The following is a 56670-nucleotide window of genomic DNA, read 5'->3' as shown; positions in this document are numbered from 1 at the left end:
GGCGCGGCGGTCAGCGTGGGCAGCTCCCCGTCGAAGTCGACCGGCACCGGGCGCGGCAGCAGCCCGCCGTCGCTGCCGATCTGGTGCACGACACCCGGCACCGGATTGCCGTCCTCGTCGATCAGCACGAGCTGGAAGATGCGCGCGTTCGAGGCGTTGACCAGGCGGAAGCGGTACCAGGCGGCGTCCACCTCGGCGTACGGCCAGATGCGGCCGTTGACCGTGGTGTACGGGCCGGTGAAGGGGATGGAGACCGGCTTTCCGGTCTCCGGGTTGCTCTGCTGGACGATCACCGTCTTGTGCAGCAGCCGGCCGTTGAGACGGCCGTCCTCGTCGGTGTCGAGGTTGCGGTCGGCGAGCAGCAGCGGTATCTCCCGCTCCCCGGACGGCAGATGAAGGGCGTCCTCCTCGTCGTCACGCAGGAGGTAGGTGCCGTACAGGCCCGTCATCACGTTCCACCGCGTGATGTTCATGGCGTGGTCGTGATACCACCACTGCACCGCCTGGTGGTCGTTCGGATACTCCGACAGCTGGGCGTCGCCGTGGCCGACCGCGTTGTCCGCCCAGCCGTCGTTGCCACCGCCGGTCTGGGCGCCGTGCAGATGGGTCACCGTCCAGGCGGGCAGGGCGGCAACGTCCTTGTCGGGCTCGACGCCCTCGCGGCCCGGCTCGGTCGAGGCGGGCGGGGTGCCGGGTGTGCGGACGGGCACCTCGACGGAGGTGACCGGGTACTCGGCGTCCTTCGGTATGCGGTTGGTCCAGGCGATGCGGACGCGCTGTCCGCGCCGTACCTCGATGGTCGGGCCCGGCACCTGGCCGTCGTACCCCCACATCAGGGTCGGTGGCAGCTGCGGGTGGAGACGCACCCAGGTCGGGCGCACGGCGATCTCGGTCTCGCGCAGGACGTCGTCCGCGGCGGGACTCAGGACGGGCGGGACGGTCAACGGCGCCGCATAGGGTGCCAGTTCGTCCACCGCCTCCCCCTGCTGCCCCGCCTGCGTGGTCTCTTCGGTCAGCCTGCCGATGGTCTCGGTCAAGGTCGAACACCCCCGTGTTCGCGGTCTGTCGTTCCCCTTACTCCACAAGACTCCCGAGGGCTCACCGAAGTTCCCAGAATGCCCGGTTCCGTACGCGAAGATTCCGCGAGCCTCAGCCGAGCGACAGGGCCGGCACGGCGGGTGCCCGGTCGGGCACGAAGCCGTGCGAGCGGCGGCCGAGCCACTCGGCCCTGTAACGGTCGGTCTCGCGGTGCCAGTTCAGGATCCCGGCGAGCCAGTTCTGCAGGTCGAGGACATAGCCGTCCATGGCCGCGCGCCCCTGGTCCGACAGCCCGAAGTCGTCGTACAGCACGGGAAGTTCGTGCGCGATGACGTGCTCGAACTGCTGCATCCGCTGGGTCATCAGATCGTGTACGACGCCGAGCGCGGCCGGGTAGTCCACGCCGAAGAAGTTCTGCACGACGAGGATGGCGTTGTGGATCTCGCCCTCGTACTCGATCTCCTTCTGGTACGAGAAGACGTCGTTGATGAGGCAGCCGTAGTCGATCGCGGCGTTCTCCAGGGCCCTGACCGGGCCGCTGCGGTACACCTCCGGTGGGATCGCGGGGCCGTGGCCCAGCCGGCACAGGCTCAGGGTGAGGTCGGAGCCGAAGGTGGCGCGCCGCATCTCCAGGTAGTCGACCGGGTCGGGGATTCGGTTCTGCAGCTGGTTGGACAGCTCCCACACCCAGCTCTCGGTCATCACGTCCACGGTGTCCTTGAGGGTCTGCCGCTGCCCGGCGGTCATCCCGCCGGTCGTGCGCGCCCACAGATCGACGAGCCCGCGTTCCATCGCGTCGGCGGGGACGAGGGCCGGCTCGCCCTCGACGGGCATGCACGCCGACAGCCGGGCCGTGCTCAGCCGGGCGCCGGCCAGGTCCCGGCGCCTGCCGTAGACGAGCGGGTAGTAGTCGTCGGCGTACGTCCCCCAGGCGAGCCACTGGGCACTGAGGTCGAGGGCCTCGGGAGTGGCGTCGGGGTCGAGTCCGGCGGAGCACAGCGCGAGGTCGTGGGCGGCGAGCTTGTCCTCGTCCCAGACGCCCTCGTCGAGGATGCCCATGCGATGCGACCAGGCGAGGAGATGGCGCCGGGCGCCGTCCAGATGGGGACTCAGGCCCAGTTCGTACGGCATGTGGAACTCGGGCAGGATCGAGGGGCCGACCTTCTGGTGGGGCACGTGGCTGTAGGCGCGCAGGCGCTCCTGGGCGGCGGTGGCGAGCAGCGCGCCGACGTCGGCGGCCGAGGTGCCGGGGCCGGTCAGGAGCTGCCAGGGCGCGTCGGGGCGTACGCCCTTGTTCATGTAGCGGCTGGAGCGCATGTGCCATTCGTGGCCGCCGGACTGCCAGTCCTGCAGTCCCTTGGTGTAGGCGGCGATCGCGGCGGTCTGCTCCGGGGTGAGACCTTTCTCCAGGGCCACGGCGGGGACTTCGGTGAGCGCGGTGTGCTCGAACTGGTGCAGGCGTGAGGTGAGGATGTCGTTGACGGTCTCGGCGGCCTCCTGGGTCGTGCAGCCGAAGAACGTCTCCAGGACGAGCACGCCGTTGCTGTTCTCCCCCTCGTCCTCGACCTCGCGCTGGTACGAGAACAGGTCGTTGCGCAGGTGGACGGCGTCGGAGAAGGTCTCCATGAGGACCCGCAGCGGCCGGGTGCCGGCGACGGCGGCGGGCACCTCGGCGGTCGCGTACTCCACGAGTCCGGCCGACCAGGGCGCGCCGCCCACCTTCCGGCGCATCTCGATGTACTCGACGGGGTTGGCGATCCGCCCCTCGTTCATGTTCGACAGTTCCCACATCGACTCGTTGAGCAGATGCTCGGTGGCCACGGAGAAGCGGCGGCGCCAGTCCACGGACATCGACGGGACCGTACGCGCCCACAGGTCCTTCAGGCCCGCCTCGACGGGGTTCTCCGGCTCGGGCACGGGGGTGGCCGGGTCGAGCGGCATGAACAGCGGCAGGCGGTCCAGGTGGGCCTTTCCGGCGGCGCGGTCCTGGGTGCGCTTGAACATGTCGAGGAAGTGGTCGTCGAAGAAGAACACCCACACGTACCAGTCGGTGATCAGCGAGAGTGCGGTTCCGTCGCAGTCGGGGTGGGTGTAGGAGCACAGGAGCCCGTAGTCGTGCGCCTCCAGGTCGGCCTGCTCCCAGATCCCGGAGCCTTCCAGCATGCCCATCTCGCGCGCCCACTCGGTGGAGTGGGCGCGGGCCTCGTCGAGGTGCGGGTTGAGCCGCGCGGGATACGGCATGTAGAAGTGCGGGAGTTCGAACGGCTGCGTCATGGCCGGGGCCCTACCCGCGCCCCCGGACGGCCATCCGCCGCGCGACACATGATCACACCATCGCGTGAACCGCCCCCGAAGCAGGGAACTTGCGCGTCGCTCATGGGTGTTCACAGCCCCGCGCGCGCCCTTGCCGTGTCCTCGCGCGCGGGCCACGGTAGGCGCATGACCTCCTTTGTGCTGCCCCATGAGGTGCACGGCGACGGCGCCCACAAGGTGTTCGCCGTGCACGGCTGGTTCGCCGACCGGTCCGCGTACGCCGCCGTCCTGCCGGACCTCGACCGCACCGCCCTCACCTACGCCCTGGTCGATCTGCGCGGCTACGGCGAAGCCCAGCACGCGGTGGGCCCGTATACGACGGCCGAGGCGGCCGCGGACCTGGTGGAGCTGGCCGACCGGCTGGGCTGGGAGCGGTTCTCGGTGATCGGGCACTCCATGGGCGGCGCGGTGGCACAGCGACTGGCGGCCGCCGTCCCGCACCGGCTGCGCCGGATCGTCGGCGTCTCCCCGGTGCCCGCCTCCGGCGTCCCGCTGGCCGGCGAGCAGGCCGCGCTGTTCTCCGACGCCGCGCACAAGCCGGAGAACCGGCGCGCGATCCTCGATGTCACCACCGGGGGCCGGCGTCCCGCCGCCTGGCTGGACCGGATGGTCGCCCGCTCGCTGGAGCGCAGCGACGCGAAGGCGTTCCGCGCCTGGCTGGACTCATGGGCGGGCGACGACTTCCACACCGACGTCGAGGGCAGCGAGGTGCCCGCCCTGGCCGTGGCAGGGGGACTCGACCCGGCACTGTCGCCGGAGGTCATGCGGCAGACCTGGCTGTCCTGGTATCGGCGGGCGGAACTCGTGACTCTGCCGTTCGCCGGGCACTACGCCATGGACGAGTGCCCACTGGAACTGATCCGCGTGGTCGAGGACTTCCTGCGAGCCGACACCGACACCGACACCGACACCGACACCGGGCATACGACGGACACGACGACCGCCGCGGGCCCCTTGGCCGAGGCCGGCGAGAGCGAGCCGGCGTGAGGGTGCGTGAGGCCCCGCCCGTGCCCGACGTCTTCGACCCGCGCCGGTACGCCGCCGGTGTGCCCCACGACGACTACCGCGTGCTGCGCGACCACCATCCGGTCGCCTGGCAGGAGGAGCCGGAGGTGCTGGGCTGGCCGGCCGGGCCGGGGTTCTGGGCGGTGACCCGGCACGCGGACGTCGTGCGGGTGCTGAAGGACGCGACGACGTACTCCTCCCACCTCGGCGCGACCCAGATCCGCGACCCGGACCCGGCGGATCTGCCGTTCATCCGGAGCATGATGCTCAATCAGGATCCGCCACAGCACGGACGGTTGCGACGGCTGGTGAGCCGGGCGTTCACCCCGGGCCGGGTCGACCGGTTCGCGGCGCTCGCCCGGGAGCGTGCGGGCACCCTGCTCGCCGGGGCGCTCCAGCGGGCGCGGGCGGGGGACGGCACGGTCGATCTGGTGGACCGCGTCACCGACGAGTACGCGCTGCTCAACCTGGCTGACCTGCTGGGCGTCCCGGAGAGCGACCGGCGGCTGCTGCTGCGCTGGACGCAGCGGGTCATCGGCTACCAGGACCCGGACGAGGCCGGCACCCCGGTGCTGGACGGCACGGGCAAGCCGGTCGATCCGCGCTCCCCGGCGATGCTCAAGGACATGTTCGACTACGCACGCCGGCTGGCCGCGTACAAACGGCGCCACCCGGCCGACGACGTCATGACGACCCTCGCCGACGATGCCGAACTCACCGACGCCGAGCTGGGGATGTTCTTCTTCCTGCTCACCGTCGCGGGCAACGACACCGTGCGCGGCGCGGCCCCCGGCGGACTGCTGGCACTGGCAGAGCACCCGGGTTCGTACGCGTCGTTGCGCGCCGGGAAAGTCGAACTTCCCTCAGCCGTAGAGGAGTTGTTGCGCTGGCATCCGCCCGTGCTGACCTTCCGCAGGACCGCAGCGCGGGACACCGAGCTGGCGGGGCAGCGGATCCGTGGCGGTGACAAGGTCGTGGTCTTCCACGCCTCGGCCAACCGGGACGAGCGGGTCTTCGCCGATCCCACCCGGCTCGACCTGGCCCGCTCCCCCAACCCGCACGTGTCCTTCGGCGACGGCCCGCACGTATGCCTGGGCGCCCACTTCGCCCGGCTTCAACTGCGGCTGCTCTACGAGGAGGTGCTGCGCGTGCTCCCCGAGCCGCGGCTCGCTGCACCGCCGGAGCGGCTGGTGTCGAACTTCATCAACGGCATCAAGTCACTGCGTTTCGAGGTCACTTGAGGTCGACCTGGATCAGCGCATGCGTGCCACTGGTGCGCCAGCGCCGGTCCTCGGCCGTCACCAGGGCGGACACGGTCGCCGCCGACAGGCCGGTGATCACGTCCGACTTCAGGGTACGCAGCGTGGCGACCGGGCCGGGGAAGCAGGCGGTCGTCTCCTGGAAGGGCGTGGTCGGCGGCCACAGCCGGTCGCCCACCAGGCGCCGGTAGTTGAGGTCCCCCTTGAGGACGGTCAGCGTGGCCGCGGCGAACTCGGCACGCAGGTCGTCCGGCATCCGTTCGTAGGGCAGCGGAGCGCAGGAGAAGGCGTGGGCGCGCACGGCGAGGCGGCCGTCCGCCATGGCCGACCAGAGCACGCGCGCGTACTCGCCGGCCGTGCCCGGCGCCGTACGGAGCCGGTGCAGCGCGTCGACGACGTCGGCGGTCGTGGCGTCGGAGACGTAGTACGGGTACGGCTTGACGTGCAGCACCGCACGCGCGGCCCGGCCCTCGGCGAGGAGGTGGGCGATCAGCAGCAGATCCGGGACGAGTTCGCGGCCCGCGTTGTCCGCGACCAGGACGAGCGTGGCCGAGCCATCGGGCGGCAGCAGCGACCACAGGGCCGCGCTGTCGTCGGCGACCAGTGCGGGGGCCGCCTCCCGGGCCTCGGCGCCCTCGGCGGAGAGCCGGAAGCCGAGATCGGCGCGGTTGCCCCACAGCGAGCCGTGCAGCAGGGCGCGCGCCCGCTCCTCCTCCGGGAGGCCGGGCAGGGCGTCCAGTGCGGCCAGTTCCGCGTCGGTCTCCGGTGCGTCCAGCTCGGCGCGCTTGAACGGGCGAAAGGGGTCGATGCCCCGCCAGGCGCCGGGGCCGAACCAGCCGACCGCGTCGAGCAGCCGGCGGTAGAAGTAGCTCTCGGACCACAGCCATGGGACGTCGTACCAGGAGCGCCCGGCCCAGTCGGCCAGCCCCCACTCCTGCCAGCTGTCCCCGTCCGGAGCATCGGCGGGCAGCGGCCCGACCGTCCCTTCGGTGCAGCTCCTCAACAGCTCGTCCAGCGCCCGGTGCTGCCTGGGGCCGAACGGGAAGGCGTCCCGCACCTGCCGGATGATCGCGGGGTGCCGCTCGGCGAGCACGCTGTGCGGGAACGAGCCGGGTTCGTTGCCGAAAATCACGGGTGCGAACGAGGTCTGGGGCATGTCCGTCACCGTATCGCGCGCCTCAGGCGGTTCTGGTCTCCCGCTCCAGCTGCGTGGCGAGCGTGACGTAGCGGGGCCGGCGGTGGACCGGGACCAGGCCCCGGATCAGCAGGTGCCACATCTCGGCGACCCGGCGTGGCAGCCGCCCGACCGGTTCGAGCGAACGGCCGGCGACACGGGTGCCGACGAAGAAGGAGACGAGGGAGTGCGCGACGACGCCGACATCGAGATCGCTGTGCACATCGGACTCCCTGACGGCCGCGGTGAACTTGCGCGTTGCGAACTCCAGCCATTCCGTGAACGGGTGCCTGAGTGGCGGCCGTACGGCGATGTCGGCGGTGGCGAGACGGAGCGCGGCGCGGGGCACCGGGTCCTCCACGGCGAGCCGGGCGACCCCGAACGTGGTGCGCATCAAGGCCTCCAGCGAGGAGTAGCCGCGGCCCTCGACCTCGGCGACGAGCTGCTTCCCGGCCCTGGCGTTGAGTTCGAGGATGGCCTGGGCGAGATCCTCCTTGGCGGCGAAGTGGAAATACAGCGCGCCCTTGGTGACCTTCGCGTGTGCGACGATGTCGCTCAGGCTGGTGGACTCGTAGCCATGCCGGTCGAACAGATCGGCGGCGGCCGTGATGATCGTTGCCCGGGTCTGCTCGGCGCGTAACTGCCTCGCCATCCTTGGGACCCCTCCTCGCAGCTGGAACGAACGGGACATGCGGTTTGTTTTAACCCCTTGCACACGATAACTCACCGAGCGGCAGCGGGAGTCCGGGGCGCGGGCCGGTGATACGACACGTGCCACCTGCGGATCCGGCAGCGACCGGCCTCTTCGGCGGACCGTGAACGGACCAGACCAGAACGGTTGCCCCCTTCGTTGCACGACTGTTGCCCGGCTGTTCTCGGCAGGCGCGAGGCGGTGGGTGCCGAATCCATGATCGCCACCCTACGAGGCCGACCGCCGGCTCCTCAACGGGGCCTCGAAGCAGGCGTCAAACATCCCAACCGGTCGGTGCTTTCGCGCCCCTGGACCGGCGATGCGCCGGTCTGACGGCTCAGCGCTGCGGTGGTCCGGCTGAACACACCCCTCGCCTCCGTCGTACTGGACGCCGCAGACCCCGTTCCCGCGCCCACCGAGGAGCTGCCCCGATGATTCGGACGACTCGGACGACCTGGATGACTCGGAAGACCCGGACGACCGCCCGTGTGAGCGTCCCGGTGGCCGTCGCGGCGGCCCCGCTCCTGCTCCTGTCGTGGGCGGCGGGGTCCGCCCAGGCACATGGAGCCCCCACGGCCCCGGTCAGCCGGGTCTACGCCTGCTCCCCCGAGGGCGGCGAGACGGCTCACTCTGCGGCCTGCCGGGCGGCGGTCGCGGCGAACGGCGCTCCGTTCACGGCGTGGGACAACCTGCGCGTGGCGGGGGTGAACGGCCGCGACCGGCAGGTGATTCCGGACGGCCGGCTGTGCAGCGGCAATCTGCCGGCGTACCGGGGACTGGACCTGGCGCGGCGGGACTGGCCGGCGACGCGGCTCACGCCCGGCGGCAGGCTGACGATGACCTACGCCTCGACGATCGCACACTCGGGCACGTTCCGGCTGTATCTGACCAAGCCCGGTTACGACCCGGCGAAACCGCTCACGTGGTCCGATCTGCCGGCGCGGCCCTTCGCCCAGGCCACCGATCCGCCGCTGCGGAACGGGGCGTACCACATCGGCGCGCAACTGCCGGCCGACCGGACGGGTCGTCAGATCCTCTACACCGTCTGGCAGAACAGCAGCACGCCGGACACCTACTACTCGTGCTCCGACGTGGCCTTTCCGGAGAAGGGAGGGAAGGAGACAGGGAGTGGGAGTGGGAGTGGGACAGCGGCGGAGACGGGGGCAGGGGCGGCGAAAGCCGCCCAGGGGGCCGCGGGAGGTCCGACTCCCGCCGCGCATGGGCCTGTTGCGGGCCCGGAAGGCTCCAGGCACATGCTGGCGGGCGGCGCCGCCGCGGTGCTGGTGTGCACCGGGGGCGCCGCCCTCGCCGTACGGCTACGACGGCGTTGAACTCGCTGTGAATGAGCCTCAGTTGACGTAGACCGGGGCGCCGCCGTCCGTCACGGGCGCGTACTTGGCGGTGAAGTAGCCGTTGGCGAAGCACAGCGACGAACCGGAGGACTTGGTGAACTGCTGGTTGGTGAAGCTGATGCTGCTGTCGGTGTTGTCGGCCTTCCCGGTGAGGGACGGCGCCTGGTAGACGCAGGTGATGGTGCCCAGCAGGGTCTTCAGCTTGACCGTGGTCTGGATGGTCGAGCCGCTGGCCGGGGAGACGGTGAGGGTGCCGTCGGAGGCGACCGTCGCCGTGTAGGGCAGGTTGTCGACGGTGATGCTGCTGACGCCGGTGACACCGATGACGTTGCTGGTGCAGGAGCTGGCGTCGAAGGTGTGCCCGGTGACGGACTCGGTGGCCGTGCCGGGGGCGGTCGGGTTGCCGGTGACCTTGGCGGTGAACTGGGAGGACGTGCACGTGACACCGCTGGTGCCGGTCGCGCTGGAGTACAGCGTCGCGGATGTGCCGGACGCCAGGGGCGCGGTGAGGGTGTCGCCGGTCGCCGCGGCGGTGCCGCCCGCGCTGCCGGTGGTGAGGACGGCGCCGCCGCCGGCGGAGGCGGGGGCGGCCATCGCGAGGGCGAGCGCGGTGGCGGTGCCGGCGAGGGCGAGGAGGGATCGCGTACGCATGCGGGTGCCTCTTTCCTGGGTGGGGTCCGGATGAGGTGGGGTGGGGGGTGGACAGGGACTGGGGGGTGGACGATGCCGTGCGGCATCACGTGGTGACGCGTGACGGCACGCGGTGATACGTGGTGGTGTCGCGGTGCCGCCGACGCAGGGCCGTGGCGCCTTCTCCGTACGCGACGGACCGGCGCCGGCGGCGATCCGGGCACCGGCCGAAGGCCTCGGGGGAAGGTCTTCGGCCGGGCCGGCGGGCGGTCGGGCACGGCCAGGGGGACGGGGCCATGCGCAGCCGCGGTGAGGGGAACGCTTTCCGTGAACCATGATGAGCGGCCGGCGTGACAGGGCCGGGAAACGCGGCCGGTGCCGCTCGGCGGATCCGGCGCCACGGATCCGTGAAGCAGGGCAAGTTGTAGACCTGATCAACCATCAACGTCAAGGCGTGACAAGGGAGTTGGCGCGTCTCGGTCGCACCCCGCGCACATCCGACACCCTTTTTTCACATCTCCCTTGACCCTCCGAAGTAACCGGCGGTAACTTCCTCGGAAGGCTACTGCCGCGTAACGAGAAAGCCCTTGCTCCGCCGGGGTGCGAGGAGGCGTACGCGACAGCCGCTGTCCGCGCCAGGACAACGTTGCCGCTGAAGCCCAACCCGCATTGATCCATGCACATGGGAGCAGACATGGCCTCGTCCCCGGACGTCCCGTCCGCCGGAAACACCCCCGAGAACCCGGGAAGCGGTTCACCGTCCGAAGCGACGCAGACCGCCGGGACCTCCGCGGCACCGGAGACCTCCGCGGCGGCGCAGACCTCAGGGACCGCCGCCGTCGGTGAAAGGCGGGGCCGGGTCCGGGCGCGCCGGGCCGCGGTGATGGCGGTGCCCGCCACCCTCGTCGTCGCCGGGCTCGCGGTCCTCACCGCGCAGGGGGCGCTGGGTGTGCAGTTCGCGATCTCCGGCATGCCGTTCACGGTCACCGCGACGGAACTGAACGGAACCGGATTCGAGCAGTTCGGCGGACTCGACAACATGGCGAACGGCAGCCCGAACGCCGGGGACAGCGGCGGGCAGGTGCTCGTCGTCACCTCCGCGATCAAGAACGCCACGCTCACCAAGCTGTGCCAGAGCGTCGACCTCGGCGGTACCAACCTGCTGATCACCGCGGGCAGCGGTGCCGACAAGGTGATCGCGAGCGATCTGACGACCGACTCCACGCAGTTGTCCGGCGACGCGGCGTTCAACAACATCGAGATCGGCAACGACGCCAGCACCCTGACCAAGGCGGGCGTGAAGGGCCCGATCGGGGTCTTCAGCCAGCAGGCCGACACCGTGCGCATCGCCAATCTGCGGCAGACCAACTACGCGACGACAGCAGGGGTGTTCAAGCTTCCCGGTCTCAAGCTCCGGTTCAGCGACTCGGGTTGCTGAGACCGGTGTCCGACCGTCCACGTCAGGGAGCGCGGGCCGCGTTCCGTAGGTGGCGGGCCCGCCGGCCGTTCTGGGGCGGGCTGCTGCTCGCCCTGGCCGGCGGCGAGATCCTGCTGACCGAGAAGGCCTCGCTGAAGGTCGTGATGCACATCGGCATGCAGGGGCTGGCCGGATACCTGCTGCCGACGCTGATGGCGCTGCTGGGTCTGCTGATCCTCTTCAACCCCGCGCAGCGGCTCTTCTACTCCATCACCGGCGTCCTGGTCTGTCTGGGCACCTGGATGACCTCCAACCTGGGCGGCTTCTTCATCGGCCTCCTGCTCGGCATCACCGGCAGCTGCCTCACCTTCGGCTGGCTCCCCGACCAGGAGCCGCGCATCAGCCGCCGCAAGCGCCGCAAGCAGGCGAGGGCGATGGCGGGCACGCCGGCGGAGGGGGCGGAGAGTACGGCCGTCTGACGGGGAGGACAGCCGCGGGGAATCAGTCCCGGTCTGCAGGAACTTCCTGGGCGTCTCGTTAGTTTCTACGGTGTTGTAGAAGTTGCCGCCGGCACGTGGAGGAAGCCGCCGGCCGTTGACATGAGGAGCGCCCATGGCCCTGTGGGACCGCGTCAAGGAGTCGGCGTCGCAGATGCAGACCCAGTTGACGGCGAAGAAGAACGACCTGAAGAGCGGTGCGTTCCGCGACGCGAGCATGGCGATGTGTGCGCTCGTGGCCGCCGCGGACGGGACCGTCGATCCGTCGGAGCGGCAGCGGGTGGCCCAGCTCATCGCGACGAACGAGGTGCTGCAGAACTTCCCGGCGGACGACCTGCGGCGCCGCTTCGAGGAGAATCTGAACAAGCTGACGACTGACTTCGCCTTCGGCAAGGTGAGCGTGCTGCAGGAGATCGCCAAGGCGAAGAAGAAGCCCGCCGAGGCACGGGCCGTGGTCCAGATCGGCATCGTGATCGGCGGCGCGGACGGCGACTTCGACAAGACGGAGCAGGCCGTGGTGCGCGAGGCGTGCTACACGCTGGACCTGCCGCCGCACGAGTTCGACCTCTGAGGCCTGTCGCACCGCGCGAGGATGGGGGCATGCTCGACGCTCTCGACCGTGCCCTCATCCACGCACTGCACCTGGACGGCCGGGCGCCGTTCAGCCGGATCGCCGAGGTGCTCGGCGTCTCGGCGCAGACCGTGGCCCGCCGCTACCGCCGGCTGCGCGCGGAGGCCGGGCTGCGTGTGGTGGGTCTCGCCGACCCGGACCGGGCGAGCCGCGCACAGTGGCTGATCCGGCTGACGGCCACGGCGCGCTCGGCGCAGGACATCGCCGGAGCGCTGGTACGGCGGCCGGACACGTCCTGGGTGAAGCTGACTTCGGGCGGCACGGAGATCACGGCCGTGATCCACGCCACGACCGAGGACGCCTCCCCCGGCTCCCTCCTGCTGCACGACGTCCCGCGCACGGGCGGCATCACCGCCGTCTCCGCGCACCTTCTCCTCCACACCTATCTGGGCGGACCCGCCAACTGGCGACGCAGGGCCCAGGCTCTCGACGAGGAGCAGCAGCGGGCGTTGGCGTACCGGGGCGACGCCGTGGCCGCGGAGGGCTGTCGGGAACCAGGTGACGGCGTACGCCAGCCGGGCCCGGGGGACGCCGAGTTGTTCGCCGCGCTGGAGCGGGACGGGCGGGCCGGGCAGGGGGAGTTGGCCCGCGCAACCGGCTGGTCGCCCACGACCGTGACCCGGCGACTGGCCGAACTCCGCGCGACGGGTGCGCTGTTCTTCGACCTGGAAGTGGACGCGGGGCTCTTCGGCATCCGTACCCGGGCCATGTTGTGGCTGTCGGTGCGTCCGGCGGACCTGGAACAGGTCGCGCTGGCCCTGGCGGGTCATGACGAGCTGGCCTTCGTGGCCGCGACCACCGGGCGCACCAACCTGGTCGCCCAGGCCTTGTGCCGCGACCCTGACGACCTGCACCGCTACCTCACGCGGCGGCTCGGCTCGCTGCGGGAGATCGACGCGCTGGAAACCAGCCCGGTGCTGCGCACGCTCAAGGCGGCGAGTCCCGTGCTGACGGATCTGACGCGAGTCCGGGGTGCCCGGGTGCCCACCCATCGGGGCGGTTGAGACCGTACGCGGGTGCGGGTGCGAGGGGGCTGGTCGCGCAGTTCCCCGCGCCCCTCAGGGAAGTGAAGGCGCCGCACGCCCAAGACGCGCCTATCATCCTGCCTCCCCCGTCCCGACCCGGCTGCTGGCCGCCCAGGCCACGGCGAGCAGTGCCGCCGCCACCCAGCAGGCGGTCCGGGGTGCGTGCGCCCCCGGCCCGGACAGGTACACGCTGCCGAGCACCGCCACCCCCAGGGTGGCCCCCAGTTGCTGTACCGCGTTGAGGAGGCCCGCCGCGGAGCCGACCTCGTGCGGGCGCAGGGGTCGCAGGGCGAGGGTGAAGAAGGCGGGGGTGAACAGGCCGGTGCCGAGGCCGACGAGGGCGAGGGCGGGCAGCAGCGCGACCGGGAAGTGGCCCGGCCCGGTCGTCGTACGGTAGGCGGCCACGGCCGCGAGCAGCCCGGCCAGCAGCACCCCGAGCCCGTACGGCATCAACCGGCGCCCGTACCTCCGTACCAGCCGTGACCCCGCCCACCAGGACGCGAGGGCGAGCCCGGCGGACCACGGCAGCAGGCTGAGCCCGGACGCCAGCACTCCTGCCTTCGCGTCGAGTTGGAGCTGAAGGACGACTACGACGGTCAGCCCGTTGGTCACCGCGAAGAAGGCTGTGGAGGTCACGAGCGCGGCCGGGAATCCGCGATGCGTGAACAGGCTCGGCTCCAGCAGGGGGCGGGGTGTGCGGTTCTGCTGCCGGGCGAAGACGGCGAGCACGAGCAGTCCTGCGGTCAGCAACAGCCAGTCGTGCAGGGTGAGTTCGCGGAGGTCGCCGCCGATCAGCGGGTACACCAGCAGCCCGGCGCCCAGCGCCGCCAGGATCGTGCCGGGCCAGTCGAGCGGCGGGCGGTGCGGGGCGCGGTTCTCCGGCAGGTTCCGGGCGAGGGCCAGCACCGCCGCGGCCACCGGCACGTTCACCAGGAACGCGGACCGCCACGACGAGCCGAACAGGTCCGCGTGGGTCAGCACACCGCCGACGACGGGTCCGCACACGGCGGCGAGGCCCATCACCGGGCCGATGCTGCCCAGGGCCTTCGCCGTCTCCTCCCCCGAGAACATCGCCTTGATCAGACCGATGGTCTGCGGAATGATCAGCGCCGCCGCGGCGCCCTGCACGGCCCGGAAGGCGATGAGCGGGCCCGGCGCCAGTGCGAGGGCGCAGGCCACCGACGCCGCCGTGAACACCGTGACGCCGAGGACGAACATCCGGCGCCGGCCCACGATGTCCCCGAGCCGGCCGCCGGTGATCAGGAGTACGGCGAACGGCAGGGTGTAGGCGGCGCCGTACCACTGGACGTCGGAGACCGGCCCGCCCAGGTCGGCATGGACGGCCGGCGCGGCCACCTGGACGACGGTCGCGTCCAGCAGGTTCATCGCCTCGCCGAGCAGCAGTGCGGCCAGGCCGGGCCAGCGCCTGCGGTAGGCGGTGGCGGCAGGCATGGGATGTGTGGTCATGGGCTCCCTCTCACGCTTGCTACGGGACCGGAATCGGCCCAGGGACAGCGTGGGAGGGCGAGGGATGCCTGCTCCATCTGGAGCGGCACAGCTGCGGATTTCTTCCATCTGCACACCTGTTGGTGCAGAAAACCCACAGGGTCATCGGCGGCTACAGCTCGGCAGGGGTTTCGGCAGGGGTTGGTGAATGCGAATACGAAGCGGGCGCCCCCGGTCCGAGGGGGCGCCCGCGTCGGTCGTAGCGGAGGACCGGCGTCAGACCAGGCCGGCGGACTTCAGCCAGGCCTTGGCGACGTCCAGCGGGTCCTTGCTCTGAACCTGCACCTGGGTGTCCAGGTCCAGCAGGGTCGCGGTGTCGAGCTTGGCCGAGACCGCGTTGAGCGCGTCGACGCCCTTCTTGGGCACGGCGCCCTTGTGGACGAGCGGCTGGACGTTCTCGAAGCCGAAGAGGTTCTCCGGGTCCTCAAGGACGACGAACTTCTCCTTGGTGATGGTCGGGTCCGTGGTGAAGATGTCCGCGACCTGCACGGCGTCCTTCTGCAGCGCCGCCTGGGTGAGCGGGCCGCCCGCGTCCAGCGCCCGGAAGGACTTGAACTGCAGGCCGTAGACGGACTTCAGGCCGACGAGGCCCTGCTGCCGGGTCTGGAACTCCGGCGAGGCGCCGATGACCAGGTCCTTCGCGAGGTCCTTCAGGTCGGCGATGGAGGACTTCTCGGTGAGGTGGTACTTCTTCGCGGTGGCCTCGTTGACCGTGACCGAGTCCTTGGACTGCGCCGCCGCGGGCTCCAGGAGGGTCAGCTTGGAGTCCAGCTTGGCCTCGATGGCCGTCGTGGTGGCCGCGACGGTCTTCGGCTTCGCCTTCTGGTCGAGGTAGGCCAGCAGCGCGCCGTTGTACTCGGGCAGCACCTTGATGGAGCCGTTCTTGATCAGCCCGTAGGTGGTCTCGCGGCTGCCGATGTTCGGCTTGTACGTGACCTTGATCCCCTTGGCCTTGAGGGCCTCGCCATAGATGTCGGCGAGCAGGGTGCTCTCGGGGAAGTTGTTGGACCCGACGACGACGGTGCCGTCGCCGGCCTTGCCGTCGTCCGACAAGGGGTTGCCGGACGTGTCGCCCTTGGAGGAACAGCCCGCCAGCAGAGCCGTCGCCGCCGCGAGGGCGACCACCGCCGCGCCTCGGTTCCTCCGGATGGACCTGCTGATGCGGTTGGTGGAAGTCACTCACCGATCCAATCCAGCCGGTTCTCGGTCAGTCAAGGGCCGGAGATCACCGATTGGCCTCGGTCTGTGCTCAGTTGTGGGCAGATAGCGGTCTCTTCGTAACTAACTCTTGATGAAAGGCGCGCCGATCGGACTCCAGGAGAACGTAGTCTCAGGGCCGTTGATATCGGCCACGGCTGCGCACGAGGCCCCGCCTCGCTGTCGTGTCGCAGGTATTCCGGGGGCGATGAGGCCTCCAGGTCCGCGGGGCGATGAAGGCCCCCGGACGAGACACACCCTCGAAGGAGGCCCGGTGTCCACGACGCGGGTGGACGCGCCCGCCCGGCACGACCCCGCACGGGTCGGTGTCCGGGGTTTCGCCGACCGCTGGCCCTTCCGGCGCAAGCTCAACCTGCTGGTCGGCGTCCCGCTGGCGGTCATCGCCGTTCTGCTGTCGTACCTGTTCACCGACCAGGTGCAGGAGGCGGACAGCGCCGCCGCGGCGGCCCGGCTGGTACGGGACAGCGCGCAGGTGGCGCGGCTGGTGGACCGGGTCGAGGCCGAACACCAGCAGGCCATCCTGCTCTCTGCACGCTACGAGTCCGGGTACGCCCGGCCCTCCAGCTCCGCCTACCGCGCGGCGCAGGAGGCGGTCGACGCCCAGGTGACGACGGTGCGCACGGCCTTCGGCGACCGGTTGCCGGACAGCGAGGCGCAGGCGCTGCGCGAGGTGGCGGGCCTGTCCAGCCTGCGCGGCTCGGTGGAACAGTCGTATCTGCCGGCCGACAACATCGACCCGGCCTACACGAGCGCCGCCCAGCAGCTGATCGACGGCCTCGGCCTGGACCGCGACGCGGACCTGTCGGCCGCCTTCACCGGCAGCCTGCTGGACTCGCTGCTGCGCGCGGACGCGGCGCACGGCGCCTTCGAGACCGATGTGTTCGCCGCGACGACGGGTGACACCAACGCGCTGATCGAGTTCACCAACGCGGTCGGCGCCTACGACCGGTACACCCACCAGGCCGACCGGTTCACCCGGTTCGCCTCCGATGCGCAGGCCGAACTGCTCGGCGGCATCGAGCACAGCGCGGCACAGCGCCATATCGCCGATTCCTACGCCCAGTTGCAGGTCGGCGCCGGGCATCTGCAGGCCGACAGCCCGGCCGAGATCCAGCGGGCGGTCCAGGACGCGCTGAGCGCCTATCCGGCCTATCCCGAACAGGCCGCCACCCGGCTGAAGATCACCACCGCGCTGATCGGCCAGATCGCCGACCGCGCCGACGACGCGGCCAGTTCGGCGCGGTGGCGGGCCGGTCTGCTGCTGAGCGCCACGCTGATCGCGTTCGCGCTGTGGATCGCCTTCGCGGTGCTGGTACGGCGCTCGGTGATCCGGCCCGTGCAGGCGCTCACCGGGGCCGCCCGCGAGGTCGCCGAGGTGGCCGGGCGCGAGCTGGCCCGGGTGGCCGACGACGACGCCGAGGACGACGGGCCGCCCCGGCTGCGGGACATACCGGTCACCGCGCGCGACGAGATCGGCGACCTTGCCGAGGCGTTCAACGGGGTGCAGACCACCGCGGCCGCGCTGGTGGAGCGGCAGGTGCTCAGCCGGCGCAACACCGCCGAGATGTTCGGCAACGTGGGCCGCCGTGTGAGCAACCTGACGGCACGCCAGCTCTCCCTGATCGACGCGGTGGAGCGCGGCGAGACGGATCCGGCGCTGCTGGACCGCCTCTACTCCATCGACCACATCGCCGTACGACTGCGCCGCAACGCCGACAGTCTGATGCTGCTGGCCGGCATCCGCGAGACCGTGCTGGACGGGGAGCCGACGGCGCTCTCCAACGTCGTCCGGGCCGCGCTCGGGCAGATCGAGGGCTATCAGCGGGTACGGCTGTACGTCGCGTCGGACGCCATGGTCGAGCCCGACATCATCGGCGACCTCACCCTGATGCTGGCCGAACTCCTGGAGAACGCCGTGTCGTTCTCGCCCGAGGGCAGCCCCGTGGAGGTGACCGTGCGCTCCGGTGCCCAGGGCGCCCACGTGGTGATCACCGACCACGGCCTCGGGATGAGCGCCGACCGGCTCGCCGAGGAGAACGCCCGGCTGATCCGCCGCGAACGCCTGGACCTGGTGCCGACGAAGGTGCTGGGCCTGTTCGTGGTCGGCGCGCTGGCCCGCCGCTGGACGATCGAGGTCGCACTGACCCGTACCCCGGGCGGTGGTGTGACAGCGGAGGCCATCCTGCCACCCGCACTGCTGCTGCCCATGAGCCCGCCGACCGGTACGCCGACCACGGTGACGCCACCCGGCACTTCGACGTCAGGCGGACCGGCCTCGACGCGGACAGCGACCGACCGGGACACGGCGCCCCACCCTGTCCCTGTCGTCGCCGAGCAACCGAAGTCCTGCGCCTCGGACGACGGCGCCACGTCCGCAGCCGACGCACCGCTCCCCCGCCGCGTCCCCGCGCCCGCCCCGCCACCGCCCCCGGCCGGCCAGGCCGCTCCCGGCGGATCCGGCTCCGGCGCCTCCCGCCCCCTGCGCCGCCGCGTCCGGGGCGCCACCCTCGCCACGACGACCGGCGCGGCGCGCTCCATGCCGCAGGCCGTCCGTACCCGGGACGCGGAGGCCGAGCGCAGTGCGCTGGAGGAGTTCGAGGCCGCCGTCGCCCGCGCCCACCGCGACAGCGACAGCCACGGCCACACCCGCCCCCCGCTCGACCCCGAGCAGCACACCCCCTCCCCGAAGGAGCCGAGAGTTGAGCACGTCGAGAGGTGACACCCCGACGGACGGCACCACGCCGACCGACCTGAAGGCGGCCGCGGCCGACTTCACCTGGCTGCTGAACCGCTTCGCGACCGAGACCGCGGGCGTCGTGGACGCGATCGCCGTGTCGTCCGACGGCCTGCTGATCGCGGTGTCGGAGCTGCGTGAGCACGCCGACTCCGAGCGGCTCGCGGCGATCGTGTCGGGCCTCACCAGCCTGGCCGCGGGCGCCTCCGGCAACTACGGCCTGGGCGGCCTCAACAAGGTCATCATCGATCTTGAGGGCGGTCATGTGATCGTCTCCGCGATCGGCAGCGGCGCCGTGCTCGGCGTCGTCACCGGCAAGGAGGCGAAACTGGGCAACATCGCCTACGAGATGACCCTGTTCGCCAACCGTGCCGGCGCCGCGCTCAGCCCGCAGCTGGTGCTGGAGCTGAAGAACTCCGTCGGCGCCGCCTCGGCCCGCTGAGAACACGCAGACAGCACTGACAGGGCGAACGGGGCGAACGGGTATGACGGACGGCACTCCTCACCCGGACCCCGTCCGCCCCGCCCCCGCCGTACGGCCGTACCTCGTCACCGCCGGCCGGATCGCGGACGCCGGCTCCGGCCGGGCGATGCCCCTGGAGACGCAGGTCGTCGCCACCGTCGCCGGGCTCGACGCGCTCGGCCGGCTCTGCTTCGAGCGGTACGACATCGTCGCCGCCTGCCGGCTGCCGCAGTCCCTCGCGGAACTCGCGGCCCGGCTGCGGCTGCATCTGAACGTGGTCCGCGTCCTCGCCGAAGACCTGTGTGAAGCGGGCCAGTTGGCGGTGTACGTGCCCGACGCCGCGGCCACCCACGACGCGTCCGTGCTGCGCAGGCTCATCGATGGCCTCAGGGCCATCCCCGACTCCCGAGGAACACCGAGGAACACCGAGTGACTTCGACTGAACCGCTCGCGCGGGCCGCGGCCGCCGCATGTCCCGCCGTACGGCCGCCGCTGCCGGTGAAGATGGTGATCGCGGGCGGCTTCGCCGTGGGCAAGACCACCGCGGTCGGCGCGATCTCGGAGATCGAGCCGCTGACCACGGAGGCGTTGATCACCGAGGTCGCGGCCGGGGTGGACGACCTTACGCACACCCCGTGCAAGACCACCACGACCGTCGCGATGGACTTCGGCTGCATCACCGTCGACCCGACGCTGAAGCTGTATCTGTTCGGCACGCCCGGACAGGAGCGGTTCGGGTTCATGTGGGACGACATCGTGGAGGGCGCGGTCGGCGGGCTGGTGATCGTCGACACCCGGCGGCTGGACGGCTGCTACACGGCCGTCGACTACTTCGAGCACAAGGGCATCCCGTTCGCCGTCGCGGTCAACGCCTTCGACGGCACGGTGGAGCACACCCTGGAGGAGGTCCGCTGGGCGCTGGACGTCTCCGCCGGTGTACCGGTCGTGGTCTTCGACGCCCGCGAGCGCGGCTCGGTGCGGGACGCCCTGCTCGTCGTCCTCGAACTGGCGCTGGCCCGCACCGAGCACTGAGCACCGAGTCCTCAGCCGCTTCTGCGCACGCCCGGTGAGACCGTGATGCGGGACGCCGCCCAGAACACCACGAGAGTGGCCAGCGCCAGGCCCGCGACCAGGCTGGCGCCGCCGACGACCTTCTCGTAGTCCTTCTGGTAAAGGCCGTCGATGATGTAGCGGCCGAGGCCGCCGAGGCTGACGTAGGCGGCGATGGTGGCGGTGGAGACGATCTGGATGGCCGCCGTACGCAGTCCGCTCAGGATGAGGGGAAGCGCGACCGGCAGCTCCACCTGGAACAGCACGCGCGCCTCGGGCATGCCCATGCCCCGGGCGGCGTCCACGGGCGAGGGGTCGACGGAGCGGATCGCCTCGTAGGTGGTGACCAGGATCGGCGGTACGGCGAGCACCACCAGCGGGATCATCACCGGCAGCAGCCCGAACCCGATCCAGATGAACATCAGGACCAGGAGACCGAAGCTGGGCAGGGCCCGGCCCGCGGTGGCGATCAGGGCGAGGGCGTTGCCGCCGCGGCCGTAGTGGCCGGTCACCAGGCCGACGGGCAGCCCGATGACGGCGGCGAACAGCAGCGCCTCCAGTGAGTACTTGATGTGCTCGACGAGCCGCGTGGGGATGCCGTCGTAGCCGTGCCAGTGGGCGCTGTCGCTGAAGAAGGAGTGTGCGAAGTTCAGGACGTTCACCGGGTGGCACCCTTCCTCGGCATCCAGGGGGTGAGGAGGCGGCGGACCAGGACGAGCAGGGCGTCGGCGAGGATGCCCAGCACCGCCGTCGTCAGCACCGAGTTCACGGCCAGGGCGGGCCGGTGGTAGGTGGTGGCGTCGTTGAGCAGGTTGCCGAGGGCGCCCTGGTTGCCGATGAGCATGCCGACGCTGACCAGGGAGAGGCTGGAGACGACCGCCACCCTGAGGCCCGCGATGATGGCGGGTGCGGCGATGGGCAACTGGACCTGGAGATAACGGCGTACGGGGCCGAAGCCCATGGCCTGCGCGGCGGCCAGGGTCTCCGGCGGGACCGAGCGGACGCCGTCCACGATGCCCGGCACCAGCACGACCAGGCTGTAGACCGCCAGCGGGATCATCACCGTCGTCTCGCTCTGCCCGAAGTAGTCGATGAGGACGACGAAGAAGGCCAGGGAGGGGACGGAGTAGAGCACGGTGGTGATGCCCAGCACGGGCGGATAGACCCAGCGGAAGCGTACGCAGAGCTGGGCCACGGGCAGCGCGACGAGCAGGGCGGCCAGCACCGGCAGCAGGCCCTCGCGCACATGCAGGCCGACGAGCCCGAGCCAGCTGTGCTGGAGGTCGCTCGGGAGGTCGAAGAAGCCGTTCACCGGACGGCCTTGACGTCGGTGTCGGCACCGTTCGCGGCCCGGCTGTGGGCGGCGCGGATGGCCTCGCCGATGACCTGCTGGGATACGACACCGACGGCGCGTCCCTCGCCGTCCACCGCGACGGCCCAGCCGGTCGGGGAGAGCACGGCGCCGTCGAGCGCGGTGCGCAGCGAGTCGGTGCCGGGCACGAACGGCCGCCCGAAGTCGACGAGTCGCTCCCGGTCGATGGCCCCGGCGCTGAGCCGCTCCGGCTCGCTCCAGCCGAGCGGCCTGCCGTCGAGGTCGGTGACGAGGAGATAGGGGGCTTCGGACAGGGCGGCGAGCCGGGCGGCGTCGGCGTCGATGCCCACGACCGGCGCGGTCTGCAACTGGAGGTCGACGGAGGGGAAGAAGGACAGCCGGCGGATACCGCGGTCGGCGCCCAGGAAATCCTCCACGAAGGCGTCGGCGGGCGCGCTGAGCAGGTCGGCGGGCGGGGCGAACTGGGCGAGCCGGCCGCCGGTGCGCAGCACGGCGACCATCGTGCCGAGCTTGATCGCCTCGTCGATGTCATGCGTGACGAAGACGATGGTCTTGCCCAACTCGTCCTGGATACGGAGGAGTTCGTCCTGCAGTCCTTTACGGACCACCGGGTCCACGGCGCTGAACGGCTCGTCCATCAGCAGCACCGGCGGATCGGCGGCGAGCGCCCGGGCCACGCCGACGCGCTGCTGCTGGCCGCCGGACAGCTGGTACGGGTACCGCTTGGCCAGCGAGGCGTCGAGCCCCACCCGCTCCATCAGCTCCGCGGCCCGGGCGCGGGCCTCCTTCTTGGACGTGCCCAGCAGCCGGGGCACCGTGGCGATGTTGTCGAGGATGGTGCGGTGCTGGAAGAGTCCGGCGTGCTGGATGACGTAACCCATGGAACGGCGCAGGGTGTTGACCGGCTGCTGCCGGATGTCGGTGCCGTCGAGGAGGATGCTGCCCTCGGTGGGCTCCACCATCCGGTTGATCATCCGCAGCGTCGTCGTCTTGCCGCAGCCGGAGGGCCCGACGAGGACGGTGATCGCGCGGTCCGGTATCTCCAGCGACAGCCGGTCGACCGCGACCGTGCCGTCCGGGTACCGCTTCGTGACTGAATCTATCCGTATCAAAACGCCGAATACCCTTCGGGTTTGGCTGATTTCCGCCCGTCTTCGGCCAAGTCGTCGGTGCGCAGGCCGCTGCGGGGAGAGTCTAGACCGCGAGTGTTTCAGCGTTTTGGCGGGTGAATGGCTAGGCCACCGGCAGTCCCGGTGTGCGGAGTACTCGGTGTGTGGTGTCGATCGCGAAGATCTCGCAGCCGGTGCGGCCGGCGGCCCACGCCGGGCCGTCCGGGCCCAGGGCGAAGGCGGCAGTGGCGGTCGCGTCCGCCTCGGTCAGGGTCGGGGCCACCACGGTGAGGCTGAGCAGCCCGGTCGCGGGGCGTCCGGTGCGGCCGTCGATGATGTGATCGCCGCGCTCGTACCGCCCGGACGTCGCCACCGCCCCGTCGGTGACCGCCAGCACGGCACAGACCCGGTCGGCCTGTTCGGGATGACGTATCCCGACCCGCCACGGCCCGCCGGAGACGACCACGTCACCACCGGCGTTGAGACAGAACCTGCGCGCCCCTGCGGCCGTCAGCAGTGCGGCCGCCCGCTGCACCGACCAGCCCTTGACCACCGCGCACGGATCGAAGCCCCGGCCGGGCAGCCGGACGTCGAAGGCGCCGCCGGTCGCGCCGCGCAGGTCCGCGCAGAGGCCGAGCACCTCTGTCAGATCCGCGCTCGGCTCGCCGTCCGCCACCTCGCCGCGGCCGTAGCGGGACACCTCGCTGTCGGGCTTGAACGGGCTGAAGCGGGCGTCGACTTCGCGCAGCCAGGCGAAGACGGCGTCCGCGGCCGCCTCGAAGTCGCCTTCGGAGCCGCCCTCGTCGTCGACTCGCAGCGAGACGGGGAACCCCATGACGTGTTCGACACGCCGCACGTCAGGAGGCCTTGGCGTCGATTGCGGCCTGGAGGGACTCCCTGTATCCCCCGCTCGTGATCGTGGCCCCGGACACCGAGTCGATGTGGGCGCTCTGCGCCTTCAGCGTCTCCGTGATCAGCACCGGTACGGCCCACTTGGTCTGCGGGTGGTGCGGCGCCTGCAGCATCCGCACGGACGCGATCCGGTCGCCCAGGAAGGTCACCTCCACCTGGAAGACGCCCTTCACGGTGTCCACCGCGGTGCCGGGGACGACCTTGGACGCCGCAGAGGGCGACGACGGTGACGACGGCGACGACGGCGACGAGGAGGACGAGGCCGAAGAGGACGACGAGGTGGGGGACGGCACGGACGTCGGCGTCGACGCGGGCTGGGCGACGTCGGCGGCCCCGGTCGAAGGCTGGTAGCGCCAGACCGGGATCAGACCCGCGACGGTGAGGAGGAAGACGGGAATGGCTCGCTTCACGGTGGGACGCCTCTCTCAGCCCGCGAGGCTGAAGCGCTCGAAGTGGATCTGCCGCTTGGGCACGCCCAGGTCGCCCAGGCTGCGCAGCACGGCGGTCATCATCCCGGGCGGCCCGCACAGGAAGACGTCCCGGTCGCCGATGTCCGGGACCAGCCGGGCCAGTTCGCGCGGGGCCAGCTTGTCGGGGACGATCGGTCCGGTCACCAGGTGCAGCTCGGCTCCCTTGGTGAGGGCGAGGTCGCACAGCTCGTCGTAGAGGACGGCGTCGCGGTCGCTGGACACGCGGTAGATGACCACGGCGTGGCCCGCCAGGTCCTCCAGCAGTGCCCGGATCGGAGTGACGCCGACGCCGCCGGCGATCAGCACGGACTCCGGGCGGGTGCGGTGCAGGGTGGTGAAGGCGCCGTAGGGGCCCTCGGCGAAGACGCGGGTGCCCGGCTTGATGTGCCGCAGGGCGGCGCTGCCCGCGCCGACCGCCTTGGCGGTGAGACGCAGGGTGCGGCCGTCGGGGGCGGCCGACAGGGAGAACGGGTTGGCCTGCCACCAGCGGTCCCGGGTGAGGAACCGCCAGAGGAAGAACTGACCGGCCTGGGCGGGCAGCCGGTCCAGGTCGCGGCCGGTGACATAGACGGAGACGACGTCGTCGGACTCGGGCACGACCGCCGACACGCGCAACCGGTGTCGCAGGTTCCGCCACAGCGGCAGCACCATCCGGCCCAGCACCACCGCGCCGAGGGCCACGCCCCACACCGTGTACCAGTACGTCGTCGCGGCCGGCGACGAGGTGAAGGTCGTACCGACCGCGACCTGGTGCGTGAAGGCGAGGACCACGGCGACATAGGTGTACAGATGGATGAAGTGCCAGGTCTCGTAGGCCAGCCGGCGCCGGGCCCAGCGGCCCGAGACGGCGCCGACCACGACGATCAGCGCGAGCGCGACGATGGCGCGCAGCACGCCCTCGGTGGTCTCGGCGAGGTTCACCAGCTGGTTCACCGGGTCCATCGAGGACGCGTCGGCGTAGCCGAAGGTGATGAACACGGCGTGCGTGAGCAGGGTCCACAGGATGCCGAAGCCGGTACGGCGGTGCCAGGAGGTCAGCCGGTCCATGCCGATCCGGCGGTCCAGCCAGGACAGCCGGGCCACCAGCAGCAGCTGGAAGGCCATGAGGAGGGCGCCGTACAGGCCGGCGAGGCGGCCGAGCACGATCAGTGGGTTCGAGGCGAAGCCGGCCTGGACGAAGAACCAGGCGACCACCGCCGCGTTGGCGGCGAGCAGGGCGTACAGGCCGGTACGGGCCACGACGCGGGGGCGTATCGCCTTGGTGGGTGCGGGACGGGTCTGGAGGGTCGTCACGGACGGCAGCTCCTTGATCGGGTCCTGGGTGACGAGCTTCGCGCGCGATTGCTGTCGTTCTCCTGTCGGACAACTTTCACTTGAGTATCGATAGGGCCGGTGGGGGCAGGCAGCCCGGACGGGTCCGAACGGGTGGCGCAGGATGGGCGGGTGGAGAAAGTACGCCTGCTGGTCGTGGACGACGACCCGCCGATCGCCGACCTGGTGGCCACGGTCGCCCGGTACGAGGGCTGGGAGGCGCACGCCGCCTACTCGGGCGAGGAGGCACTGCGCCGGGCCGCCGAGTTCGGCCCGGACATCGTGGTCCTTGACCTGATGCTGCCGGACGTGGACGGTTTCGGCGTCCTGGACCGACTGCGCCGCTCGGGGACGATGGTGCCGGTCGTGTTCCTCACTGCACGCGACGGCGTCGCCGACCGGGTCGCGGGCCTGACCCGGGGCGGGGACGACTATCTGGTCAAGCCGTTCGCGGTGGAGGAGCTGATGGCCCGGCTGCGCACGGTGCTGCGGCGCAGCTCCGGGCCCGACTTCCAGCGGTCCGTGGTGCGGGTCGCCGAGCTGACACTGGACGAGGACACCCGCGAGGTGCGGCGCGGCGAGCGGCTGCTAGCGCTCACCCCGACCGAGTTCGAGGTGCTGCGCCATCTGATGCTCAGGTCGCCGTCGGTGCTCACCAAGGCGCAGATCCTCGACCATGTCTGGGAGTACGGCTTCGGCGGCCGCTCGAACGTGGTGGAGCTGGTGGTCAGCCGGCTGCGCCGCAAGCTGGACCGGCCGGACGAGGAGCCGCTGATCCACACCGTGCGCGGATTCGGGTACGTGGTGCGGCAGGCGGCCAGGTGATCGCGCGGCCGCGTCGCACGTACGGCGGACTCCGGCTCGGCACCCGGCTCGCGCTCGGCCTCGGCGCGCTGGCCCTGGTGGTGTTCGCGGTGGTGGGCACGGCTCTGACCACGTACATGCGCGGCTATCTGGAACGGCAGCTCGGCGATCAGCTGCGGCTGGTGCAGATCGTGCAGACCAAGGACGCCTCGGCGCACGGCACGGTCAAACGGCAGCCGTACTACGGCTGGTACACGGCTGTCTACGACGTCTCGGGCGGCTCGGCACGCCTGCGCACCCCCGCGGACGTGCCCGCCGACACCGCCCCGCTCACCGCGCTCGCCGAGACCCGCGCCCGCTCCTCGACGGAGCTGTTCCGCACCGTGGACATCGCCGGCGAGGGCACCTACCGGCTGCGCGCCTGCGAGGTGGAGCCGGGCGTGGTCCTGGTGAGCGCGGCGCCCATGGCGGACGTCGAGGCGACCGTGCGGCAGCTGATCACCGTCCAGGTGGTGGCGTTCGCGCTGGCCCTGCTGGCGTTCGTGGTCATCGGCCGCAGGATGCTGCGCCGGGGTCTGAAACCGCTCAGCGACATGGCGCACACCGCCCACGGGATCGCCTCGCACGATCTGACCGACCCGGCGGCCCGGCTGCCGCTGCGCGCCGACCGCAAGGGCGGCGGCCCGGAGGTCGAGGAACTGCGCACGGCCTTCAACACCATGCTGGAGCACATCGACGACTCCCTCGCGGTGCGCGCGGAGGCCGAACGGCGGCTGCGCCGGTTCGTGGCGGACGCCTCCCACGAACTGCGCACCCCGCTGATGTCGGTGCGCGGCTACGCCGACCTGTTCCAGTACGCGGCCGCCAACGAACCCGCCGAACGCGACCGCCATCTTTCCCGGCTGCGCGCCGAGGCCGCCCGGATGGGCGTCCTCCTGGACGATCTGCTGCTGCTCGCCCGGCTGGACGCGGCCGAGGTCGAGACACCGCTGCGGTGTGCCGACACCGATCTGACGGAGCTGGTGCGCGAGGCCGCGGACGCCTTCCGCGCGGGCCACCCCGGCCACCCGCTGACCGTGGACACCGGCACCGGGCCTCTGCGGCTGTGCCTGGACCCGGTGCGCATCCGCCAGGTCCTGGACAACCTGCTCACCAACGCGGCCGTACACACCCCGCCCGGCACAGAGGTCTCCCTGACGGTCTCGGCCGATGCCGCCGGCGTGTGCGTACGGGTATCCGACGCCGGGCCCGGGATCCCGGACACCGACCGCGACCGGATCTTCGACCGCTTCTCCCGCGTGGACAAGGCCCGCAGCCGAGACCGGGGCGGCAGTGGTCTGGGGCTGTCGGTGGCGAGGGCCTTGACGGAGGCACACGGCGGCACACTACGGCTGGACCGGGAGGACGGCATGACGTTGTTTACGGTATGGCTGCCAACCTGAGGGGAGCGGGGGCTATGTCGATATGCGGCTCCGCCGCGTGGGCGCGAGCGACCACCCGCCGATGAGTACCCGGCAGACCTCCGGCGCCCCCTACGGCGAGACGCCCTGTCGGCTGTGCGGCCGGCAGGCCAGCGCGGCGACGTCGTCCTCCGCGTGCCGTGCGTCCAGCCGGCTGAGGATGGTGTCCAGGACGTCTTCGAGCCCGCCCTCGACGGGGAAACGGACAGCGGACAGCCGGGCCAGAGACCGGTCGATGTCCTCACCGCGGCGTTCCACCAGCCCGTCGGTGAACAGCACCAGCGTCTCCCCCGCGCCCAGCGGATGTGTGGCCACGTCATAGCCACCGAGCCCCGTGCCGAGCGGCGGCCCCACGGGGACGGACAGCAGCGAGGCCTCACCGTCGGAGGTGATCCGCACGGGCGGCAGATGCCCCGCGCTGGCCAGCGTGACCTGGTGGCGCCCCGGGTCGACCCGGGCGAGCAGACAGGTGGCGGGCCGCAGCTCGGCCTCCTTGGAGGCGATCTCGTCCATCTGCCGCAGCACCCGGTGCGGGGGCAGGTCGGCGGAGGCGATGTAGCGCAGCGAGGAACGGTAGGCGTTCATGTCGACGGCGGCCTCCAGGCCGTGCCCCATGACGTCGCCGACCACCAGCAGGGTCCGCCCGAAGTGCAGCCGTACCGTCTCGCACCAGTCGCCACCGACGAGGACGCCGCCGCCGGCCGGCAGATAGCGGATGGCGATGTCGAGGTTGGGGTGCGGGCGGCCGGGCTCGGAGAGCAGCGCGCGCTGCAGGTCACCGGCGGTGCGATTGACGGCCTCGTAGTCGCGCGCGTGCCGGACATGGGAGGCGGCGCGCTCGGCGAGCAGGCTGAGCAACTCGCCCTCCGCGGGGCGAAGCGGCGGCCCGGAGCGCGCCCACACCAGGACGCCGTACACGTCGTCGCCGCTGGTCAGCGGCGCGCACAGGGCGGCCCGGGGCCGGAGACCCGCCGCGTACTCCAGCCAGGGCTCCGGCTCCGCGCCGAGCGCCGGTACGCCCGCCTCGCGGGCCACCGCGGCGGCCCAGCGGGCGTCGGGCAGCGCGTCGGGGTCCCCGGTGATCGCCTCGTACCCGGAGACGGTCTGGCCGGTCCGGCGCATCACGGCGGCCGTGCCGCCGGCCAGCCGTACGGCCACCCGGGTCAGCTCGGCGCAGGTCTCGGCCTCGTCGAGGGTCGTGCCTATCCCGGCCAGTGCGTCCCGCAGCACGCTCAGCCGCGCGCCGGCCGCCTCCTCGTCGACGGCCGGGACACGCTCCGCCGCATCCGCGGAATCCCCGGACTGCGCGGACGTCGCAGAGCCCTCGTGGCCGGCGCCGTGCTCGCGGTGGTGGCCGCTGTCGGCGGGCACAGACCTGCGACGGGACTGAATCCAGCGCGCCACACCCAACACCCTCACAGAATCTCAAACTGGAGCAAGTGGGGCACGAGCCTCATTCATCCCAGCGCCCTCGGGAGCCCCATGCGAGGGTGCGGGCCGGGTGTCCCACCGCGTGGCCGGGGTGCCGTCCGGCGCGGTCAGGGCGTGCGGGGGAGGTGCCCTGTGCCGTCCGCACCGACGACCCGGAGGGCGGGCGTGGCCTGAGCGGGCGCGGGGTGCGGGCAGCCCCGCACCCGGATCGTGGCTGCCGTCCCTGCCCACGCTCCGCCGCCTCTCCCGCTCCGCTTTCCGATGGCGTTCATCTTCGACCGAGCGGGCCCCGTCCAGCATCTCTTTTGCCAGATTCGGAGTCTCGACTGATCGGCGCAGGGTGGCCGCCCGGCGCGGTCAGCCCTCGTCGGGCGCCAGCCGCAGCGAGATGGAGTTGATGCAGTACCGCTGGTCGGTCGGGGTCGGATAGCCCTCGCCCGCGAAGACATGGCCCAGGTGGGAGCCGCAGCGGGCGCAGCGGACCTCGGTGCGGACCATGCCGTGGGAACGGTCGTCGACCAGTTCCACGGCGTCGGTGTCCTTGGGGTCGAAGAAGGACGGCCAGCCGCAGTGCGACTCGAACTTCGTGTCCGAGGTGAACAGTTCGGCACCGCAGGCGCGGCAGGAGTAGACGCCCTTGGTCTTGGTGTCCGTGTACTCACCGGTGAAGGCCGGCTCGGTGGCGGCCTGGCGCAGCACGGCGTACTCGGCCGGGTTCAGCTCCGCGCGCCACTCCTCGTCCGGCTTCTCGACGTCGTACGACATGAGCCTCAGCCCCTTCACTGCTGCGACAGGCGGTCCAGGATCAGCGGGCCCAGGTCGGTCACGTCGCCCGCGCCCATGGTGAGAACGAGATCACCGGGCTTCGCCATTCCCGCGATCACCGCGGGGCTCTCGGCCTTGTCGTGCACGGTGGTGACGTCGGCACCGGCGGCGCGCGCGGCCTCGATGATCAGCTCGCTGGTCACGCCGGGGATCGGGTCCTCGCGGGCCGGGTAGATGTCGAGGACCACCGAGGCGTCGGCGAGGGCCAGCGCCTGGCCCATCTCCTTGCCCAGCTCCTGGGTGCGGGAGAACAGGTGCGGCTGGAAGACGACGAGGATGCGGGAGTCGCCGGCGGCGGCGCGCATGGCTTCCAGGTCGGCGGTCATCTCGGTGGGGTGGTGGGCGTAGGAGTCGATCACCTGGACGCCGGCTGCCTCGCCCTTGAGCTGCAGGCGCCGCTTGACCCCGGTGTAGGCGGCGAGCGCGGGCGCCAGCTCCGCGGCCGGGATGCCGAGCGCGGCACCGGCGGTGAGCGCGGCGACGGCGTTGAGGGCGTAGTGCCGGCCCGGCACGGACACGGTGAACGTCAGCTCCTGCCCGTCCAGCACCGCGGTGACCCGGCTCTTCAGCCCCTGCGGTACGACGGCCGTGACCCGCACGTCGGCGTCCTCGGCCTCGCCGTACGTCACGGTCCTCACCGAGCCCGCGAGCCGCCGGGTCAGCTCCCGCGCGCCCTCGTGGTCGGCGGAGACGACGAGCGTGCCGCCGGGCACGATCTTCCCGGCGAAGGTCTCGAAGGACTCGTAGATCTCGTCCATCGAGGCGTAGTTGGCGTGGTGGTCCAGCTCGACGTTGAGGACGATGGCGACCTCGGGCGCGTACTTGTGGAAGCTGCGGTCCGATTCATCCGCCTCGGCCACGAAGATGTCGCCGTCGCCGTGCAGCGCGTTCGAGCCGGGCGCGTCCAGGTCGCCGCCGATGGCGTACGACGGCTGCAGGCCCAGCTCGGAGAGCGAGACGGCCAGCATGGAGGTGGTGGTGGTCTTGCCGTGGGTACCGGCCACGGCGATCGGCCGCAGCCCCTCCATCAGCGCGGCCAGCGCGTCGGAGCGGTGCACCACCGGGATGCCCAGCTCGGCCGCGCGGGCCAGCTCGGGGTTGTCCCTGCGGATCGCCGACGACACGACGACACAGCTCGCGTCGTCGGCGAGGTGCTCCGTGGCATGCCCGATGTGCACGGTGACCCCGAGTGCCCGCAGCGCCTGCGCGGTCGCCGACTCCTTCGCATCGCTCCCGGCCACCTCGGCCCCACGCTGCGCGAGGATCTTGGCGATCCCCGACATCCCGGCGCCGCCGATGCCGATGAAGTGCGGTCGGTCCATGGCGGTAGGAAGGCCGGGTGCCATGCGTTTCTCCCCAGAGACGAATGCGAGCTGAAGCAGGCCTAGCCTATGCGCTGAGCCACCGGCTTCTTCGCAGCGAGGGGTGCTGGTCCGGCTTGGGGGCGCGGGGAACCGCGCGACAAGCCACGATGCACCCGCGGCCGCCCACGCGCCCCCTCCGCCACGGCGCCTAGGCCTTGCTGTGCGAGAACAGCTTGAGCACCGGCACACCCACCTTGTGCCGAGCCCGAGAAGCCCAGTCCCGGTGGAAGAACTCCTCCACGTAGTGCGGATCCGTCAGCACGATCACCTCGTCGGCGGACACCTCGGCGACGAGCGACTTCAGCGCGTCCAACGGATGATCCTCGACCAACCGCCCCTCCGCCCGGCTCCCCGCCGCCCGCAGGGCCTGCACGGACACGTCAAGAGCCTGCTGCCCGACGCTCCTGGCGTTCTCCCCCTCGGGGGTCTCCCGCTCGCGCACCGCCTCGTCGAGTTCGCCAAGCGCGATGTCGTCGATGGCCCGCAGCAGGCGGTCCGCCTGGTCGCCGCGCGGCTGGAGGAGCACGTGGAAAGTGACCGGCTCGTCCCCGTGCAAGGTGGTGACGAACTCCACGTCGGCGGACGTCAAGGCCTTCTCGATCATCAGAACGCTTGTGAACACCAAACGCCTCTTCTCCTCCGTGGGCCCTGACGAGGCCCGTGCGGAAACCATCCTGCCCCGTGATCGCACGAGTTCTGCCGGACTAAGTCTGCCTTCCGGAAGCCAATCCGGAAGCTAAACGGAACGACACATTCCGCTGATTTCAGGAGCGACGGTAGCGGCCGAACAGAAATCCGGCCTCTTCGAGAAGGGACACGAGCTCGAACCGGCGCGGCACGTCGACCGACGGTCCCCCGGCGACGCGCTGCGCGTCGCCCGCGGTGAGCATGGGCGAGAGGGTCAGGCACATCTCGTCCAGCACCCCGGCGGCGATCAGCTGTCCGAGCAGCCGGGGACCGCCCTCGGTGAGCAGCCGGGTGTGGCCGAGACCGGCGAGGGCGCGCACCGCGCGCGCGGGCTCGATACCCCTGCCCTCACCGGCCATCACCACGGTGGCCCCGGCCTTCTCGGCGGCGGCGATCCGGCCGGGGGCGGCCGCGGCTCCGGTCAGGATCAGCGTGGGTACCAGGGGCGAGGTGTACAGCGGGAGCGAGAAGTCCAGCTCCAGGCTCGCGGAGACGACGGCGATCGCCGGGGCCGGGGCCTGTCCGGCGGCCTTGCGTGCCGCGGCGAACTCCGCACGCGCGCGTGCGGGACGGTACGCCTCCTGACGTACCGTTTCCGCACCCACCACGATCACATCCGCGAGCGCCCGCAGCGTGCCGAAGATCCGCATGTCGGCGGCGCTGGAGATGGGCTGGGAACGCCCCTCGTGCTGGGCGGCGCCGTCGAGCGTGGAGACCATGTTGGCCCGCAGCCACGGCCTGGGGGCGTCCGGCACCGGCTCGGGGTAGGCGTAGGCGGCGGCCAGTTCGGCGAGACTCCACTCACGATCGACGAGCGCGGCAGCGACGGACGCCTCGGACACATCCGGCACCCGAGTCCCGGCAGCCTCCCGCGTTCCCTCCCCCTCGGGGGTCCCTCCGGAGGTCTGGGCTGCTGTTTCGTCGGTCACAGGGAACAGGCGTCGCATGTCGTGCAGTCTGACACGGCGCTTAGCATGGGTAACCGTGTCGTCCTCCACCACCGCCTCCGGACCCAGCCCTGTGACCGACGCGGGCCCCCTCTCCCTGTGCGCCCGTGAGCCGCGTGTCCCCGCGGACCGGCTGGTCGCCGAGATGGTGCCGCCGCCGCGCTTCGACTCGGTCCGCTTCTCGACCTACATACCGGACCCGAACCAGCCCAGCCAGAGCGAGGCCGTACGGGTCCTCGACGGCTTCGCGGGCGGGCTCGGCGGGGCGCACGCCTCCGGCGCCGGCCGGCGCGGCCTCTTCGGCTTCGGCAGGCCCAGGGCACCCAAGACCCCGGCCGGCCCGCGCGGGGTCTACCTGGACGGCGGCTACGGCGTCGGCAAGACCCACCTGCTCGCCTCGCTGTGGCACGCCACCCCCGCCGAGCCCGCCCGCAAGGCGTTCGGCACCTTCGTGGAACTGACGAACCTGGTCGGCGCCCTCGGCTTCCAGCAGACGGTGCAGACCCTCTCCGGCCACAGCCTGCTGTGCATCGACGAGTTCGAGCTGGACGACCCGGGCGACACGGTCCTGGTGTCGACGCTGCTCGGCAAGCTGGTCGAGGCGGGCGTCGCGCTCGCCGCCACCTCCAACACGCTGCCCGGCAAGCTGGGCGAGGGCCGGTTCGCGGCGGCTGACTTCCTGCGCGAGATACAGGGCCTGTCGGCCCGTTTCCGCACCCTGCGCATCGACGGCGAGGACTACCGCCACCGCGGGCTGCCCGAGGCGCCGAAGCCCTTCACCGACGAAGAGGTGACGAAGGCGGCGTACGCCACCGAGGGCGCCTCGCTGGACGACTTCCCGCATCTGCTGGAGCACCTGGCCAAGGTGCACCCGAGCCGGTACGGCGCGCTGACCGACGGGCTGAGGGCGGTCTGTGTCACCGATGTGCGGCCGGTGCCGGACCAGTCGACCGCGCTCAGGCTCGTGGTGCTCGCGGACCGGCTCTACGACCGCGAGGTCCCGGTGCTGGCCTCGGGGCTGCCGTTCGACCGGCTGTTCAGCGAGGAGATGCTGAACGGCGGCTACCGCAAGAAGTACTTCCGCGCGATATCCCGGCTCACCGCGCTGGCCCGCGACGCCAAGGGGCTCGTGGGCTCTTAGTCACTCACAGACCCCCAGTCAAGAGCCAGATCGCGCCACGCGATCGGCACTTTTCACGCTTCCTTGCGCTTGTAACGCGCTGTTAACCCTGCAAAGGACTTTGCAGGGTTAATGTGCTTCTTGACCATCCATTGACTGTGGCTTGGTCCAGACAAGAGGCGCGAGCATCCGTAAGGGGGGCGCATGTTCCGAGGTACGACGGCCCGGACCCGCTTCGCGCTCCTCGCGGTACTCCTGCTCGCGCTCCAGCTCTTCGCTCCCACGGCGACATTCACATCTGCGCACACGCTCAGTGATGCACAGGCCAAGGCCGGGCCGGTCCTGCCGTCCTCCGTACCGCCGGTGCGCGAGGACAAGGACTCGATCCGCACCCCGTGCCGTCCGGGCCTCCCCGTGAGCACCCCGCACCTCCGCGACCGGCAGCGCGGCTCGGCCTCCTGCCGGGCCCAGCAGCCCGAGCCGATATCCGGCCGTACGGCCGCCGCGGACGCGCCGGACACCCCCGGCGCGCCGCGCCCCCACACCGAGAGAACCTCCAGAGCCCACACCCCCTCAGCTCTTCAGGTCTTCCGCTGCTGACAGCCGGTGCGGCACCCGTCCAGGGAGCCGCACCGGCCCGGGAAACCGGGCTCTTCCCCCACAACCGTCGTTCAAGTCCGACGCGCCCGTGCAGGCGCGCCAGGAGGAACCCATACATATGCAGCCCCTCATCGACAACGCCCGTACCTTCGGACAGCGCCCTGAGGAGTTCGCCAAGCTCGCCGAAGGCCAGTCCCCGCAGGTCCTGTTCATCACCTGCTCCGATTCCCGGGTCGTCCCGGCCCTGATCACGGGCGCCCGCCCCGGCCAGCTCTTCGAGCTGCGCACCGCGGGCAACATCGTCCCGCCCCACACCTCGCTCCACCCCACGAGCGAGGCCGCCACCATCGAGTACGCCGTGGAGGTGCTCGGCGTCCGCGACATCGTCGTCTGCGGTCACTCGCACTGCGGCGCCGTCGGCGCGCTGGTCCGTAACGACGATCTGACCGCCGTACCCGCCGTGCGCGACTGGCTCGCGCACGCCACCCCGCGCCCGGCCGGCGCGGCCGAGGATCCGGCGGTCGCCCAGGCCGTGCAGGCCCACGCCCTGACCCAGCTGCTTCGGCTGCGTTCGTACCCGTGCGTCGAGCGGAAGCTGACAGAGGGCCGACTGGGGCTGCACGCCTGGTACTACGAGGTACACACCGGGGCCGTACGGACGCACCGCCCGCAGACCGACACCTTCGAAGCCCTGTGAGCGCGCCGATGACCAGCAAGGACACCACCCTCATATCCCGCTTCCCGTATCTGCGGCAGGACTTCGCCGCCTCCCTCGTCGTCTTCCTGGTCGCGCTGCCGCTGTGCGTGGGCGTGGCCGTCGCCTCCGGGGTCCCGGCCGAACTCGGCCTGATCACCGGCATCGTGGGCGGACTCGTCACCGGGCTGATGCGTGGCAGCAGCTTCCAGGTGTCGGGTCCGGCGGCCGGCCTGACCGTCCTCGTCTTCGAGGCGGTCAAGGAGTTCGGGCTGCCCGCGCTCGGCGTGATCGTGCTCGCCTCCGGAGTCCTCCAGATGGGCATGGGCCTGCTGCGGCTGGGCCGCTACTTCCGCGCCATCTCGGTCTCCGTCGTCGAGGGCATGCTGGCCGGAATCGGACTGGTGCTCGTCGCCGGGCAGTTGTACCCGGCGCTGGCCACCAAGGCTCCCGACTCCGGACCGGCCAAGATCGCCGGGCTGCCCGGGGCGTTCCTGGACGCCCTGGGTGACGGCACGGCGGTGGCCTCGCTCGCGGTCTGCGCGGGCACGATCGCGGTGCTGCTGCTGTGGCGGCACGTCCCGGCGAAGATGCGTACGCTGCCCGGGCCGCTGGCCGCGGTCGGCCTGGCCACGGTGGCCGCGTTCGCGCTGGACCTGCCGGTGGCCACGGTGGAGGTGCAGGGCCTGCTGGGCGCCGTACAGCCACCGCCGCTCAGCGCGTTCGGCGAGCTGGCGGGTGTCGGGCTGCTCGGCACGATCGTCGCCTTCACACTGATCGCCTCCGCCGAGTCGCTGTTCAGCGCGGCCGCCGTGGACCGGCTGCACACCGGGCCGCGTACCGAGTACGACAAGGAGCTGCTCGCCCAGGGCGCCGGCAACACGGTGTGCGGGCTGCTGGGCGCGCTGCCGATGACCGCGGTGATCGTGCGCAGCGCCGCCAACGTCCAGGCGGGCGCCCGTACGAAGGCCTCGCGGGTGCTGCACGGGGTGTGGCTGCTGCTGTTCGCGGCGCTGCTGCCGGACGTGCTGGCCTACATACCGATCCCGGCGCTCGCGGGCATCCTGATCCACTCCGGCGCCAAGCTGGTCCCGGTGCGGGCGCTGGCCGGGCTGTGGCGCGAGCACCGGGGCGAGGCGCTGATCCTTTCCGTCACCGCCCTGTCCATCGTGGCGGTCAGCATGTTCGAGGGGGTGCTGATCGGTCTCGCCCTGGCCGTGGTCAAGACGGCCTGGGAGGCCTCGCACGTCAAGCTGGAGGTGATCGACAAGGGCGCGGGCCCGGTCGACGTCTGCATCGCGGGCAACGCGACCTTCCTGCGGCTGCCCAAGATCCTGGACAGCCTGGAGTCGCTCCCCGAGGACCGCCCGGTCCGCCTCGACCTGTCCGGCCTGCACCACCTCGACCACGCCTGCCGTACAGCCCTGGAGAACTGGGCCGAACGGCACAGCGCGGCGGGGACGGAACCGGTGCGGGTGACGGCTGCGCAGGCCGTCTGACGGCCGCTGTCTCCGGGCTGGGATGCCGACGCCCCTCGGTATCCCGGCCCGGTCTGTCCGGACCCCTCGGCAGAGCGGCCCAACCGGCTTATGGTTACAGCAGCGGACAAAAGCGGACCTCTCCGTGAGGAGGTCACCATGCTCCAGGAACTGCTGGGCGCGATCGCGGCGGCGGGTTCCGCCGGTGTGATCTATCTGGCGATGGCGGCGCGGGTCGTCAAACAGTACGAACGCGGTGTGTTGTTCCGGCTCGGGCGCGTCACCGGTGATGCGCGGACGCCGGGCTTCACGCTGATCATCCCCTTCGTGGACCGGCTGCAGAAGGTCAACATGCAGATCGTGACGATGCCGATCCCGGCCCAGGAGGGCATCACTCGCGACAACGTCACGGTCCGTGTGGACGCGGTCGTCTACTTCAGGGTGATCGACGCGGAGAGCGCCCTGGTGAAGGTCGAGGACTACAAGTTCGCGGTGTCGCAGATGGCTCAGACGTCGCTCAGGTCGATCATCGGCAAGAGCGATCTGGACGATCTGCTCTCCAACCGCGAGAAGCTCAACCAGGGGCTGGAGCTGATGATCGACAGCCCGGCTGTCGGCTGGGGCATCCAGGTCGACCGGGTGGAGATCAAGGACGTCTCGCTGCCGGACACGATGAAGCGGTCCATGGCCCGCCAGGCCGAGGCCGACCGGGAGCGCCGGGCCCGGATCATCAACGCGGACGCCGAGCTCCAGGCATCCAAGAAGCTGGCCGAGGCCGCTCAGCAGATGGCCGACACCCCCGCCGCGCTGCAACTGCGGCTGCTCCAGACGGTGATGGCGGTCTCCGCCGAGAAGAACTCCACGCTGGTCCTGCCGATCCCGGTGGAACTGCTGCACTTCCTGGAGCGAGGCAACCAGCAGCACGTGCCGAACAGTGACGGAGAGCTCCCCTCGGGCCAGTGACCTGAGCCGGAAGTCTTTTCGGTGGTTCCTCCGGCGGTGGTCGACCGGCGACGGGTGGCCTCCCGCAGGTGGTTCGGGTCGACGGAGCATTCGGGCGCCGGTCGCCCCCTGCCCGATCCAGCGAAGAATCTCTGACCCGGGACACCGGGGCCCGTCCGGCGGATCAGGTCGCAGGAAACCGACGGCGTCTCATCAGCGCAGGTGAGCGGGGGCGTTGGGGGCTTCGGCCACCGACGGCAACGCGGCAGATGGGCGTGCCGGTCCCTGCGTCTGTAGCAGGATCCGCCGGACAGGCCCTAGCGTGCCTGGTATGCGCAGGAGTTGGGTGATGGCCGTGGCCGCAGCGGCCGCGATGAGCGTCGTAACGGGCTGCGGGGACGACGGTGGCGGCAAACAGGGCGTCACACCCTCCCCCACCGCCGGGCGGCGGCTGACCGTCACCAGCACCGCGTACGGCGACGGCGGCACCATCCCGCGCCGCCACACCTGCGACGGCGCGGACGTGTCGCCCCCGCTGGCCCTCACCGCCGTACCCCCGCACACGGCCTCGCTGGCCCTGCTTCTGCAGGACCCCGACGCCCCGCACGGCACGTTCACGCACTGGCTGGCGTGGGACATCGACCCGCACACGCGGCAACTGGCCGCTGGAGAACATCCGCAGGGGGCGACCGAGGGCCGCAACGACTTCAAGCGGCCCGGCTACGGCGGCCCCTGTCCACCGCGCGGAGACCGCCCGCACCACTACGTCCTCACGGTGTACGCCACCGACCGCCGCCCGTCGCTCGCGGCAGGAGCCTCGCCGGCCGACCTGTTGCGGGCGCTGTCCGGCCACACCCTCGCCACAGGCACCCTGACGGGCCGATACGGGCGCAGATAGTCCCACAAATTTCGGCGCGTCGCTGTCCGTTTTGGGCGATTTTAATACTAATCTCCGTGACTGTAAGAGGTCGATCTGTTGCAGACCGCTTCCGCTCTCACACCATGGAGATGACATGCACAGACTTCGCAGGGCCGCCGTTCTGGTCGCAGCTCTCAGCACCGTCGGACTCGCAGCCGCCGGCACCGCCCACGCCGGCGGCGAGGGCGGGCACGAGCACGAGGAGGGCGTCATGCAGAGCTCCCAGTGCAAGGACCACGACCTGAATCTCGACGTCCTCGGCGAGGTCGGGATCCTCAACGGCCTGCTGGGCAACGCGCTCAACGGCGAGGGCGACCCCGGTGCACAGGGCACCCACATCGGCTCGACCATGGGCTGCAACAACAGCGACAACTGAGCGGCCTTCTCAGATGCCCTTGACGGCGGAAGACGATGGTCGGCCTGGCGTCCGGTGGGCCGGGCGACCTCCGCACCGTCGGCAGGGGAATGCGTGGTGACCTCACGCGCGCGCGGACGAGTCCGTGAGCGAGTTCCGTAGGTGCGCGTGAGGTCGCCACGCCGTCGACGGCAGCGGAGTCGCGATGCGCGCTCCGCTGCCGCTTCCGTGTGAGCACCGGCGGACACCCGGCCGCCGGAGCGGCGGAATCGGCGAGGCCACCGCCGTGCGGGTGACCGTAACGCGGCCCGCCGGACATATCGACGTATAGCCGATCATTCAGTCCTACTTTCATACTGTGACCCCACGACTACGCCACATCACCACCGTCTGTGCCCTGGGCGCGGCCCTCGCCGCCTGCGGTACCGCGGACCCCGCGGGCGGTGCCCGCCCGGCCCCGGCCAAGTCCCCCGTCTCCGCCTCCCCGTCCGCCTCGCATCCGCCCGTGCTGGCCCCCGGCCCCGGCGGCCTGACCCCGGTCTTCGAGCACGGCCCGCGCACCCAGGGCAAGACCGTCGCGCTGACCTTCGACGCCGACATGACCTCCGACGAGGGACCCCGTGCCGCCGCCGGCGAGCACTTCGACAACCCGGATCTCATCGGCGCCCTGCGGGCGCTGAAGGTGCCGGCGACGATCTTCATGACCGGCCGCTGGGCCGACGAGTACCCGACCGAGGCCCGCAGCCTCGGCCACGACCCGCTGTTCGAGGTCGCCAACCACTCCTACAGCCATTACGCGTTCACCGGCGACTGCTACGGCCTGCCGACGGTCGGCGCCGGAAACATGCGGACGGACGTGCAGCGGGCGTACGCCTCCCTGCGCCAGGCGGGCGTGCCGCACGCGCTGCCCTACTTCCGCTTCCCCGGGGGCTGTTACGACAAGCGGGCGCTGCGCACGCTGAGCGGGCTCGGGGTGACCGCGGTGCAGTGGGACGTGGTGAGCGGCGACGCGTTCGCCACGGACGCCGACGCCGTCACCCAGCAGGTGCTGGACGGGGTGAAGCCCGGCTCGGTGGTGGTCATGCACTGCACCCACAGCGCCGCTCCGACCACCGAGCAGGCCGTCCGCGCGATCGTCCCGGAACTGCGCCGACGCGGCTACCGGTTCGTGAAGGTCTCCGAGCTGATCGGCGTGAGCAGCGGACACCGCTGAGCGGCCTACGCCGGGGACATGAGCGACGAGGACGACAGGACCTACTGCGCGAACGCTGACGGGACGCGGCCCGTGAGTGGCACGAGGCCCGCCGCACCGCCTGCTCAGGGTGACCGGCGGCCGGTGAACTTCCGTCGTCCGTACGGGGTTTGAGGCCGCCGTCGAGCACGGTGCACGTCACGTACGGCGCCCCGGCCGGCCGGCGCGGGTCGTGGTCGACGGAGACCACGGCATCCCTGGCGGCGGTCCGCCCGGCCTCCGCCCGCTCCGGTCCGCCGAGCAGCACCTGGGCGACGGCGGCCTTCCGGCTGCCGCCAGTGCCCGCGGCGCGTTGTGCGGTCCTGCGGCTCAGGTCGCTCGTCGCGCCCACGCGGCGGCAGCCGCATATCAGACACCGCCCCACGCCCCTTAGGGTTGGCTGCTGTGAGCCAGAGTTTGCCGTCCCCCGGAGACAGTCCCTTCCAGGCCGAGCGGAATACGCGCGACGAAGCACCCCAGTTCGTGCTGCCCCTTGTCGTGCGGATCGAGCGGGGTGCGCCGCCCGCGCGTACCGATGCGCTGGAGACGGCCGCCCGGGCGGTGCTCGTGCTACTCGGGGACGAGCGGGCGCACGGGGACGGTGAGTGGGCCGAGGCCGTGCGGAACTGGGAGGACGCGCGGATCCGGAAGGTCGTGCGGCGGGCCCGGGGCGCCGAGTGGCGGCGGGCCGAGGCCCTGCCCGGGATCACGGTGACCGGGAAGTCCGCGCAGGTGCGGGTCTTCCCGCCGATCCCGCTCGACGGCTGGCCCAAGGACCTGGCCAAGCTGCAGGTGTCGGGCACCGAGCTGGACGACCCGGAGCCGCCCGTCGCCGCGGACCCGGTGCAGCCCGTGATGTGGCTGAACCCTGAGCTGGAGATGTCGGCCGGGAAGGCGATGGCCCAGGCCGGGCACGGCGCCCAGCTGGCCTGGTGGGCGCTTTCCGGCACGGAGCGCACCGCCTGGCGGGACGCGGGTTTCGCGCTGAACGTCCGCAGCGCCGACCCCGCCGACTGGAACCGGCTGACCGGCAGCGGGCTGCCGGTGGTACGGGACGCCGGCTTCACGGAGATCGCGCCGGGCTCCTGCACGGTCGTCGCCGACCACCCCGCGCTGCGCTAGGAGAGACCGATGACGCGGGTCGACGGACGGGTAGAGCGGGGCAACCGCACCCGCCGGCTGGTGCTGCGCCGCACGGTGGACATCGCCTCGGTCGAGGGTCTGGAGGCGCTCACCGTCGGCCGGCTCGCCGCCGAGCTGGAGCTGAGCAAGAGCGGAGTGTTCGCGCTGTTCGGCTCCAAGCAGGAACTGCAGCTGGCCACCATTCGGGAGGCGGCCCGGGTCTACACCGAGCGGGTGCTGCGGCCCGCCGCCGAGACCCCTGCCGGCCTCGGCCGGGTGTGGCGGCTGTGCGAGCTGTGGCTGGAGTACTCGCGCGGCCGGGTCTTCCCCGGCGGCTGCTTCTTCTACGGCGCCATGGCCGAGTTCGACGCGCGGTCCGGCCCCGTGCACGACGCCGTGGTCCGCGCGCAGCGCGACTGGTCGGCCCATGTCGAGCGCACGATCCACGAGGCGCGTACGGCGGGTGAGCTGCGCGCCGACGCGGATGTCCCGCAACTCGCCTTCGAACTGGTGGCACTGCTGGAGACGGCGAACGCCCTGTCGGTCCTGCACGACGAGGAGACCGCGTACCGCAGGGCCCGTGTGGGCATCGCGGAACGACTGCGCGCCGCTGCCGTGGACGGGGTCCCGCTCCCCCAAGTCCCCTGACCTGGTTCCCTCGTGGAAGCAGAGCCGGTTCTCCAAAAAATAAGCACGATCGTTCGCTTTGTTTTAGGCTCGGGTCATGACTGTGACCGGAGTGGACTTCGTGGAACTCGATCGGATCGCCGTACAGGAGGCCGTGCGCGTGGTGGACCTGGCCACGGCGGCGGACTGGACGCGGGACACGCCCTGCGCGGGCTGGACCCTGCGCCGGCTCGTCGCGCACATGACCGCGCAGCACTTGGGGTTCGCCGCGGCGGCGCACGGAGCGGGGCGGGAACCGGAGCACTGGCGGGAGGACGAGGAGATGAGCGAGCCCGCCGGGGCACACCGGTCGGCCGCCGCCACGGTCCTCTCGGCCTTCGCGGAACCGGACGTGACGGAACGGGAGTTCGCGCTGCCGAGTCCGGGCAGCGTTCCGGGCGGCCGAGCGGTCAGCTTCCACTTCGTCGACTACGTGGTGCACGCCTGGGACGTCGCCGCCACCCTGGGCACCACAGTGGAATTCCCCGAGCACGTCCTCGTCTCCGCGCTGGCCGTGGCCCGTGCGGTGCCGGCCGGTCCCGACCGGCGCGGCCCGGGTTTCTCCTTCGACCCGGCGCTGGAGGTGCCCGAGGACTCCGGCCCGCTGGCGGCGGCGCTGCGCCTGCTGGGCCGTGACCCGGAGCGGTGGCCGGCACGGGGCTGAAGCTCAAATGTTGCTCTGAACACGGCCCGGAGGTGATTCGGGTCCGGCCCTCGGGGCCATACGTCCGTCATTCGCGGGAGGGACTCGTCGTTCGAAGGAGGGGGAGCCATGCGTCGACTGGGCACGGGGATCGGCTGGCGGCCGGAGATCGCGGACGCCGTGGAGCGCATGCCGGGCATCGACTGGGTGGAGGTCGTGGCGGAGAACGTCTGTCCCGGCCACCTTCCGGAGTCGCTGCTACGGCTGCGCGAGCGCGGGGTGACGGTGGTCCCGCACGGCGTCTCCCTGGGCCTGGGCGACGCCGACCGCCCAGATGCGGGTCGCCTGACCGCGCTGGCGGAGCGAGCGGAGGCCCTGGGCTCCCCCCTGGTCACCGAGCACATCGCGTTCGTCCGCGCGGGCGGCCCGCTCACCGCCTCGCCGCAGCTTGAGGCCGGGCATCTGCTGCCGGTACCGCGCACCAGGGACGCCCTGGACGTGCTGTGCGAGAACGTGCGCATCGCACAGGACGCCCTTCCGGTGCCGCTCGCTCTGGAGAACATCGCCGCGCTGTTCTCCTGGCCGGGCGAGGAGCTGACCGAGGGGCAGTTCCTGGCCGAGCTGGTCGAGCGCACCGGCGTACGACTGCTGATCGACGTGGCCAACCTGCACACCAACCACGTCAACCGGGGCGAGGACCCGGGGCAGGCGCTGGCCGAGCTGCCGCTGGAGGCACTCGCCTACGTCCATGTCGCGGGCGGCTTCGAGCGTGACGGCGTCTGGCACGACAGCCATGCGCACCCCGTGCCGCGCCCGGTGCTCGACATCCTGACCGGCCTCGCCTCCCGTACTGCCCCGCCTGGTGTCCTGCTGGAACGGGACGAGAACTTCCCCGAACCAGCCGAGCTGGAGCGGGAGTTGACCCTGATCCGGGAGGCGGTGACGGCCGGCCGGGAGGGAGCCGCGGCCGGTGGCGGTACGGGCGCAGCCGCCGGCGACGGGCCGGCGGGCGGGGGTGTCGCCGTACTCACCCGGCCGACGGTCGGTGCGCGGGAGCGGGTCGGTGTCGCCCAGGCCGCGGTGCTGTCCTCGCTGGTGGCCGGGACACCGGTGCCGGAGGGGTTCGACCGGGTGCGGATGGGGGTGCAGGCACGGGCACTCGCGACGAAGCGGGCGGACGTGGTGGCGAAGGTGGCGCCGGAGCTGCCCGTGATCCTCGGTGCGGGGTACCGGGCGGCGTTCCTGGCGTACGCGCGGGAGCGGCCGATGGGCGGGGGCTACCGGCAGGACGCGCTGGCCTTCGCCGCGCACCTGCTGAGGACCGGCCGACCGGAGGACCCGGGGTCCCGGCATGACCTCCGGGAGTGGTGGCTGGACCGCGCGGGGTCCGCCCCGAGGCCGCGCAAACGGATGGCTCGGGCGGCCCGGAGGGTGTTGCTGGGACACCGGGGCTGAGAGGGGCGCTCGGGCGCTCACCGGCGCCGGCGGCAACAACGAGGCCGACGGCACCGCAGCTGCCCGAGGGGCGCGGGGTCGCGTTGAACATGCGGCTCCGCCGCGCGGGTGCGACCAGCCGCAACGCACCCGCACACGCCGACGCACCGTAGTCCAACGGTGCCGATGCGTACCGCGACCGGCCCGGAGGCGCCCACGCACCGTGACCCACCGCAAACCCTACGCACTCGGTCAAAGCCCGCACGGAACCCGCAGTAATATGCCGCCCGCACCCACCCCCCAGGCACACTCGCGTGCGGTGCGCTACAGGAGGCGCCATGCGACCCCGACCCCCGATCAAGGGCCGAGGCATATTCAGCGGCACAGGCCTCGTCATCGCGGCCCTCGCGGCAACCGCGACGGCGTTGCTCTACCCGCTCTGGTCGTACACCGACCGCCAGAGCCCGGCGGCCGGCGCCACCGTGCTGAGCACCCAGACCGTGACCACTCCCTACGGCCCCCTGTCCACGCAGGACCAGGACTTCATCACCAAGGTCCGGCTGGCGGACCTCTGGGAGCTGCCCGCCGGCGAGCTGGCGGAGCGCAAGGGGACCACGGCGGCCGTACGGACGGCGGGCCAGCACCTGGTCGACGGACACACCTCGCTGGACGCCCATGTCCGCACCGTCGCCACCCAGCTCGGCGTACCGCTGCCGAACGAGCCGAACACGCAGCAGAACCAGTGGCTCGCGACCCTGGGCGCGGTGCAGGGCGAGGACTTCGACCGCCGGTTCGCCGGCATCCTGCGGCTCGCGCACGCCCGGGTGTTCACGCTGGTCGCGCAGGTCCGGGCCGACACCCAGAACTCCCTGGTCCGTGATCTCGCCGACGACGCCAACGCGACCGTCCTGGACCACATCAAGGTCATGGAGGCGACCGGGTACGTCGACTTCGCCGCGCTCGCGAAGGATCTGGCCGCCTCCCCCACCCCGGTGCCGACCCCGCCGGCGGTCGCCCCGAGCGCCGCCGTTCCCGTCACGCCCGCGCAGGGCGAGTCGTACTCCATGCCGCCGGCCACCACCAGCCCGCCGCCGCAGACGAGCAACCCCTGACACACCACCCCCGCCTGACCTGACCTGGGTGTGAAACGGAACGTCACAGACCGCTAACACTGTGTCCGGATGGTGAACAGGGCATGGCGTTCACCCAGGCCTCTGGCATAGAAACTTGTCATGTTCTGGGTCCTCCTACTGCTCCCGGCCTGGGCTTTCGCCGGTACGGCGTGCACCCGGCTGTGCCTGACGGCCGTCCGCGCGGCCACCCTGGACGCGGGTGCCGCGCCGGCGGTCCCGGGGCACGACCTGACGCTGTACGAGGCGGCGTTTCTCTCCGGCGGACCCGCCCGGGTCGCCGATGTGACCCTCATCTCCATGGCGCGCCAGCGGCGCCTGCTGCTGGCGCACACCGGCTGGGCCACGGTGGTGGACCCACGGGCGCGCGACGAGATCGAGCAGTCCGTCATAGGGGCCATAGGCCCGGAAGGGCAGTCGCGGATCGCACCCGTGCGAGCACGGGCGGCGGGCGCCGAGGCGGTGCGACGGCTCGCCGACGGGCTGGTGCACGCCGGTCTCGCCGTCCCCGAGGGCGTCGGTACGACCGTGGGGGCCGCCGTCCGTCAGGTGCGCGCCGCCGCGGTGGCCGTGGCGGTCCTCGGCGTGACCGCGCTGCTGCTGCCCATCCAGACCGGGACGCCCCGGCTGCTGGTCGGCCTGTGGTTCGCCCTGCCCCTCACGCTGTCCCTGAGCTGTCTGGTCATCGCCCGGTTCGAGGTGCACCCGTACTCTCGCTGGGCCTCTCCGGCCGGGCAGCGACTTCTGGGGGCGCTCGTGCGCAGGCCGGCCGGCGACGAGCGGTCGTTCCTCACCTCGGTGGCCGTACGCGGAATCCGTGCGATCGGCGAGCCGCAACTGCGCGCCGCCTTCACCCACCGCGACCAGCCCTGGCGGGAGTGACGCGACCCGTTCCGGCGGGAGTGAGGGGCGGCTTCGGGGGCGCATAGGGGGCATTGACGCCGACACCGGCCGGACGGTGCTTGCCTTCACCGACGGGCGCAACCAAATATCCCTTTTGTTGATCGCCGGGCGTGGCAGCCATGCCATCGCCGCCGCATCGAAGGGACACGCGATGAGAGCTGCCGCCCTCTACTCGGCCGCCGGGACCCTGCTCCTGACCACCCTGGCCGCGGCCCCGGCGGGCGGCACGCCCGTCGTCGGCGGGGCGCCCGGCGGCGCCGGCACAGCCGAACTGCGCGGCACCGAGGTGGCCGTGGCCCGCGCCCAGGCGGCCGGCGTCGACTTCGGCGCGTGTTCCACCGCCGACGAACCGAAGGGCGCGAGCAATGTGCGGTGCGGCACGGTGACCGTCCCGCTCGACTACGCCCACCCGAACGGCACGCAGATCAAACTGACCGTCAGCCGGACCCCGGCGACCCAGAAGGACCCGCGCAACAGCAAGCGGAAGGTCCCCCGGCAGGGCGCCCTCTTCTACAACCCGGGCGGCCCCGGCGCGTCCAGCATGCTGTTCCCGCTGGTCGGCGCGATCCCGGAGTGGAAGCAGATCGCCGCCGCCTACGACCTGATCGGCTACTCCCCGCGCGGAGTGGGCCGTTCGGCCCCGCTGTCCTGCGAGGCCCCGAAGCGCTTCGTCGCGGCGCCCACCGCGTCGCCGAGCCGCCCGTCGGAGTCGTTCAAGCGGCAACGCATTGCCCAGGCCAAGGCGTACGCCCGCGGCTGCGCCCTGCACGCCGGGAAGAAACTGCCCTTCTACAACTCGCTGAACAACGCCCGGGACCTGGACGTCCTGCGGGCCGCGCTGGGCGAGGACCGGCTGACGTTCTTCGGAGCGTCGTACGGCACCTACTTCGGCGCGCTGTACGCGACGATGTTCCCCACGCACGTACGGCGCATGGTGCTGGACTCGGCGGTGAACCCGGACCCGCAGAAGATCTGGTACCGCAACAACCTCGACCAGTCGGCCGCGTTCGAGGGGCGCTGGGCGGACTTCCGGGGCTGGATCGCCCGGCACGACGACGTCTACCGGCTCGGCAACACGGCCGCGAAGGTGCAGCGCAGCTACGACACCGCGCAAAAGCGACTGGCCGGCAGGGCGGCCGGCGGGAAGGTCGGACCCGGCCAGCTGCAGAGCGCGCTCCTGAAGGCCGGGTACTCCGACAGCTACTGGCCGGGCCGGGCCCAGGCCCTGTCCGCGTATCTGCACGGCGACCCGAAGCCGCTGGTGCAGATGGCCGCGCCGAGCCCGGACGCGGCCGCGGACACGGAGAACACCAACGCCGTCTACACGGCCGTGGAGTGCAACGACGCGCCCTGGCCGACGGACTGGAAGGTGTGGGACCGGGACAACACCCGGCTCGCCCGGGTGGCGCCCTTCGAGACCTGGGACAACGCGTGGATGAACCTGCCGTGCGCCTACTGGCCGGCGCCCCGCCAGCAGCCGCTGGACGTGCGGACCGGGCAGGGCGAGCTGCCGCCGGTGATGATCCTGGCGGCCGAGCGGGACGCGGCGGCGCCGTACGCGGGGTCGCTGGAGATGAACCGGCGGCTGGCCGGCTCGGTGCTGGTGACCGAGCGGGACGCGGGGACGCACGGCATCGGGGCCGGCCCCAACAAGTGCGTCAACGGCTACCTCGACAGCTATCTGCTGGAGGGCCGTGTCCCCGCGCAGCCCGCGTCGTGCGCGCCGCGCGAGGAACCGGTTGCCTCCGGCGGTTCGGCCGGAAAGAAGCCCCGGGGAGGCTCCCGGCGAGGTAGGACCGGCCGGCAGTAGGCGCTCCCCGCCCCTCAGGGCGCTGTCAGGCCAGGCCCGCCACCAGGTCCGCGACGGTCTTGCGGCGGCCCGTGTAGAACGGGATCTCCTCGCGGACGTGCCTGCGGGCCTCGGAGGCGCGGAGGTGACGCATGAGGTCGACGATGCGGTACAGCTCGTCGGCCTCGAAGGCCAGGATCCACTCGTAGTCGCCGAGGGAGAACGAGGCGACCGTGTTGGCGCGCACGTCCGGGTAGCCGCGGGCCATCTTGCCGTGGTCGGCGAGCATGCGGCGGCGGTCCTCGTCCGGCAGCAGGTACCAGTCGTAGGAGCGCACGAAGGGGTAGACGCTGACGTAGTTGCGGGGCGTCTCGTCGGCGAGGAACGCCGGGATGTGCGAGCGGTTGAACTCGGCGGGGCGGTGCAGCGCCATGTTCGACCAGACCGGCTCCAGGGCGCGGCCCAGCTTGGTGCGGCGGAAGAGGTTGTACGCCTCCTGGAGCTGGTCGCTGGTCTCGGCGTGCCACCAGATCATCAGGTCGGCGTCGGCGCGCAGACCGGAGACGTCGTAGGTGCCGCGGATCGTCACGTCCTTGGCGGCGAGCTGGTCGAACAGCTCCTGGACCTCGTCGGCGTAACCCGCGCGGTCCTCCGGCAGCACGTCCTTCAGCCTGAAGACCGACCACAGGGTGTAGCGGATGACCTCGTTGAGGTCCTTGGCCAGCTTGCCCTTGTTCGGGATCTTGCCAGACTCGGTGATGGGGGCGTCGTCACTCATGGTCCCTATTCTCCCGCTCCGCCGTGGAGACTCTGCACCGGGTTGGCCGTCAGCTCCCGGACTCCGCTCAGGTCGCCGTCCAGCTGGTCCACCGCCGCGTACGCGCTCGCGATGCACGCCGGGATGCCGACGCCGTCGTACTGCGCGCCGCAGACCGCGAGCCCCGGCAGCTTGGCGACCTGTTCGCGGATGCGGGCCACGCGCGCGTGATGCCCGACCGGGTACTGGGGCAGGCCGTCGGTCCAGCGGGTGACCCTGGTCTTGAGGGGTACGGCGTCCAGACCGGTGGCTTCCCGCAGGTCGTGCCGGGAGACCTCGACCAGGGCGGCGTCGTCGCGCTGGAGGATCTCCGTCTCGCCGTGCCTGCCCACGGAGGTGCGCAGTACGACCACGTCCGGGTCCTCCTCGGCGATCCAGCCCCACTTGTGGGAGGCGAACGTGGATGCCTTGATGGTGCGGCCGTCGACCGGCGGGACCAGGAAACCGCTGCCCTCGGGGAGGTCCAGGCCGGAGCGGCGGTAGGCGAGGGTGACCAGCGCCATCGACGCGTACTCGACGGCGGCCAGCTCGGCGGCGGCCTCCGGGGACTCGGCGCGCAGCAGCCGCGCGGCGGCCGGCGCGGGTACGGCGACGATCACGGCGTCGGCGTGCAGCACGCGCTCCCCGGCGGTGATGCGCCAGCCGCCGGGGGCCTCGGCGCGTAGTCCGGTGACCGGCGTCCCGGTGTGGATCTCGCCGCCGCGCGCGCGGACGGAGTCGGCGATCGCGAGCGGCAGGGTGCCCACGCCGCCCTCGATGCCCATGAACACAGGGCCGGTCTGCTGGTGCGCCGCCGCCTTGGCCTGGATCTCGCGGACTCCCTCGGTGAGGGACGTGTGCGTGCGGGCGGCCTGGAAGAGCTGCGGGACGGCCGAGCGCATCGAGATGCGGTACGCGTCGCCCGCGTAGACCCCGCCGAGCAGGGGCTCGACCAGGCGGTCGACGACCTCGCGGCCGAGCCGGGCGGCCACGAACTCCCCCACGGCCACGTCGTCGCCGATCTCCGTGCGAGGCAGGTCGGCGTCGCGCTCGATGCGGGCGAGGCCCTCCGCGGACAGCACGCCGGAGAGCGCGGCGGCGGTGCCGGGCACGCCCATCACATGGCCCTTGGGCATGGGGCGCAGGGCGCCGCGGGTCCAGATCGAGGCGGTCGCGGTGGCCGGCGGCTGCAGCCGCTCGGCGAGGCCCACCTCACGCGCGAGGGTCACCGCCTCGGGGCGGCGGGCAAGCATCGACTCGGCGCCCAGGTCGACCCGCACGCCCGCGATCTCACCGGGCAGCAGCTTGCCGCCGACCCGCTCCGCACCCTCCAGCACGGTCACGCGCGCGCCGCGTCCGAGCAGCCGGTGGGCGGCGGCCAGCCCGGCGACACCGGCTCCGATCACGACGACATGCCCTCTACGCGTACCCGTTGCGCTCATGCCCCCACTCTCTCAGACCCCACTGACACTCCCGACAGGGCCTGACGGCCTCGGCGTCCGCGGCCCGGTGTCCCTGCCGAGTCCCGACCGTGACCTCTTCGGGACCAACCGGCGCCAACGTTCCGGCGCGCCCGGCCGTCGTAGCGGCGTCATCGGTTCTCGGCCCTCGGGGGTACCGCCCATGCGCACACCACGTTCCGCACGACCAGCACGTCCCGTCCGGTCCCTGGCCGCGATTCTGCTCGCCGCTGCCCTCGCGCTCACCGGGTGCAGCAGCTCGGACGACTCGGGTGGCGGCTCGGCGAAGTCCGCGGCGCACGGCGCCGAGGTGGCCGCCGGACCCGGCAAGGCCGACAGTGCCAAGCCGGCTCCCAAGTCACCGCGGCTCCCCCAGAACGCGATCATCCGCACCGCCTCCCTCACCGTCGAGGTCAAGGACGTCGCCAAGGCTCTGCAGGAGGCTCGTACCGCCGCCGAGGGCGCGGGCGGTTACATCGGCAAGGAGGACACGACCCGGGACGCCGGCGGCCACGAGCGCACTCAGGTCGTCCTTCGGGTGCCCGATGCGCGGTACGACGCCGTCCTCGCCGGCCTCCAGGGGACAGGCAGGCTGATCGACCGCACGGCCAGGGCCGAGGACGTCACCGATCAGGTCGTGGACGTGGACAGCCGGGTCAGGTCGCAGCGGGCGAGCGTGGACCGGATCCGCGCGCTGATGGACCGGGCGGCACAGCTGAGCGATGTCGTCACGCTGGAGGGCGAGTTGAGCAGCCGCCAGGCCGATCTGGAGTCGCTGCTGGCGCAGCAGGCCTCCCTGAAGGACCGCACGAGCCTCGCCACGATCGCTCTCTCGCTGTCCGAGACACCGGTGCGCAAGGCGGCCGGTGACGACTCCCCCGGCATCGTGGACGCGCTGGCGGGTGGCTGGCACGTGTTTGTCACCGTGCTGCGCTGGATCGCCCTCGCGCTCGGTGCCGCCCTGCCGTTCGTGGCCTCCGCGGCCCTGCTGGCGCCGTTGTGGCTGCGGGTCGTACGCCCCCGGCTGCCGCGCCGCCGGGAGCCCGCGCCGCCGATGACCGCACTGGGTCCGCTGCCTTCGGCACGCCCGGTACCCCAGCCGGACGCGCCCGAGCAGGGCCGGGACTGAAATGCCCCGGCCCCGTAGCGTGTTCCCATGAGCATGAGCGGTGGGCAGGGCGGGACGGAACGGCTGGTCGTGATCGGCGGCGACGCCGCGGGCATGTCCGCGGCGTCGCAGGCGCGCCGGCTGAAGGGGCCCGGCGAACTGGAGATCGTGGCCTTCGAACGCGGCCACTTCACGTCCTTCTCGGCGTGCGGCATCCCCTACTGGGTGGGCGGCGACGTCCCCGAACGGGACGAACTGATCGCCCGCACCCCTGAGGAGCACCGCGCGCGGGGGATCGATCTGCGGCTGCGCACCGAGGTCACGGAGATCGACGTCCGGGGACAGAGGGTACGCGCGCGTGACCTCGATTCCGGCGCCGAGTCCTGGACGTCGTACGACAAGCTCGTCATCGCGACCGGCGCGCGCCCGGTCCGTCCGGACCTGCCCGGCGCGGACGCCCCCGGCGTGCACGGCGTGCAGACCCTGGACGACGGCCAGGCCCTGCTGGAGACGCTGGCACGCACGCGTGGCCGCAGGGCGGTGGTCGTGGGCGCCGGTTACATCGGCGTGGAGATGGCGGAAGCGCTGATCAACCGCGGCTTCGAGGTGACGGTCGTCAACCGTGGCAAGGAGCCCATGTCGACGCTCGACCCGGACATGGGCCGCCTGGTGCACCGGGCCATGGAGGGCCTCGGCATCACCATGGTGAACGACGCCGAGGTCACCAAGATCCTCACGGGAGACGACGGCCGGGCCCGCGCGGTCGCCACGGAGGACGCCGAGTACCCCGCGGACGTGGTGGTCCTCGGCATCGGCGTCCGCCCCGAGACCGCGCTCGCCCGGACCGCGGGCCTGCCCCTCGGCGCGCACGACGGCCTGCTCACCGACCTCGCGATGCGGGTGCGCGGCCACGAGAACATCTGGGCGGGCGGCGACTGCGTGGAGGTGCTGAACCTGGTCTCCGGCCAGGACCAGTACGTCCCCCTCGGCACCCATGCCAACAAGCACGGCCAGGTCATCGGCAGCAACGCCGGCGGCGGTTACGCCACCTTCCCGGGCGTGGTCGGCACGGCGGTCAGCAAGGTCTGCGACCTGGAGATCGCCCGTACCGGCCTGCGCGAGAAGGACGCGGGCCGGGCGGGCCTGCGCTACGAGACCGTCACCATCGAGTCCACCAGCCGCGCCGGCTACTACCCCGGCGCCTCCCCGATGACGGTCAAGATGCTCGCCGAACACCGCACCGGCCGTCTGCTCGGCGTCCAGATCGTCGGCAGGGAGGGCGCGGCGAAACGGGTCGACATCGCCGCGGTGGCGCTGACCGCGCGGATGACGGTGGAACAGATGACAGCCCTGGACCTGGGCTACGCCCCGCCGTTCTCCCCGGTGTGGGACCCGGTGCTGGTGGCAGCGAGAAAGGCGACGGCCGAGGTACGCGCTTCCTCGGGCCCTAGGCCGTACCGCTGATGCGTGGCAGGGCGGACACCGCTGCCTGCGGCTGTTCTCCCGCCGGTTTCGCATGAGTGGCGGTCGGCCGCGTGGACCTCAGCCGGTAGCTCACGGCCTCGTCCAGGGTCACGGGCCGCTGCATCTGTCCGGCCAGCCGCCCGGCTTCCTGGCCGAGCCGTGCGACATCCTCCCAGGGGAGCCGTACGACCAGCGAGATCTCCGCCTCGCCGTCGGGCAGAGCATGCATCGGAGGAGTGGTTCGTTCGCTCATCGCCTGTCCTCACGTAGGTTGTCCACACATACGCGCGCCCACCCCGCTGTGTTCACCGGTTCGCCCGCCCCATCCCGGGCACTACTTCTGTGTGGTCATCCCCGTCCATGACGTGAACCCGGTGCGCCGCACCCCCTGGGTGACGTACGCGCTGATCGCGGCCAATGTCCTCGTGTTCGTCGGCATGCCCGGGATAGCGGGCTCGGTGGCCGGCGGCAGCGATCTGGCGCAACTGTGCCATCTGCAGGCCTTCATGGATCACTACGCGGCGGTTCCCAGAGAGCTGATCCACCATCAGATGCCCCGGGTGGTCCCGACGGGAGACATCGGTGTGGGCCCGCACGGGCCCGGCTGCGTCGTGGCCCCGCCGTCCTACGCCAAGTCGCCGCCGCTGTCGGTCTTCACGGCGATGTTCCTGCACGGCAGCTGGCTGCATCTGCTCGGCAACATGCTGTTCCTGCTGATCTTCGGCAACAACGTCGAGGACCGGATGGGCCACATCCGTTACTTCCTCTTCTACGTCGTCTGCGGTTACGCGGCCGGCTACGGCTTCGCGCTGCTCAACGCCACGTCGGGCGACCCGCTGATCGGCGCGTCGGGCGCGATCGCCGGGGTCCTCGGCGCCTACATCGTGCTGTGGCCGAGGGCGCGGGTCTGGGTCCTCGTGCCGTTCCTGATCTTCCTGCCGCTCAGGCTCCCCGCCTGGCTGGTGCTGGGCTTCTGGTTCGTGCTGCAGGCGGTGTACTCGTCCGGGCACGGAGTCTCCGGCGCCGGCACGGTCGCGTATGCGGCGCATGTCGTCGGCTTCGTCGCGGGCATGCTGCTCGCCTGGCCGCTCAAGCCCGGCACCCCGCCCCCGCCGGAGCCGCGCGGCCTGCTGTTCGGCAGGCGGGCGCGGCCCCGCTACACATGGTGAGCCGGTGCGTCAGCGGGCGGTCGCGGTGTGGACGTACTCCACGAGGCGGGTCAGCGCGTCCGGGTCGGTGTTCGGCATGACGCCGTGGCCGAGGTTGAAGACGTGGCCCTCCAGCCCTGCGGCCGCGTCCAGCACCTCCTGGGCCTTGGCCTCGACAGTGTTCTTGTCGGTGAACAGGACCGTCGGGTCGAGGTTGCCCTGCAGCGCCTTGCCGGGGCCGACGCGGCGCTGGGCCTCGTCCAGCGGGACGCGCCAGTCGACGCCGACGACATCCGCGCCGGCCTCGCCCATCAGCTTCAGCAGCTCACCGGTGCCGACACCGAAGTGGATGCGCGGGACGCCGTAGCCGGCGACGGCCTCGAAGACCTTCGCGGAGGCGGGCATGACCGAGCGCCGGTAGTCCGCCGGGGCGAGGGCGCCGACCCAGGAGTCGAAGACCTGGACCGCGCTCGCGCCGGCCTCGATCTGCACCTTCAGGAAGGCGGCCGTGATGTCGGCCAGGCGGTCCAGCAGGTCGGCCCACAGCTCGGGGTCGCCGTACATCATCGCCTTGGCGTGCTCGTACGTGCGAGAGGGACCGCCCTCGACCAGGTAGCTCGCGAGGGTGAAAGGCGCGCCGGCGAAACCGATCAGCGGGGTCGACCCCAGCTCCTTCGTGAGCAGACCGATCGCCTCGGTGACGTAGGGGACGTCCTCGGGCGTGAGGTCGCGCAGCCGGGCCAGGTCGGCGCGGGTACGGATGGGCTCCTCGACGACCGGGCCGACGCCGGGCTTGATGTCGAGGCCGAGGCCGATGGCCTTCAGCGGGACGACGATGTCGCTGAAGTAGATCGCCGCGTCCACGTCGTGCCGGCGCACCGGCTGCAGGGTGATCTCGGTGACCAGCTCGGGCCGCATGCAGGACTCCAGCATGGGGATGCCCTCGCGCACCTTGCGGTACTCGGGCAGGGAGCGGCCGGCCTGACGCATGAACCACACGGGGGTGTGCGGCACGGGTTCGCGCCTGCACGCCTTGAGGAAGGCGCTGTCGTACGTCGCTGTCGGCTGCATGCCCCTCGGGCTGTCGTTGGCGGTCACGGGGCAAGTTTCGCATGCCGTCCGGACCGGGCTTACCCGGTGTGGGGCTTGCCGCCGGGGAGGGTCGCTCGCCCGCGGCGGCGGCACGCGGCTGTCCGCAGCTGAGGCGGCATGCGGCTGACCTCAGCCGCGCATGTCGTAAGGGTGTCTTGCCCTGCACGGAGCCACGGTTCCCTTTACTCTTCCCCGCATGGCTGCGGGTCACGGACGAATGTCGGACAGTGCTGACGGATTGGACGACGTGAAGGACACCGAGGAGGGGGACGGGCGCTCCAGCACTCCGGGGCCGCCGGCTTTCGTGGCCGCGGTCGACGCCCTGCGCAGCTGCCGGCTGCGGCCGCAGGTCGAGGTGGAGTCCACTCCCGCCCCGCAGCGTCTCGCCCCGTACGCGTACGCGCTGGAGGCCGTGGTGGTCGACGGCGATCAGGAGCTGGCCGACGGCCGGCTGGTGCTGCTGCACGACCCGGCGGGTCACGACGCCTGGCGCGGAACGTTCAGGCTGGTGACGCTGGTGCGCGCGGAGCTGGAGCCGGAGATGGCGGCCGATCCGCTGCTGCCCGAGGTGTGCTGGTCGTGGCTGACCGGGGCGCTGCAGGCGCGCGGGCTGGGCTACGGCGAGCCGAGCGGCACGATCACGCGCGCGAGTTCGCACTACTTCGGCGGGCTGTCCGAGCGGCCGGCGGCCTCGCAGATCGAGATCCGGGCGTCCTGGACGCCCCGCGAGGGCCTTGGCGGGGTGCCGGACACGGGGTCCCATCTGGCCTCCTGGTGCGATCTGCTGGCCCAGGTGGCGGGGCTGCCGCCGGCCGGTCCGGGGGACGCCTCGGTGGTGACACTTCCGCAGCGCAGGGGCCCGCAGTCGCGGTGAGCCGACCGCGGGGTCCGGGCGGGGTCATCCGCATGGGCGCCTTATTGACCATCTCTTTGTCGATACGGCCACTTTCCGCCCCCGAATCGCACCCGCTCGAAGCGACTCGATCTTCGGATGATCGATCGCGTGTCCGAATTGCGCAGATTGTTACTCACTAGATCGTGATCATTCTCTAAAGGCGGACGAGTTTGCTGCCGAAGACGACTGTGACCTTGAAAGCACGGTTCGTCCCGGCTTCCTCCCCACAAGCCGGCCCCGTCCCCCCACCCAGGAGGCCTGGTGTCCGTTCTCCTCGAGCAGCCCGCAAGCCTGGTCGCCTACCGCCCGAACAAGCCGACCGCCATGGTGGTCGTGGCCGACCCGCGTGTCCGCTCCACCGTCACCCGCCATCTGTGGGCGCTCGGCGTGCGCGATGTCATCGAGGCCTCGTCCATCGCGGAGGCTCGTCCCCGCATCGGCAACCCGCGCGACATCTGCGTCGCCGACGTCCACCTGCCCGACGGCTCCGGCCTGACCCTGCTGTCCGAGACCCGCGCCGCGGGCTGGCCCAACGGGCTGGCGCTGTCCGCCGCCGACGACATCGGCGCGGTGCGCAACGCCCTGGCCGGCGGGGTCAAGGGCTACGTCGTCACCGGCACCCGTACCAACATCGGCCTGCCCACCCGGCCCGGTGCCGCCCCCCTCGGCGCCGCCCGGATGCACCGCCGCCCCCCGGGTGCCCCGAGCCACCCGGGCGGCTACCGCGAGCTGTCCGGACGCGAGGTCGAGGTGCTCCGGCTGGTCGCGGAGGGCCAGTCGAACAAGGCGATCGGCGTCTCGATGGGCCTGTCCGCCCTGACCGTCAAGAGCCACCTCGCCCGTATCGCCCGCAAGCTGGGCACGGGCGACCGGGCCGGCATGGTGGCCGTGGCCCTGCGCACCGGAATCATCCACTGAGCCGTCCGGAGCGGCGCCCGGCTCACTCGTGTGAACCGCAGCTTTCACCGACCTGACTGGTTTACGACCCTCCGGCGCCCGTCGACGGAACGTTCCGTCGACGGGCG

The 56670-nt window shown here is 71.8% G+C and carries 55 protein-coding genes (1 of these 55 only partly in view); 33 read left to right on the top strand and 22 right to left on the bottom strand.

Annotated features, from left to right (window positions below; all coding sequences use genetic code 11):
* Window positions 1-1037, bottom strand: the 5' portion of a protein-coding gene (gene phsA, locus AV521_RS23925; protein WP_076090646.1) for an O-aminophenol oxidase PhsA. The gene continues 853 nt to the left of window position 1, outside the view; only the first 1037 of its 1890 coding nucleotides appear in the window; its start codon is at window positions 1035-1037; the stop codon falls past the left edge of the window.
* Window positions 1038-1149: 112 nt separating this feature from the next.
* Window positions 1150-3312 carry a germacradienol/geosmin synthase Cyc2 gene (cyc2, locus tag AV521_RS23920; protein ID WP_076090644.1) on the bottom strand — a complete coding sequence of 721 codons (2163 nt, stop codon included), beginning with the start codon at window positions 3310-3312 and terminating at the stop codon, window positions 1150-1152.
* A 165-nt stretch (window positions 3313-3477) separates the two neighbouring features.
* Between cyc2 and AV521_RS23915 the strand changes: the two genes are divergently transcribed.
* Together AV521_RS23915 and AV521_RS23910 are read left to right on the top strand one after the other, a co-directional pair.
* Window positions 3478-4338, top strand: a complete 861-nt coding sequence (locus tag AV521_RS23915) for an alpha/beta fold hydrolase (protein WP_079249384.1) — start codon at window positions 3478-3480, stop codon at window positions 4336-4338.
* On the top strand, window positions 4335-5597 hold the full coding sequence (locus tag AV521_RS23910) for a cytochrome P450 (protein ID WP_076090642.1): 1263 nt from the start codon (window positions 4335-4337) through the stop codon (window positions 5595-5597). Before AV521_RS23915 ends, AV521_RS23910 begins: the two co-directional genes overlap by 4 nt.
* Here AV521_RS23910 and AV521_RS23905 read toward each other — a convergent pair.
* Together AV521_RS23905 and AV521_RS23900 are read right to left on the bottom strand one after the other, a co-directional pair.
* Window positions 5590-6771: a damage-control phosphatase ARMT1 family protein gene (locus tag AV521_RS23905; RefSeq protein ID WP_076090816.1), complete on the bottom strand. Its 1182-nt coding sequence runs from the start codon at window positions 6769-6771 to the stop codon at window positions 5590-5592. The two genes, AV521_RS23910 and AV521_RS23905, sit on opposite strands and share 8 nt — an antisense overlap.
* Window positions 6772-6793: 22 nt before the next feature.
* Window positions 6794-7441 (bottom strand): ScbR family autoregulator-binding transcription factor, encoded by a 648-nt coding sequence (locus AV521_RS23900; protein ID WP_076090640.1) that lies wholly within the window; start codon window positions 7439-7441, stop codon window positions 6794-6796.
* Window positions 7442-7938: 497 nt separating this feature from the next.
* Between AV521_RS23900 and AV521_RS23895 the strand changes: the two genes are divergently transcribed.
* Entirely contained in the window at window positions 7939-8811 is an 873-nt protein-coding gene (locus tag AV521_RS23895; protein ID WP_079249383.1) for a lytic polysaccharide monooxygenase, read from the top strand.
* An 18-nt stretch (window positions 8812-8829) separates the two neighbouring features.
* On the opposite strand, the gene AV521_RS23890 is transcribed toward AV521_RS23895, so the two are convergent.
* Window positions 8830-9483 carry a Tat pathway signal sequence domain protein gene (locus tag AV521_RS23890; protein ID WP_076090636.1) on the bottom strand — a complete coding sequence of 218 codons (654 nt, stop codon included), beginning with the start codon at window positions 9481-9483 and terminating at the stop codon, window positions 8830-8832.
* 673 nt (window positions 9484-10156) lie between these two features.
* Between AV521_RS23890 and AV521_RS23885 the strand changes: the two genes are divergently transcribed.
* The 4 genes from AV521_RS23885 (at window position 10157) to AV521_RS23870 (ending at window position 13011) form a co-directional block, all read left to right on the top strand.
* Window positions 10157-10900: a DUF6230 family protein gene (locus tag AV521_RS23885; protein WP_076090815.1), complete on the top strand. Its 744-nt coding sequence runs from the start codon at window positions 10157-10159 to the stop codon at window positions 10898-10900.
* A 5-nt stretch (window positions 10901-10905) separates the two neighbouring features.
* A complete protein-coding gene (locus AV521_RS23880; protein ID WP_179023341.1) occupies window positions 10906-11358 on the top strand; it encodes a DUF6114 domain-containing protein in 453 nt (150 codons plus the stop codon).
* A gap of 133 nt (window positions 11359-11491) precedes the next feature.
* Window positions 11492-11947, top strand: coding sequence for a tellurite resistance TerB family protein (locus AV521_RS23875; protein ID WP_076090632.1), 456 nt, complete (start codon window positions 11492-11494; stop codon window positions 11945-11947).
* A gap of 29 nt (window positions 11948-11976) precedes the next feature.
* On the top strand, window positions 11977-13011 hold the full coding sequence (locus AV521_RS23870) for an Lrp/AsnC family transcriptional regulator (RefSeq protein ID WP_076090630.1): 1035 nt from the start codon (window positions 11977-11979) through the stop codon (window positions 13009-13011).
* Between the two features lie 93 nt (window positions 13012-13104).
* Here AV521_RS23870 and AV521_RS23865 read toward each other — a convergent pair whose 3' ends face one another.
* Both AV521_RS23865 and AV521_RS23860 read right to left on the bottom strand, forming a co-directional pair.
* A complete protein-coding gene (locus tag AV521_RS23865) occupies window positions 13105-14499 on the bottom strand; it encodes an MFS transporter (RefSeq protein WP_256725664.1) in 1395 nt (464 codons plus the stop codon).
* Between the two features lie 255 nt (window positions 14500-14754).
* A complete protein-coding gene (locus tag AV521_RS23860) occupies window positions 14755-15717 on the bottom strand; it encodes an ABC transporter substrate-binding protein (RefSeq protein WP_076090626.1) in 963 nt (320 codons plus the stop codon).
* A 292-nt stretch (window positions 15718-16009) separates the two neighbouring features.
* Here AV521_RS23860 and AV521_RS23855 point away from each other — a divergent pair, with 292 nt between their 5' ends.
* From AV521_RS23855 to AV521_RS23840, 4 genes are read left to right on the top strand one after another with little or no spacing between them, the layout of a single operon-like run.
* Window positions 16010-18475 (top strand): ATP-binding protein, encoded by a 2466-nt coding sequence (locus AV521_RS23855; RefSeq protein WP_079249382.1) that lies wholly within the window; start codon window positions 16010-16012, stop codon window positions 18473-18475.
* A complete protein-coding gene (locus AV521_RS23850; protein ID WP_076090624.1) occupies window positions 18456-18932 on the top strand; it encodes a roadblock/LC7 domain-containing protein in 477 nt (158 codons plus the stop codon). The genes AV521_RS23855 and AV521_RS23850 overlap by 20 nt, the downstream gene beginning before the upstream one ends.
* A gap of 43 nt (window positions 18933-18975) precedes the next feature.
* On the top strand, window positions 18976-19386 hold the full coding sequence (locus tag AV521_RS23845; RefSeq protein WP_076090622.1) for a DUF742 domain-containing protein: 411 nt from the start codon (window positions 18976-18978) through the stop codon (window positions 19384-19386).
* Entirely contained in the window at window positions 19383-19985 is a 603-nt protein-coding gene (locus AV521_RS23840) for an ATP/GTP-binding protein (protein WP_076090620.1), read from the top strand. The genes AV521_RS23845 and AV521_RS23840 overlap by 4 nt, the downstream gene beginning before the upstream one ends.
* An 11-nt stretch (window positions 19986-19996) precedes the next feature.
* Here the strand turns inward: AV521_RS23840 and AV521_RS23835 are convergent, their stop codons facing one another.
* The 6 genes from AV521_RS23835 to AV521_RS23810 all read right to left on the bottom strand — a co-directional run bounded on the left by AV521_RS23835 (window position 19997) and on the right by AV521_RS23810 (window position 25120).
* Entirely contained in the window at window positions 19997-20665 is a 669-nt protein-coding gene (locus AV521_RS23835) for an ABC transporter permease (RefSeq protein WP_076090618.1), read from the bottom strand.
* Window positions 20662-21315 (bottom strand): ABC transporter permease, encoded by a 654-nt coding sequence (locus tag AV521_RS23830; RefSeq protein ID WP_076090616.1) that lies wholly within the window; start codon window positions 21313-21315, stop codon window positions 20662-20664. Before AV521_RS23830 ends, AV521_RS23835 begins: the two co-directional genes overlap by 4 nt.
* Window positions 21312-22448, bottom strand: coding sequence for an ABC transporter ATP-binding protein (locus AV521_RS23825; protein WP_076090614.1), 1137 nt, complete (start codon window positions 22446-22448; stop codon window positions 21312-21314). Before AV521_RS23825 ends, AV521_RS23830 begins: the two co-directional genes overlap by 4 nt.
* 121 nt (window positions 22449-22569) lie before the next feature.
* Window positions 22570-23301, bottom strand: a complete 732-nt coding sequence (locus AV521_RS23820; RefSeq protein ID WP_076090612.1) for an FAD:protein FMN transferase — start codon at window positions 23299-23301, stop codon at window positions 22570-22572.
* Between the two features lies 1 nt (window position 23302).
* Window positions 23303-23767 (bottom strand): FMN-binding protein, encoded by a 465-nt coding sequence (locus AV521_RS52745; RefSeq protein WP_076090610.1) that lies wholly within the window; start codon window positions 23765-23767, stop codon window positions 23303-23305.
* 15 nt (window positions 23768-23782) lie between these two features.
* Window positions 23783-25120: a ferric reductase-like transmembrane domain-containing protein gene (locus AV521_RS23810; protein WP_076090608.1), complete on the bottom strand. Its 1338-nt coding sequence runs from the start codon at window positions 25118-25120 to the stop codon at window positions 23783-23785.
* Between the two features lie 150 nt (window positions 25121-25270).
* Between AV521_RS23810 and AV521_RS23805 the strand changes: the two genes are divergently transcribed.
* Entirely contained in the window at window positions 25271-25963 is a 693-nt protein-coding gene (locus AV521_RS23805) for a response regulator transcription factor (RefSeq protein WP_076090606.1), read from the top strand.
* Window positions 25960-27384 (top strand): cell wall metabolism sensor histidine kinase WalK, encoded by a 1425-nt coding sequence (locus AV521_RS23800; RefSeq protein WP_076090604.1) that lies wholly within the window; start codon window positions 25960-25962, stop codon window positions 27382-27384. The genes AV521_RS23805 and AV521_RS23800 overlap by 4 nt, the downstream gene beginning before the upstream one ends.
* A 90-nt stretch (window positions 27385-27474) precedes the next feature.
* Here AV521_RS23800 and AV521_RS23795 read toward each other — a convergent pair whose 3' ends face one another.
* The 5 genes from AV521_RS23795 to AV521_RS23775 all read right to left on the bottom strand — a co-directional run bounded on the left by AV521_RS23795 (window position 27475) and on the right by AV521_RS23775 (window position 32656).
* Window positions 27475-28806, bottom strand: a complete 1332-nt coding sequence (locus AV521_RS23795; RefSeq protein ID WP_256725663.1) for a PP2C family protein-serine/threonine phosphatase — start codon at window positions 28804-28806, stop codon at window positions 27475-27477.
* Between the two features lie 384 nt (window positions 28807-29190).
* Window positions 29191-29598 carry a peptide-methionine (R)-S-oxide reductase MsrB gene (msrB, locus tag AV521_RS23790; protein WP_076090602.1) on the bottom strand — a complete coding sequence of 136 codons (408 nt, stop codon included), beginning with the start codon at window positions 29596-29598 and terminating at the stop codon, window positions 29191-29193.
* Window positions 29599-29612: 14 nt separating this feature from the next.
* Window positions 29613-31004, bottom strand: coding sequence for a UDP-N-acetylmuramate--L-alanine ligase (murC, locus tag AV521_RS23785; RefSeq protein ID WP_076090601.1), 1392 nt, complete (start codon window positions 31002-31004; stop codon window positions 29613-29615).
* A 166-nt stretch (window positions 31005-31170) separates the two neighbouring features.
* On the bottom strand, window positions 31171-31644 hold the full coding sequence (locus AV521_RS23780) for an indole-3-glycerol phosphate synthase (RefSeq protein ID WP_179023339.1): 474 nt from the start codon (window positions 31642-31644) through the stop codon (window positions 31171-31173).
* 142 nt (window positions 31645-31786) lie between these two features.
* On the bottom strand, window positions 31787-32656 hold the full coding sequence (locus tag AV521_RS23775) for a pyrimidine reductase family protein (RefSeq protein WP_079249381.1): 870 nt from the start codon (window positions 32654-32656) through the stop codon (window positions 31787-31789).
* 37 nt (window positions 32657-32693) lie between these two features.
* Here AV521_RS23775 and zapE point away from each other — a divergent pair, with 37 nt between their 5' ends.
* From zapE to AV521_RS23700, 15 genes are all read left to right on the top strand, one after another.
* The gene (gene zapE, locus AV521_RS23770) at window positions 32694-33797 is read left to right on the top strand and encodes a cell division protein ZapE (RefSeq protein WP_076090599.1); all 1104 of its coding nucleotides are present in this window, start codon (window positions 32694-32696) and stop codon (window positions 33795-33797) included.
* Window positions 33798-33980: 183 nt separating this feature from the next.
* Window positions 33981-34376, top strand: coding sequence for a hypothetical protein (locus AV521_RS23765; protein ID WP_076090598.1), 396 nt, complete (start codon window positions 33981-33983; stop codon window positions 34374-34376).
* A 118-nt stretch (window positions 34377-34494) separates the two neighbouring features.
* Window positions 34495-35073 carry a carbonic anhydrase gene (locus AV521_RS23760; protein WP_076090597.1) on the top strand — a complete coding sequence of 193 codons (579 nt, stop codon included), beginning with the start codon at window positions 34495-34497 and terminating at the stop codon, window positions 35071-35073.
* Window positions 35074-35081: 8 nt separating this feature from the next.
* Window positions 35082-36569, top strand: a complete 1488-nt coding sequence (locus AV521_RS23755; RefSeq protein ID WP_076090812.1) for a SulP family inorganic anion transporter — start codon at window positions 35082-35084, stop codon at window positions 36567-36569.
* Window positions 36570-36707: 138 nt separating this feature from the next.
* Entirely contained in the window at window positions 36708-37511 is an 804-nt protein-coding gene (locus tag AV521_RS23750; RefSeq protein WP_076090596.1) for a slipin family protein, read from the top strand.
* 328 nt (window positions 37512-37839) lie between these two features.
* Window positions 37840-38388: a YbhB/YbcL family Raf kinase inhibitor-like protein gene (locus AV521_RS23745; protein ID WP_256725662.1), complete on the top strand. Its 549-nt coding sequence runs from the start codon at window positions 37840-37842 to the stop codon at window positions 38386-38388.
* A 115-nt stretch (window positions 38389-38503) separates the two neighbouring features.
* A complete protein-coding gene (locus AV521_RS23740; protein WP_076090595.1) occupies window positions 38504-38785 on the top strand; it encodes a hypothetical protein in 282 nt (93 codons plus the stop codon).
* 337 nt (window positions 38786-39122) lie between these two features.
* Complete coding sequence (locus AV521_RS23735) at window positions 39123-39977, top strand: polysaccharide deacetylase family protein (protein WP_076090594.1); 855 nt, start codon at window positions 39123-39125, stop codon at window positions 39975-39977.
* 423 nt (window positions 39978-40400) lie between these two features.
* On the top strand, window positions 40401-41117 hold the full coding sequence (locus tag AV521_RS23730) for an aminoacyl-tRNA hydrolase (RefSeq protein ID WP_256725661.1): 717 nt from the start codon (window positions 40401-40403) through the stop codon (window positions 41115-41117).
* A 9-nt stretch (window positions 41118-41126) separates the two neighbouring features.
* Window positions 41127-41765 carry a TetR/AcrR family transcriptional regulator gene (locus tag AV521_RS23725; protein ID WP_076090592.1) on the top strand — a complete coding sequence of 213 codons (639 nt, stop codon included), beginning with the start codon at window positions 41127-41129 and terminating at the stop codon, window positions 41763-41765.
* A 76-nt stretch (window positions 41766-41841) separates the two neighbouring features.
* On the top strand, window positions 41842-42447 hold the full coding sequence (locus AV521_RS23720; RefSeq protein WP_076090591.1) for a TIGR03086 family metal-binding protein: 606 nt from the start codon (window positions 41842-41844) through the stop codon (window positions 42445-42447).
* A gap of 108 nt (window positions 42448-42555) precedes the next feature.
* On the top strand, window positions 42556-43881 hold the full coding sequence (locus AV521_RS23715; RefSeq protein ID WP_076090589.1) for a DUF692 domain-containing protein: 1326 nt from the start codon (window positions 42556-42558) through the stop codon (window positions 43879-43881).
* Window positions 43882-44198: 317 nt separating this feature from the next.
* Window positions 44199-44972, top strand: a complete 774-nt coding sequence (locus AV521_RS23710; protein ID WP_076090587.1) for a DUF4142 domain-containing protein — start codon at window positions 44199-44201, stop codon at window positions 44970-44972.
* Window positions 44973-45092: 120 nt separating this feature from the next.
* Window positions 45093-45872, top strand: a complete 780-nt coding sequence (locus tag AV521_RS23705) for a TIGR04222 domain-containing membrane protein (RefSeq protein WP_076090585.1) — start codon at window positions 45093-45095, stop codon at window positions 45870-45872.
* Window positions 45873-46044: 172 nt separating this feature from the next.
* Window positions 46045-47703, top strand: coding sequence for an alpha/beta hydrolase (locus tag AV521_RS23700; protein WP_076090583.1), 1659 nt, complete (start codon window positions 46045-46047; stop codon window positions 47701-47703).
* Between the two features lie 25 nt (window positions 47704-47728).
* Here AV521_RS23700 and hemQ read toward each other — a convergent pair whose 3' ends face one another.
* Together hemQ and hemG are read right to left on the bottom strand one after the other, a co-directional pair.
* The gene (gene hemQ / locus AV521_RS23695; RefSeq protein ID WP_076090581.1) at window positions 47729-48460 is read right to left on the bottom strand and encodes a hydrogen peroxide-dependent heme synthase; all 732 of its coding nucleotides are present in this window, start codon (window positions 48458-48460) and stop codon (window positions 47729-47731) included.
* Between the two features lie 5 nt (window positions 48461-48465).
* Window positions 48466-49920 (bottom strand): protoporphyrinogen oxidase, encoded by a 1455-nt coding sequence (gene hemG / locus AV521_RS23690; protein WP_076090579.1) that lies wholly within the window; start codon window positions 49918-49920, stop codon window positions 48466-48468.
* Between the two features lie 181 nt (window positions 49921-50101).
* Between hemG and AV521_RS23685 the strand changes: the two genes are divergently transcribed.
* Window positions 50102-51067: a DUF4349 domain-containing protein gene (locus AV521_RS23685; protein WP_076090577.1), complete on the top strand. Its 966-nt coding sequence runs from the start codon at window positions 50102-50104 to the stop codon at window positions 51065-51067.
* 27 nt (window positions 51068-51094) lie between these two features.
* Window positions 51095-52510: an FAD-dependent oxidoreductase gene (locus tag AV521_RS23680; protein ID WP_076090575.1), complete on the top strand. Its 1416-nt coding sequence runs from the start codon at window positions 51095-51097 to the stop codon at window positions 52508-52510.
* Here AV521_RS23680 and AV521_RS23675 read toward each other — a convergent pair.
* The gene (locus tag AV521_RS23675) at window positions 52494-52763 is read right to left on the bottom strand and encodes a hypothetical protein (protein WP_076090573.1); all 270 of its coding nucleotides are present in this window, start codon (window positions 52761-52763) and stop codon (window positions 52494-52496) included. The genes AV521_RS23680 and AV521_RS23675 overlap by 17 nt on opposite strands.
* Window positions 52764-52854: 91 nt before the next feature.
* Between AV521_RS23675 and AV521_RS23670 the strand changes: the two genes are divergently transcribed.
* Window positions 52855-53679 carry a rhomboid family intramembrane serine protease gene (locus AV521_RS23670; protein ID WP_076090571.1) on the top strand — a complete coding sequence of 275 codons (825 nt, stop codon included), beginning with the start codon at window positions 52855-52857 and terminating at the stop codon, window positions 53677-53679.
* A gap of 9 nt (window positions 53680-53688) precedes the next feature.
* On the opposite strand, the gene hemE is transcribed toward AV521_RS23670, so the two are convergent.
* On the bottom strand, window positions 53689-54756 hold the full coding sequence (gene hemE / locus AV521_RS23665; protein WP_076090569.1) for a uroporphyrinogen decarboxylase: 1068 nt from the start codon (window positions 54754-54756) through the stop codon (window positions 53689-53691).
* A gap of 190 nt (window positions 54757-54946) precedes the next feature.
* Here hemE and AV521_RS23660 point away from each other — a divergent pair, with 190 nt between their 5' ends.
* Together AV521_RS23660 and AV521_RS23655 are read left to right on the top strand one after the other, a co-directional pair.
* Entirely contained in the window at window positions 54947-55624 is a 678-nt protein-coding gene (locus AV521_RS23660; RefSeq protein ID WP_076090567.1) for a DUF3000 domain-containing protein, read from the top strand.
* A gap of 282 nt (window positions 55625-55906) precedes the next feature.
* A complete protein-coding gene (locus tag AV521_RS23655; RefSeq protein ID WP_023545949.1) occupies window positions 55907-56563 on the top strand; it encodes a response regulator transcription factor in 657 nt (218 codons plus the stop codon).
* Window positions 56564-56670: the final 107 nt, after the last annotated feature.

The sequence above is a fragment of the Streptomyces sp. IMTB 2501 genome (genome assembly GCF_001953885.1).
Taxonomy (GTDB): domain Bacteria; phylum Actinomycetota; class Actinomycetes; order Streptomycetales; family Streptomycetaceae; genus Streptomyces.
Note: the sequence above shows the minus strand (reverse complement) of the source record. Positions and strands in the feature narration are given on the sequence as shown.

What these genes read in the sequence shown, in the direction of transcription:
- cyc2 (WP_076090644.1), bottom strand. Translation starts at nt 3,312, where the DNA reads ATGACGCAGCCGTTCGAACTCCCGCACTTCTACATGCCGTATCCCGCG.
- AV521_RS23915 (WP_079249384.1), top strand. Translation starts at nt 3,478, where the DNA reads ATGACCTCCTTTGTGCTGCCCCATGAGGTGCACGGCGACGGCGCCCAC.
- AV521_RS23905 (WP_076090816.1), bottom strand. Translation starts at nt 6,771, where the DNA reads ATGCCCCAGACCTCGTTCGCACCCGTGATTTTCGGCAACGAACCCGGC.
- AV521_RS23900 (WP_076090640.1), bottom strand. Translation starts at nt 7,441, where the DNA reads ATGGCGAGGCAGTTACGCGCCGAGCAGACCCGGGCAACGATCATCACG.
- AV521_RS23895 (WP_079249383.1), top strand. Translation starts at nt 7,939, where the DNA reads ATGACTCGGAAGACCCGGACGACCGCCCGTGTGAGCGTCCCGGTGGCC.
- AV521_RS23890 (WP_076090636.1), bottom strand. Translation starts at nt 9,483, where the DNA reads ATGCGTACGCGATCCCTCCTCGCCCTCGCCGGCACCGCCACCGCGCTC.
- AV521_RS23885 (WP_076090815.1), top strand. Translation starts at nt 10,157, where the DNA reads ATGGCCTCGTCCCCGGACGTCCCGTCCGCCGGAAACACCCCCGAGAAC.
- AV521_RS23875 (WP_076090632.1), top strand. Translation starts at nt 11,492, where the DNA reads ATGGCCCTGTGGGACCGCGTCAAGGAGTCGGCGTCGCAGATGCAGACC.
- AV521_RS23870 (WP_076090630.1), top strand. Translation starts at nt 11,977, where the DNA reads ATGCTCGACGCTCTCGACCGTGCCCTCATCCACGCACTGCACCTGGAC.
- AV521_RS23865 (WP_256725664.1), bottom strand. Translation starts at nt 14,499, where the DNA reads ATGACCACACATCCCATGCCTGCCGCCACCGCCTACCGCAGGCGCTGG.
- AV521_RS23845 (WP_076090622.1), top strand. Translation starts at nt 18,976, where the DNA reads ATGACGGACGGCACTCCTCACCCGGACCCCGTCCGCCCCGCCCCCGCC.
- msrB (WP_076090602.1), bottom strand. Translation starts at nt 29,598, where the DNA reads ATGTCGTACGACGTCGAGAAGCCGGACGAGGAGTGGCGCGCGGAGCTG.
- murC (WP_076090601.1), bottom strand. Translation starts at nt 31,004, where the DNA reads ATGGCACCCGGCCTTCCTACCGCCATGGACCGACCGCACTTCATCGGC.
- AV521_RS23775 (WP_079249381.1), bottom strand. Translation starts at nt 32,656, where the DNA reads ATGCGACGCCTGTTCCCTGTGACCGACGAAACAGCAGCCCAGACCTCC.
- AV521_RS23765 (WP_076090598.1), top strand. Translation starts at nt 33,981, where the DNA reads ATGTTCCGAGGTACGACGGCCCGGACCCGCTTCGCGCTCCTCGCGGTA.
- AV521_RS23760 (WP_076090597.1), top strand. Translation starts at nt 34,495, where the DNA reads ATGCAGCCCCTCATCGACAACGCCCGTACCTTCGGACAGCGCCCTGAG.
- AV521_RS23755 (WP_076090812.1), top strand. Translation starts at nt 35,082, where the DNA reads ATGACCAGCAAGGACACCACCCTCATATCCCGCTTCCCGTATCTGCGG.
- AV521_RS23750 (WP_076090596.1), top strand. Translation starts at nt 36,708, where the DNA reads ATGCTCCAGGAACTGCTGGGCGCGATCGCGGCGGCGGGTTCCGCCGGT.
- AV521_RS23745 (WP_256725662.1), top strand. Translation starts at nt 37,840, where the DNA reads ATGGCCGTGGCCGCAGCGGCCGCGATGAGCGTCGTAACGGGCTGCGGG.
- AV521_RS23740 (WP_076090595.1), top strand. Translation starts at nt 38,504, where the DNA reads ATGCACAGACTTCGCAGGGCCGCCGTTCTGGTCGCAGCTCTCAGCACC.
- AV521_RS23725 (WP_076090592.1), top strand. Translation starts at nt 41,127, where the DNA reads ATGACGCGGGTCGACGGACGGGTAGAGCGGGGCAACCGCACCCGCCGG.
- AV521_RS23720 (WP_076090591.1), top strand. Translation starts at nt 41,842, where the DNA reads ATGACTGTGACCGGAGTGGACTTCGTGGAACTCGATCGGATCGCCGTA.
- AV521_RS23715 (WP_076090589.1), top strand. Translation starts at nt 42,556, where the DNA reads ATGCGTCGACTGGGCACGGGGATCGGCTGGCGGCCGGAGATCGCGGAC.
- AV521_RS23710 (WP_076090587.1), top strand. Translation starts at nt 44,199, where the DNA reads ATGCGACCCCGACCCCCGATCAAGGGCCGAGGCATATTCAGCGGCACA.
- AV521_RS23705 (WP_076090585.1), top strand. Translation starts at nt 45,093, where the DNA reads ATGTTCTGGGTCCTCCTACTGCTCCCGGCCTGGGCTTTCGCCGGTACG.
- AV521_RS23700 (WP_076090583.1), top strand. Translation starts at nt 46,045, where the DNA reads ATGAGAGCTGCCGCCCTCTACTCGGCCGCCGGGACCCTGCTCCTGACC.
- hemQ (WP_076090581.1), bottom strand. Translation starts at nt 48,460, where the DNA reads ATGAGTGACGACGCCCCCATCACCGAGTCTGGCAAGATCCCGAACAAG.
- hemG (WP_076090579.1), bottom strand. Translation starts at nt 49,920, where the DNA reads ATGAGCGCAACGGGTACGCGTAGAGGGCATGTCGTCGTGATCGGAGCC.
- AV521_RS23685 (WP_076090577.1), top strand. Translation starts at nt 50,102, where the DNA reads ATGCGCACACCACGTTCCGCACGACCAGCACGTCCCGTCCGGTCCCTG.
- AV521_RS23680 (WP_076090575.1), top strand. Translation starts at nt 51,095, where the DNA reads ATGAGCATGAGCGGTGGGCAGGGCGGGACGGAACGGCTGGTCGTGATC.
- AV521_RS23675 (WP_076090573.1), bottom strand. Translation starts at nt 52,763, where the DNA reads ATGAGCGAACGAACCACTCCTCCGATGCATGCTCTGCCCGACGGCGAG.
- AV521_RS23660 (WP_076090567.1), top strand. Translation starts at nt 54,947, where the DNA reads ATGGCTGCGGGTCACGGACGAATGTCGGACAGTGCTGACGGATTGGAC.